This window comes from Bacillus marinisedimentorum (genome assembly GCF_001644195.2).
Taxonomy (GTDB): Bacteria; Bacillota; Bacilli; order Bacillales; family Bacillaceae_O; genus Bacillus_BL; species Bacillus_BL marinisedimentorum.
In genome coordinates, this window is record NZ_LWBL02000007.1 from 1 (window position 1) to 52,650 (window position 52,650).

Genomic DNA, 52,650 nt, shown 5'->3' on the forward strand with positions numbered 1-52,650 from the left:
GGATGTCGCACTTGTGCCTGCGGTGAAAGCGAGTACCTGCAACGGAAATCAACACTAACGTTTAACAGACATTTTTTAGCTGGAATCCCCTATTTACGGGCTTGAACAAAACAAGGGTGTAAAAACTTCATACAGATTATGACATGTTTCTACAAAAGCAATTTTTTTACACCGTTGTAACTGTGTGGTTTTCCGTACAGTTGTTTGGCACACTGTTGTTACTGTCCGAAATATTGGACACTATTAATGAAAATGAATTCTTATTGTCCGAGTTCCCGCACACTCATGTCATGCAGACTCTTTGATTCTATTGTTTTTCCCTTCTTAAAACGGGAGTTTTTTTAAAAAATAAATATTCCGATATAAAAAACTGGTGAAGAAGTAAAAAAACTGCATATTTCTACAATTATTTTGTTATCATCTCATGAAATGTATGGAATTCCAAACACCCTATCGCCATGCTGCATATTGTGTCCGATTTCACAGACGTTTTACATAATAACGCTTTCAATATGTACGGTTATTCATACAGTTATAGATGATTGCCTGGCAATTGCCAGGCAATTCTTCAAACATTCCTGCCCCGGAAGAACAAATGCGCAAGGCGCCTGCTTAGCGGCGTACACATAAGCGGGGTACCCGCAGGAAGGTGCTCTTTCCTTCCGGAGGGGGGCACCGCTTATGACGATAGCGGCTGGCGCCTGGAGTTGGACGATTCCCTTCTGGCTTTTTATCCCCAACGCTTACTTTTATAATTTCCTTAACAATAAAGAAAACTCGCCGATGGCGAGCCTTTAGGCGAAGACAGAGGCGTAGCTGCCCTTATCTATAATCTTAAAATTGGCCACTGCGTGGAAAAACTCCCTTGCTGACAATTTATACTTTCCTATATGGTAAAAAAACTGACGCCTTAAGGCATCAGTTTTTCGCTTCCTTCCGTGATTCCATGTTTGTTCATTTTTTCGTATAAGGTTGAACGGCTGATGTGAAGGAGCCGGGCTGCTTTCGTTTTATTTCCGTTTGTGATTTGGAGGCTGTCCATGATGGCTTGCTTTTCAGTCTCCTCAAGAATCAGCTCAAGAGGACTCACCGACTCGGGCGCCCTCGTTCCGGTGACTTTCTCGGGCAAATGCTCCGGTTGAATGGATTCACCGGCATCGATTAAGTTGATTGCCCGCTCAAGGACATTTTCAAGTTCCCGGACATTCCCCGGCCAGCCGTAATTCATCAAATATTGCGCTGTTCTTTCTCCGATCCCGCCAACTTGCTTATTCAACTGGCCCGACAGTTTATTCACCAGGTACCTGGCCAAAAGGAGGGTATCGCCGGCACGATCCCGCAATGACGGGATGTTCACCGTGATGACATTCAGGCGGTAAAAAAGGTCCACTCTGAATTCACCTTTGTCGACCATTTCCTCCAAGTTGCGGTTTGTCGCGGCAATGATACGGACATCAATCGATTTGCTGCTTGTTGCACCGATTTTTTCCACTTCTCTTTCCTGCAGGACCCGTAAGAGCTTCACCTGCATATGGATCGGCAATTCTCCGATCTCGTCAAGGAAGATCGTCCCTCCGTCAGCCGCTTCAAATTTCCCTTTTTTGCCGCCTTTACGGGCACCTGTGAAAGAACCCTCTTCATAGCCAAACAGCTCTGACTCCAGCAAATCTGCAGGTATGGCCGCACAGTTCACTTTTACGAAAGCTCCGAATGACCTTGTGCTCGCATTATGGATCGCATGGGCGAAAAGCTCTTTTCCAGTCCCGCTTTCCCCGAGCAGCAGGACATTAGAATCAGTCAAAGCCGCCCGCTCAGCAATTTTCTTTGCCTGCTCAAGCTGCTCGCTTTCCCCGATAAGATTGTCAAACTGATACTTCGCTTTATTTATTTCTTTAAGTTCACCCCGGTATTGCTCCAGCTCTTTCTCCATTTTGCGGATTTGCCTGTGAAGGGAGTTCAAATCGCTCAGATTGCGGAAAAGCACTTTGCCGACCGCACCGGTGATAACGCCGTTTTTAATGATTGGAATCCGCGTTGCGATCATATAATTGCCTTTTATTTTTTGGAGGCTGGCGATTTCCGGCTTTCCGGTTTTCACGATCAAGTGCATGCGGGTGTTTTCAATGACATCCGATACATGTTTGCCGATTACCTCTTTCTCTGACACACCGAGGAATTTGGCGTATTCTTTGCTCAGCATCGTGATATACCCTTCCTCGTCCACAACAACAATCCCATCATAAGCGATATCCATGATTGTTTTCAAAATTTCAGACGTGTTCCTCTCACTTGTCAGTTCCACCATCGCACTGTGATAATCAGTGATATCATTCAATACAGCTACAGCGCCGATTTCACGTCCCTCCAATTGAATCGGTGTACGGTTGACAATCAGTGACATGCCATTACACTCAATGGCCTTGCCGCCCGTTCCGCTGCCCGATTCGATCAAATTCCTGATCTGTGTATTCGGCAGAGCTTCATTAAGGGGCTTTCCAATAACCTCTGCAGCCTCGATCTTCAAAATCTGTTCAGCTTTTTTATTTATTATCGTTACTTTTCCATCAGGATCCGTAGACACAATACCGTTATTGGTAGACTCTAGAAGCGCCTCCATGCTCGTTGCCATATTTTTGTATTTTGTATAATAGGCTTTGAGGAGATCCGTTTTGGTCAGCATACCAACAAGGCGTTCCCGACGGTCTAAAACAGGGAATTTTTCCACTATCTCATCAAAGATGACAACTGCTTCTTCATCTTCATATATGAATTTGACCGAAACATCCATAATGTCATTTACCGGCGTCTCGCCCTCCAGCCCCTGCTGGACCGCATCAATCAATTGATTGTTGGTGACAATGCCGATAAGGCGCTGGTCATCATTGACGACAGGCACACTGTCAATTTGGTGTTCCTTCATCACATTAGCGACCTCGCGCACACTGCTGGCGGTTGATACTGCGATCGGGCTGGGGCTCATTACCGCTTTGACTTTCATCGTAACAGCACCTTCTTTTTAAAAATCATACTTACTGTATTATAACCAGCAAAAAAAAGAAAAGATACCGTTACGGTACCTTTTCAAGAATTGGTTATCGTTATCGTTTTCCTGATTAGTCTCTTTCAACTACGAGAGATGTGCCCATCCCGCCGCCGATGCAAAGCGTTGCAAGACCGGTTTTAGCGTCACGCTTCATCATCTCATACAGCAAAGTGACAAGAATTCGGGTTCCGGAAGCTCCAACCGGGTGTCCGAGCGCGATTGCGCCGCCATTGACGTTCACTTTTTCCGGGTCAAGTTCCAAATCGCGCACAACCGCAAGGGACTGGGCCGCAAATGCTTCGTTCGCTTCGATTAGATCGATGTCTTTGACATCCATATCGATTTTTTCAAACGCACGCTTAGTTGCCGGCACCGGCCCGTAACCCATGATTTTCGGATCAAGGGCAGCAGATCCCCACGACTTGATTGTCGCCAGCGGCTTAAGGCCAAGCTCGTCTGCTTTTTCTTTAGACATCAGCACGACCATCGCTGCACCATCATTGATGCCTGAAGCGTTACCGGCTGTCACTGTACCGTCTTTTTTGAACGCAGGGCGGAGTTTTCCCAGTTTTTCCATTGTCATGCCGTGCTTCGGATATTCATCTGTATCAACAATCTTTGGCTCACCTTTGCGCTGCGGAACTGTAACCGGAGCGATTTCATCATCAAAACGGCCTTCTTTTTGGGCCTTTTCGGCACGCTGCTGGCTGCGAAGCGCGAATTCGTCCTGCTCTTCACGAGTAAGGTTCCACTGTTCAGCGATGTTTTCTGCTGTGATGCCCATATGGATATCATGGAATGCATCTGTCAGGGCATCTTTGATCATGGTGTCGACGATTTTCCCATCACCCATGCGCTGGCCCCAGCGCGCATTCGGCATTACGTAAGGCGCCTGGCTCATGCTTTCGATACCGCCGGCAAGCACGACATCCGCATCGCCCAGCTGGATGAACTGCGCACCCATGCTTACTGTCCGCAAACCTGATCCACATAGTTTGTTGATTGTGATTCCAGGAACCGATTCAGGCAATCCAGCTTTGATTGCAACTTGCCTGGCCGGGTTCTGGCCAAGGCCGGCTGACAAAATGTTTCCAACCAGCACTTCATTTATCTCTTCCGGACTCACACCGGCACGTTTAATTGCTTCTTTAGCTGCTGCAACACCAAGGTCGACAGCTGAAACTGATGCAAGCGTTCCACCGAATGTTCCTACAGGTGTTCTGGCTGCTCCTACAATAACTACTTCTCTCATTTTAAAATCCTCCTTCTTCATTTCGATTTCGGTAAAATTAATATGCAAAAATCATGCCAATTAGATTGACCGTTGAAATTTTGCCGATCATATTACGCTTGCCAGGATGGCAAATATGCTGATGTTGAATTGTGTAATGATACTTAATTGCCCTGAGCCTGATTTAAAAGATGCTGCTCAATGACGCGCTCCACTTTCGGCAAAACATAATGGCTTCCTTCTCCATTTTTCACATCTTCAATCAACATGACTGTCAGGAAGCCGCCTTTTTCTGCATCAAAAGCAACAAACCAGCCATTTTCCTGCCCTTTTTCGTCCTTGCTCATCTTCAGTTCAGCTGTTCCGGTCTTGCCGGCCAGTTTCACCTCCGGAACATCGACCGAGCGGGCTGTTCCGTTCGGCGATTCAATGACCTGGATCAAGTCCTGGCGGATGATATCGGCCGTCTGTTCACTCATGACACTTTCATGCCATACTTCACCTTGCTCTGCACTTTGCATGATCAGCTGAGGGCTGATCAAATTGCCCTTATTAAGAAACGGTGTATACATAAAGGCAAGATGAACCGGTGACGTTTCCACCTGGCCCTGTCCGTACCCGGTATCAGCAAGCCGGACTTCACTCTTGATTCCTTCTTCTCCTGCAAGTATCGATTGGTAAACCGGATAGGCAAACGGAACATTTTCATAAAACCCATACATTTTGGCTGACTCCATGAATTTTTCCTTGCCGATTGCCAGGGCTGCCTGGGCAAAATAGATGTTATCAGACATGACAAGGGCTTTTTGGAGGTCGACCGGCCCGCCTGGATCCGAAACCCGGGTGACATGATAGCCGCCCCATGATGAATCCTTTTTCCATGTTTTCCCGGAAACATTAATCGTCGTTTCAGGGGTGATCGCACCTGTTTCAAGTCCGATTGCCGCTGTAATCGGCTTGAATGTCGATCCAGGCGCATAGCGCATGCCGAATCTGGCCTTCAGCTCGTCTTTGCCGGCACCATCTCCCGGCCGGTTCGGCAGCTGATCATTTGGATCGTATGACGGAGCGCTTGCCATTGCCAAAATCTCTCCGGTCTTTGGATGAATGGCCACGCCGGCGCCCTGTTCACCTTCGAGCTGCCGGTACATGCCTTCCTGAATGGAAATATCAATGGCAAGACGTATCGTTTCCCCGTGCTGCGCCGGCTTTTCTGCAAGTACTGTACGATCTCCTTCTCCGCTTACGATATTAATCCTGGCCCCCGCTTCACCGCGGAGTTTTTCTTCAAACACTTTTTCAAGGCCGCGCCGTCCAATCATATCGTTCGGTCCATAACTTTTGTCAGGGTGCGCCTCTAGATCCTCTGCCGTTACTTTCGCTGTATATCCAGTCAAATGAGCGGCAGCTTCCTTATATGGGTATACCCTGTCCGACACTTCTCTTACCATGGTTCCTTTTACAGCCTGGATTTGTTTGCTTGTTTCAGTCTCGTCGGCCGGTATCCGGGCAATCGGAACAAAGCTTTCAGGATTGACCCATGACAAACCGAGCTGCTTTCGGATATGATCCTCTCCAACACCAAGGATTTCAGCCGCCTCTTTGACCGACTGATCTTCCTGGCCCTCCATCCGGCCGGGCACCATACCGACTTCAAGCACTGTTCCCTTTGTCGCAAGCTTCACGCCATTGCGGTCCTCAATATCACCGCGTTCGGGCGGCAGTGCTACCGGGATAACTTTATCCCCCGGAGCGAGTTCAGGAAAAATCAATGTCGTATCCCACTTGACCGTCCAGCGTGCCTCTTCCTCGATCTCTTCCTGACGGAGGGTCGCCTCATGTTCGAATTCAATCGGACCGGCAATCGTATCCATCTTTACGCGATACGGAAATGTGACCGTCCCGTCCTCACCCGGCTCCGTTTCTTCTTCCGGACGGTCAAATTCCACCTTGAGATTGCTGACATCAAGGTCTTCATAAATTTTTTCATACCGGCCGGTGAAGTCCTCTTTCGCTATTCTTTTTTTCGTTTCTGCCGTAAGCATGCTGTACATGCTGTTAAAATCTTTATCATTCCAGTGCTCCACATAGTTCGCAAAAGCGTCTGCAGGCTTCGGTTTTTCCGCACACCCGCTTAATGCAAGTAAACTTAGTGCAGTTAGAACTAGAAATAAGAAAAAAAAAGGTCTGTTCCGCATGTTGATCTCCCTTCCATGCTTCGGCTCTTACTAAAACTGTAAATGCGCCTGCACCTTGCAATCAATTAATCTGCTCCGCTAAAAGAAAAGGCTGAGGTCAAACTGTAATAATTCAGTCATTGTGGAAACAACCTGGAATTCCACTCTTAACAACAATTGATTTCACAGGGTAAAACGCACAATAGAAAAAATTTTGAGAGGTGTGCTTTTTTATGAAAGAGGTTATTCCATAAAAGCACTCTTTAATGGAATAACCTCTTGAATAGGATAGCGTTTATTCTGGAACTTATCCATTCCTTTCCGCTGCAGGCATTCGATTTACGCCGGGCGTCCGGGAAGCCTCCAACAACTTTAATCGCACTAAAATTGTCAGGTGACACCAGTTATTGTCATCCTGTTAACTGGTATGCTGTTTCTATTTAAACCGGCAGGCCTTTCGATTCCCCGATTTCAAGCTTTTCGGTTATAAGCGCCTCGATTTTTTCTTTTTCCGCTTTCGGAATCAGCATCGTCTGATGTTTGCGTGTAAAAAACGCCTGCTTATGATACACACATAGCCGGTAATGAAGTCCGCTCCCGTTCCAGCGATAGGAGCTGATATCCTCCCAGGGAATGGTGAACCCATTTATAGTAAGCCCTTTCGTTCTGATTTCCATCACATTGAATAACAGAACGAGAGTAAAACTGTAAAGCATCCCCATCGGAAACAAAAAGAGAAGATGGTTTGAAACAGGCAATAAGAACATCCCTGCTGCAGCCCCAAGGACAAAGATTGCCGCCAAGACGACAGCAGTCCGGTACTGCCATGTGTTAGTGGACTTTATGACAATCGAACCGAATTCAGTCTGGAAAACATGTCCGTACGGATATAAAATATCGCCGAACCCTTTCTGCCTGAAAAAGTGATAAACGACCAAGCTGAAATTAACGGCAAAGAGAAACAGGGCTGTATACACTACCATAACAGTCCAGTCCAAACCATATGCCCCCTTTTTTGGCCTTTCCGAAAAATGCTTTCAGGCTCAGCCTCAATCAAGATGTTTATGCTTCTATTTACTTTTTCTAAGTAAATTAAGAAATTCCTGCTTCAGAGACCGTGAATACTGAAATTTTGTTAGTGATGGTGTATGATTTAGTCGAAAAATGCGATTGGTGGAGGGCGCTTTGGCACGTACTTTAGTGAACAATTTAAGTTTTTTCATTCGCCAATTCGCTCTGTATGCCGAGCCGGCTTATTAAAACTATATCTGCCCAGTCCGGTGTTTATTCCCTCTGCAATGACAAAGCGATCATTTCATACTTCTCTTCCTAAAAAGACAAACTAGGAAAAAGGAGGGATGAAAATGGCAGAGGATAAAAAGCGGGGCCGGCAAATGGAAGTTGAGCATCCGCACATCAGGGAAATCGAGCACGTCACAAGGCATCCAGGAATCGAACAGGATTTCAATATGCGTGTTCCGGCACAGCCTCCGGCAGATATTACCGGGCTGGAAACCGGAAATGAAGCAAAGGGATGATTTTTTCAAAAAAAAAAAGGAGGAAAAAACCCCCGTCACGCCCAGCAGGTTACGCCGGCGGTTTTTTCTGCTGGTTAGAGGTCATCCGTGAATCTGTACAGCGCTTCAGCAACGCCGTTTTCATCATTGCCTGCCGTAGTCATGGAACATAATGATTTAATCTCCGGCTTCGCATTTCCCATCGCGACACTGTAGCGCACTTTTTCAAACATCGAGACATCGTTGAAATTGTCGCCGATGGCCATGGTGTTTTCCATCGGGATTCCGAGGGAATCCGCCAGCTTCACCAGGGCATTTCCCTTAGAAGAATCTTTATGCTGCAGTTCAAAGTTATTGTCAGCAGAAGAGACGATGGAAACATGTTCGAGACCATGGAATTCAGCCCAGCCCTTTTCAAGCCGGCCGCGATCCATGGAAAAAGCGAGGACTTTATAATATTCTTTACTGCCTTCCATAATATCGGCAGCTGTTTTGAAATAGGTAAATTCACCCTGGTCGAAATGTTTGTTGATCATATAAACGAAATCCGTTTCATCAAATTCCGGATTTGCACTTTTAAAACGGTCGATTTCAGCGAGCATCCGTTCACGGCCATTATCCGGGGTGTAAATCGATTTATCGGTATAAACTTCGAAGTGGAAATTTTCCGCAGCGAGCCATGAGACGATACGGTCAATATCCTGTTCCCGCATCGGAATCGATCTCAGCAGTTCCCCTGATTTGGAATGTGCAGTGGCACCATTGGTACCGATCACATGGGTCTTGATTCCGGATCTTTCTGATATCGTATGGACGTCATAAAAGACCCGACCGGTTGCGATTGCCACTTCCACGCCATTTTCCTGGGCATAGCGGATGGCATCCGCATTCTCCCTGCTCACTTCTCCCCTGTTGTTTAATAGGGTTCCATCCATGTCAATTGCTACAAGTTTCATGCTGTCAACTCCTCATATTCTTGGGTCATCTTCTGTTGTCAGGATCGTAACTCCTGCCTGTTTTAATATCCGAAGGAACGGTTCATCAGGGAGCCTGTCGGTCACCAGGACGTCGATGTCCTGAAGTGAAGCGAATTGGTAGAAATACGGCTTGCCGAACTTTGAATGGTCGGTAAGCAGGATGACTTGATCGGCCTGGTCGATCATCTTCTTTTTGATCATCCCGTCTTCTTCATATTGAATGGCAAGGCCGGTGTCCATAATTCCGCCGACGCCGATAAACGCCTTGTCTGCATGATATTCCGCCAGCTTTTCAACTGCGGAAGTCCCGTATAAAAACCGGTGGTGCTTGTTGAGCCTGCCGCCAAGCAAATACATTTCGACACGGTCTTTTTGCGACAGGATTTCCACCTGGTTGATTGAATTCGTCACAACCGTGATATCCAGGGCTGTAAGGCTTTCTGCACAGGCCTGTACCGTTGTTGAGGTATCGAGAATTATGTTCTCCCCGTTTTTAATGAGGGAAGCCGCCAGTTTTCCGATTGCACGCTTTTCCTCAGATACATCCATCAGCCTGTCCTGATATGTTTTAAGCCTGCCTTCAATATCAGGTAAAACCGCCCCGCCCCGGGTCCTGTTCAAATCCCCTCGTTCCTCGAGTTTAACGAGATCACGGCGTGCTGTATCCCTGGACACATTAAACATCCGGCAAATGTGATCGACTGATATTCTTTTATGCTCTTTTAAATAATCAAGGATGGACGCCATCCGCTCTTCCTGATACATATTCGCTCTCCGTTATCTTAATGGTCTATGCGTTTATCATAAGTCTTTTTAAGTAATGATGCAACTTTTTGCAGTTATTTTATAATAATGACTTATATAAACTTAACATGACTTATTTAGGCTTAAATCGACATCATCCTAAAAGATGGACACTATAAGCAATGAACAGCTGGGCACCGAAATAAGACCCCATCACCAGATATTCAGCAATGGAAAACCGCTCCTTGAACCGGTTCCAGGCGAGCACTGCATCGGAAAAATAAAATAGCAGGGCGCCGCTGACAGCTGCTGTACTTCCTGTCAGTGCTGCAGCGAAAACCATGATCGAAATAACAGCAATGTAGGAAGTGACAGCGATAAGCAGCCCGTTCCCTCCTTCTTCGCTGACTTCTTTTTTTAAAGAGGAAAAAAACATGCTTCCAGAAATAACGAGGAACAGAACCGCAATGACCGGCAGTATGTCAAGAAACTTTAGCAAAGCTTCATTCCAGAAAGCCGCCGCGTATAAAAGATGTGCAGCGAAAAAGCTGGCAAGCCCCTGCAGAAAACGGTCTGATGGAAGCATAAGGAACACATCGCCGGCCATTGAAAGCAGCAGCCCGGCGATAATAAGCCAGCCGTAAATTGAGTTAAGGGCACCTCCGCTGATACTAAATAAAATGATTAACACCATTGTTCCCGGTTTTAATATGTACTTAATCATTTGTTTTTCATACCGGATTGCAGCCAGGTACACCCCGCCGGAAATGATGGCTGCTGCCGCAAAGGCAAACGCCGGATTTTCCATGTTGCGTCCCTCCTTTATTTGCCGATTATTTCTCCAGCAAGAGTGTAAATCCCTTCTGTTTTTTTGTGCCTGGTTCAATAAGAAGGCTCGCAGTGGGCTCCGGTTATTTTTTGGGGGCATTCGGAAGTTGGCATAAGAACGGCGGGCAGGGTTCAGGCTTGATTGCTTTCTCAGCGTGATTAGCAAACGGTTTGGTGTGAAAAACACGAATTATGGCGCGTAAAGGGAATTGCGGCGTGAAAAAGGGGGGGATTGGCGTGATTGTTGGAGTATACAGCGTGAATTAACGGCAGTTTGGCGCGTTTCCTGAATGTAAGGCGTGAAAGCGAATACGTCAACAGGCAGCGGCGGGAATACTTCTCCGTTTGGCGTGAAAACAGCTCGATTCGGCGTATACTACACGAGTTTTGGCGGGAAAATTTAAGTTGTTTTTAAAAGTGCCTTTTTTTTGCGGTATACTCGACGCCTGCAAAGCTCTTTCTTCTCTTGCTTTACCTAAACACCTTTGCGGAATCCTCCCCACTCCTATAACCAAATAAAAAAGGCCTCCTTTTACAGAAGACCCAAACTCTCCTATTGTCCCATAGCAAATTGCTGGCATTCACGTGCACAATGCATGCATACCCTGGCACAGTGCTGGGATTCGGGATCGGGAAATCTCATGCATTCGTTCGCACACCGCTGGCAGATATAAGCGCATATTCCCGCTAATCGGCGGGATTGCTTGCTGTGACGGCCCAGATAAGCAGTCATCGTGTGGCATATATCCGCACAGTCCCTCAGCAGATCCAGCTGTTTAGCACGCATCGCCACATCGCTCCGGTAATGGAGCATGTGAGTCATGTGTTCACATACCGCTGCACAATCCTGGACCGTTTTCAGAAGGCCCGGCGGCGGCTTGATCCCCATCCCCATGTGTCCTTGGCGCCCATCCATTCCATCAGACATCGGAACCTCATTTTGATAGTACATCCATATGACCTCCTGTATTTCACTGTCCCTGTCATGATATGAACATAGGGATGTCTAACATGCCCAAAACTTCAACTTGTTCTATGTAAAACAACTGTTTTTTATATCAATAAAAAGAACCGCCCTTCCGCCAGCGGTTCTTCCTACTCCAGCAATTTCCTGAACTCCGCTTCCCTGTCATCACACCGGATGAACCTTTCATCCAGGAGTGCGGCAAGAAGGTGCTGTTTGTACTCAGGATTGCTGATTTTTTGTTTAATCTCTTTTCTTTTTTCAAAAAGGAACTCCATGTATTCTTCATAATCGGCGGAATAGCCGGCTGCGATTTCATCGCGTATTTTCCGGGCGAGCTTCGGGCTCGCTCCTCCCGTTGAAACGGTGATGCAAAGACGCCCGCGCCGGATCACTGACGGCACATGGTAAGTGGACCGCTCCGGGTCATCGGTAATATTGATTAGTTTGTTCGGTCCCGCCACCACCGCGACTTCCTGGTTTACCTGTCTGTCATTGGTTGCTGCAATGATCAAGAATGCTCCTGCCGCCATATGTGATGAAAATCTCCTCCTGATCCAGCGGACAGCTTTTTTCCGCGCCAGATCACCAATAGCCTCAGTCACGTTCGGGGCAACGACAACCACCTCTGCTCCCGCATCAATCAGGGCATTCATTTTCCGCTCCGCAACCTTGCCACCGCCGACAACCAGAGCTGTCCTGCCTTTCAAATTCAGCATGGCTGGATACAAGTTTTTCACTATGCCTCATCTCCTGCAGCAGCCAATCCGGCAAGAAGCTCCTCAAGGCCTGCATCAAACCCGACAGGATCACACATGACCAGGTTTTTCGAAGGGGAACTTCTTTGGACTTCCGCTGCTGTTTTTTCCATCCGCTCTGTAAACTTCCCTGTAAACAGAAGATACGGCAGGATATAAATCGTGTCAAAGGGCTCCTGCACTAGATTTCCAAGTGCATCCTGATATGATGGCTGTGCCTCTTTTAAGTAGCAGGTGCGGACTGTGGTGCCGGAGCCCTGGTTGTCCATCAATTCCTCAGCCAATTTCTCCAGTTCCTTTGCCGACTCGTCTGTGCGGCTGCCGTGGCCTGTCAGCAGGACCGCTTCCGTTCCATCGCTTCGAAATCCTTTTTCAGCCAGTTTCCCAGCGAGGATGCCGGCCATTCCTGACCCCTTGCTTAATACGTCGCCATAGACAAACTCTACTTCCGGAAAGTTGTCTTCCGCCCGTTCTAAAGCGGACGGAATATCAACCAGGGCATGAATGCCGGAAGACAAGAGGACAGGCATGGCGATAATCCGGCTCGCCCCGCGCTCAATGCAGCGGCCGATCCCCTGTTCAATCGAGGGGGCGGCCAGTTCAAGAAACGCGAATTCCTGGATTGGCGCTTTAACGCGTGAGCTGGTCCTGCCAATGAAGCCGGCGAACTGGCGGTTCCCTGCTTCAGTCCGGCTGCCGTGCCCGATGTAAAGAATCGCATCCATGTCCTGTCCCTCCCTCAAGTCAGTTTATACTTTTTCAACAGACGCACACTGGCTGTTTGTCTTATCTAATAACGATATGATTCCTTCTGCATCAGGTGATTCCGCAATAGACGTATTTATTATTCCATGCCGGCGGGCTGCCTGTCCGGATTGTTCCCCGAAACAAGCGGCTTGAAGCGGTGCCAGCATGGCATCAGCATCCATGCCGGCTTGTTTCAGTGCATCTTTTAACAGTCCTGCCGATTTGGCGCACGGGAAAATGACGGTGTTGAGTTCAGCATCCTCAATCATGCGTTTAAAGATCGGAAAGTACGATTCATCCACCTTAGCTACGTGTGTGGTAAATAATTCATACTGATCATATTGAAGGGCAAAAAACCAGCGCTGCCCGTAAATGGAGTCTTCGCCTACGATCAAGGCAGGTTCACCTGAATGAATCGCGTTGAGATTCCCGGCCACTTCGGCCTGGAATCCGCATTTGTTTAGTTCTCTTACCGATTTTGAAGAACCCCCGAAAAGATTCGCTTTGATGCTGCGGATGTCTTTGCCTGCTTTAAATAGGTCTTCGAAAAAGATCTCAATGCTTTCAGGGCTGGAAAAAATGATCGTTTCGTAAGTCTCGATATTTTCTAATACCCGTTTGCGGCTGGTATCGGTCGGGATTCGTACATTTTTCATCTTAGGGAATTCAAATACATCCGCGCCCTGCTCCGTCAGTTTTTCGGCAAGGTCACTTTTCTTCACACCTGTGCGGGCGAGCAGAATCTGTCTGCCGTGAAGCGGCTTTTTCTCAAACCATTTTGTTTTATCCCGCAAGGATACGATGTCACCGACAAGAGTGATCGCCGGATTTTTGAATTGGACCGCTTCCGCTTTTTCGGCGATTGTATCAAGTGTCCCTTCAAGGGTCTGCTGGCGGCCGAATGTTCCCCATTGAATAAGGATGACCGGTGTTCCCGGTGACTTCCCGTGCTTTTTCAAGTTATCGCAAATATAGGAAAGGTTCGCTACTCCCATGTAAAAGGCGATCGTGTCTACGCCTGAGGCAAGCCCTTCCCAGTTGATGGACGGTTTTCCGTCCTTCGATTTGTCATGGGCGGTGACAACGGCAAACGATCCGCCGAATTCACGATGAGTGACAGGGATGCCCGCATAGGCGGGTGCTGCGATGCCGGATGTGATGCCGGGAACGATTTCAAACGGAATGCCGTATTGGGCCAGGGCTTCCGCTTCCTCGCCGACACGCCCGAATACGTTGGGGTCCCCGCCTTTCAAGCGGACGACCAGCTTGCCTTCCAGCGCTTTTTCAACGAGTGCCTGGTTGATGGCTTCCTGGCGCAGGAAATGGCGCTTCGGCAGCTTTCCGCCATAGATGAGCTCGCAGCCGTCTTTCGCATATGTCAGCAGTTTCGGGTTGGCAAGTCGGTCATATAAAATGACATCTGCCCGGCATATCGCTTCCATCCCTTTGACCGTTATCAGCTTTTCATCTCCGGGGCCGGCACCGACCAGCATCACTTTTCCCTGTTTCATGTGAATCTTCCTTCCCTCTATCTGATTGCGGAACCCGGGGACAGCCAGATGCTGCCCCACCGTTCCGCGTTAGTCTATGATGATAAAAATGCTCTCGCCATCGACTTCAACTTTAAATGTTTCCACCTGTCCTTCATCAGGATCCTGTACTTTTCCGTCTGCGAGTGAAATTTTCCAGTCATACACCGGGCAAAAGACAAACGAACCGCTTACGAGTCCTTCAGACAGGACACCGCCTTTTGGATGGGGACTGCGGTTTTCGAGTGCATACACATTTCCGTCCGTCACTTTAAATAAAGCAATTTCCCTGTCGCCTGCAACGATTGTCCGGCCGATGCGCGGTTCCAGTTCCGAGTAACTTGCCGCTTTAATCCGTGTCATTGTTTTGATCATCATCTGTCACCCCGTTTTTAGTTTGCCGGAACCGGCGCGTTCCGTTTTGTGTAATAGTTATTTTTGACTGTTTCGTCTTCGATCGCCTGTTTCCATGGTTCTTCATAGCGGGCCAGCGTCTGCTGGAGGCGTTCATTCAGTTCTGCACGTTTTTTGTCATCTTCCAGGACTTCTTTTATATGGCCGAGTCCGAATCGTTCCACCCACTTGGATGTGCGTTCCAGGTAGTTGGCTGTTTCACGGTAATACTGCAGGTAGGCTCCGGTGATGTCGAGCAGTTCTTCCTTCGTTTTCACCGTGTAGAGCAGGTCTCCGGCCCGCAAGTCCGTTCCGCCGTTTCCGCCTGCATAAATTTCCCAGCCGCCGTCAACACCGACGATGCCAACGTCTTTGATGCCTGATTCCGAGCAGTTGCGCGGGCAGGCGGATACGCTCATTTTCACTTTGTGCGGCGTATCCAGCCGCTCGAACATTTTCTCAAGTTCGATGCCAAGGCCCATGGAATCCTGGGTGCCGAAGCGGCAGAATGTGGAGCCGACACATGTCTTTACGGTGCGGAGCGTTTTGCCGTATGCGTAGCCTGACGGCATATCGAGTTCTTCCCAGACAGCTGTCAAATCCTCTTTCTTCACACCGATCAAAGCAATCCGCTGGCCGCCGGTCATTTTCACAAGCGGAATATTGTATTTTTCCGCTACCTGTCCGATTTTGATGAGATCCTGGGCGGATGTGACGCCACCGTACATTCTCGGAACGACAGAGTAGGTGCCGTCTTTCTGGATGTTGGCGTGCATTTTTTCATTGACGAGCCGTGAGTCCCGCTCATCCCGGTAATCCGGATAAATCATGCCAAGATAATAGTTGAGGGCCGGCCGGCATTTGGAGCAGCCTTCTTCAGTTGTCCAGCCAAGCACGTTCATCGTTTCTTTGACGGTTGTCAGTCCCTTTTCTTTGATTTCCGCGACAACTTCTTCACGGCTATGGGTTGTACAGCCGCAAATCGCTGTTTTTTGTGCGGATGCATCAAATTCATCACCGAGTGTATATTCAAGAATATCGGAAATGACCGGCTTGCATCGCCCGCAGGAACGGCCGGCATTCGTGCAGCCGCCGACTTCCTCGACTGAAGTCATTCCTTTTTCCTGGATTGCCGAGACAATATCGCCTTTCGTAACCCCATTACAGCCGCACACTAGTTCATCGTCAGGCATTTCTGCAACACTGCTTGCCTGTTCTGCACCCGGGGATTGCAGGATTTCAATTTCCGTCATTTCGGAAATGTCCTCTTTTGCGGTCATTAGCCGGAACAGCCTGGTGCTTTCTTTCGTATCGCCGTACATCACGATTCCGACGATCCGGTTATCACGGAGAATCACCTTTTTATAAACGCCTGCATATTCATTGTGGATGCGTATGATTTCAGCTGATTCATCATCAAAAATTTCACCGGCGGAAAACAGATCCACGCCTGCAACCTTGAGCTGGGTGCCGGTTACCGATCCTTCATACGGCAGAGCTTTGCGCCCGCAAATGTTTTCTGCCAGCACTTTTGCCTGTTCGTAAAGCGGCGCGACAAGTCCGTAGGTGATTTCCCGGTGTTCGGCACATTCACCGACAGCGTGGACCGATTCTATATTCGTTTCCATCAGGTCGTTTACAACAATGCCCCGGTTGACATAAAGACCGCTATCTTTCGCAAGGCTTATATTTGGCTTGATGCCGACAGCCATGACGACAAGATCAGCTTCCACCTCGGTGCCGTCAGTAAAACGCAAGCCTTCGACTCGTTCATCGCCAAAAATTTCCGCCGTCTGTTTCTCTAGCAGGAAGTTCATTCCCTGGCTTTCGAGCTCCCGCTTCAGCATATCCGATGCAGTCGGATCCAGCTGCCGTTCCATCAAGTGCCCCATCAAATGGACGACATCCACTTCCATGCCGAGATTCAGCAAGCCCCGGGCCGCCTCAAGTCCGAGAAGGCCGCCGCCGATCACCACTGCTTTTTTGTACTTCCCGGCTGCGGCAATCATCGTTTCCGTATCCCGGATGTCACGGAACCCCGTCACGCCTTCTTTTTCGGATCCGGGCACCGGCAGAATGAAAGCATCCGATCCGGTCGCCAAAATCAGTTCGTCATACGTAACAGTTGTGCCCTTCTCGGATACGACCTGTTTGTTCTGCGTATCAATTTCAGTAATTTTTTCACCAGTGAAAAGCGTAATGTCATTTTCTTCATACCAGCCCCAGCTGTTCAAGATGATATCGTTCAGCTCCGTGTCCCCCTGAAGGACAGTTGAAAGCTGGATTCGATTATAATTTGGATGAGGTTCAGCACCGAAAATCGTAATCTCATACATTTCCGGATTGAGCTTCAGGATTTCTTCAATTGCCCGTACACCAGCCATGCCGTTTCCTATCATTACCAGTTGCTTCTTTTTCATAGTTGGAAACCTCCATTTAACTCTATTTGCTCGTTGTTTCACAAATTCTGGCCGCTGGCTCTATTCCCCCATCTACATTCAAGGGGGTGACATTTCAAGCCTGCGATGTGCTGAATAATTTTACTTGCTCATAATTTCACATTAATATTCTGCACAATCTGTTTTCTACCTTATCTACGTTGTTATTCTATCGTGCAGCCAACACACATTTTGTGATATTACTCACATTACTGCCTCTTATTTGTGAATTTTTTACGTAGGGGAAGTCACATTTTATTTGACCCATTTTTCTGCGGCATGAAAAAACGCCATCCAGTTTCCTAGATGACGCAATTTTGAACGCCGCACTGATTACAGCCGAGCAATTCTTTTAGATATTCCATATCATGTATCGTAATCGACTTATGCTCCGCTGTTATGAGCCCCTCGCTTTTCCATATATTCAAAAACCTGTTCACCGTTTCCCGGGTGCTGCCAATATGCATCGCCAGCTCATAGTTTGTCGGCACATTTTCAATCACGTAGCCATCGTCAATCTGGTCCCCGTACATGTTGACAAGCCTGATCAAAATGGAAGCAAGCGCTCCGCCAGATTGATACATCAAATAATCTTTGAGCTTGGAGCTGCTGGCCTCCAGGCTTTCTGCCGCCCAGCGGATAAATTCCAGCGCAATAGCTCCGTTATTGACCAGCAACCCTTCCATATGGGCCTTATCCATAAAATAAATCTCGCAGTCTTCTTCCGTCCGTGCGGAACAGGAATACGTATTACCGCTGAATATGCCGATTTCTCCGAATGCATCTTCCTCCTGCCTGATGAAAATCGTGATCTCCCGGCCGTCATCAATCTGCTTATGGACGCGAATCTTTCCTTTCTTAATAAAAAAGATCTTCTTGGCAACTTCGTTTTCAGTAAAAATGAATGTACCCCGGACTGCAAAAAAAGGCGTGCATTGGTTAAGAATAAATTCCCTGTCAGTAGGCTTCAATCTTTTCAGCAAAGGCATCCTGGCCATTCGGTTTCTCTCCCCCACTTAATTTCTAAGCAGATGACACTCCTGGATGTAAACGTTTTCTTAATTATCATAATCTTTTATGCTGAAAAGCTCAACAATTAACAAATGGGCTTTTATATCGGACTGTGATTTTGGGGTACATAGGGAAGGGACCACGAGGCATTCGCTGAAAATGCAATTGAACTTTCTTCGTGAGTTGAGAATTCAAGGAGGTCTTGCGGGACCATGGACCAGACAACGCTCCGCAGCGAGGAGGCTAATAAGGAAGCCGGCGGAAAGGAGATTGAGTCCCTTGTCAACAGAAGATTCATCTGGCTAAAAACAGGTCAAACCGCTAATAAGCTTTAATGTGATTTTTTTACGACGTACTCTAATAAAATAATTTTTATGGCAGCCTGATAATAAAAAAGCATCACCCAGTTTCCTAGATGACGCAGTTTTGGACACCGCACTTATCGCATTTCAGCATGTCGCGGAAATAGTCCATGTCTTTAATGGTGATGATCTTGCGGTCCACCTCGAGGATGCCTTCCTGGCGCCACCCGTTAATGAAGCGGTTGACCGTTTCGCGGCTGCTGCCGATATGGGAGGCAATGTCATAGTTTGTGATCGGTTCATCAATGACGATGCTGCCGTCTTCAATTTCTTTGCCATACATATTTGTGAGGCGGATCAGGACGGACGCCACGGCTCCGCGGGTCTGATGCATCATATAATCCTTAAGCTTGGAACCGCTGGTTTCCAGACTCTCAGCAGCCCAGCGCAGAAATTCAAGAGTAATGGCTCCGTTATTTGCCAGGATACTCTCAATTTTATCTTCATCGATGCAATAAAGCTCCCCATTCGTTTCCGCATGGGCCGAACATGAATAAGTAGGACCGCTGAAAGGACCGATTTCTCCAAATCCGTCATCAGCTCCTCTCAGAAACACGGTGACCTCTTTACCGTCATCAATTTGTTTATGGACGCGGAACGTTCCTTCTTTTATAAAAAAGATTTTCTCTGCTTTATCGCCTTCCATAAAAACAAATGATCCTTTTTTGATCGGAACAAGTGTTGAGTTTGCAATAATCAATTCACGGTCAGCAGGAGTGAGTCTTTGAAGTAAAGGTGTCTTCATAATACTGATCCCCTCCAAAAAATGAAATCATCTATAAAAAAGTAAGTATCGAATCCTTTTTTTACTATTTTCTATTATAAAACGTTTTCCACTGCCGCTAAGGTAAAAAGTGTGACCATTTTAGTAACATTGTTCAAATGTGTAAAAACCCCCTCTGCCGGGTGTGCAGAGGGGGAGATAGAGTTTGCGGTGCCTGTCACCCGTCGTTTTTTGTCGACAATCGACAAGTGACAGGCACCTTGCCCTGGCACCTTGCCCCGTTAAAATACTTTCTTCCTGTCACGCTCTTCTTTCAGGATTTCCACTGCTTCGCGGAAGCGCTGGGAGTGGATGATTTCCCGTTCACGCAAGAATTTCAGACTGTCGTTGATGTCAGGATCATCGGATAGGTTGATGAGCCATTGATATGTTGCCCTCGCTTTTTCTTCAGCAGCGATATCCTCATAGAGATCGGCAATCGGGTCGCCTTTTGACTGGATATATGTCGCTTCAAACGGTTGGCCGCCAGTATTATGGTAGAAAAGGGAAATTCCGTGATTCGTATAGTGGCCTTCGAGACCGGCTTCTTTGATTTGCTCCGGTGTCGCATCCTTAGTTAACTTCTGCACCATTGCAGCAATCATTTCAAGGTGTGCAAACTCTTCTGTTCCGATATCTGTCAAAAGGCCTACCACTTTATCCGGAATCGAATAGCGCTGATTTAAGTATCTAAGTGCGGCCGCAAGTTCGCCGTCAGCACCGCCGTACTGCTCAATTAAGTATTTTGCAAGCTTCGGGTTGCACTGGCTTACTTTAACCGGGTATTGCAGCTTTTTTTCATATGTCCACATGAAGAAGCCTCCTTAATGGGTTGTTGATTTACAGCTTCAAAACGATACAGGCCGGTTTAGCCGTACACCATGCTAGTCCTGTATACTGGAAAAAGTTGTCCTATCGGATTGCCTGCTGCCGGCCTTGAAGGCCGCCAGTAGGCAGCACGGCCTTTTAGACCTGCCACGGCCAAGGACCTGTACTCCACTGCCAGATCGTTTCCTTACTGTTCTTTTGTGAAATTGAAAGCGGGCCGTATTCTTCTTCCACGGCAACTTTAGCATCCTTCCGCTTATCAGCCAGTTCGTTATATTGTTTAATCGCTTCTGCATCATCTGGATGTGTGTCTAAATAAAGGGTAAGTTCCATCATCGCGAAGTCAATCGCCTGCAGCTTTTTCAGATTGTCTTTAAAGTCCTTCGAAAGCTCCTTATGCATCACTTTTTCTCCTTTCCATCAGCTTTTTCAAAAGGGCTGGTGTATTCACTGTAAAGGGCTGGCCATAACGTTCCTTTTTGGAGCGCTTCCTCAATTGAAAACTGTTCCAATCCAGAGGCCTGAACTCCCATATACAGATGCGGCGGAGTTTCATATGTCTTTTCCTTCCTTGGCGGGCACGGATCCTCCGGGTTTACATACGGTTTCCATGTTTTGCGGTCAGTTGACATTGCTTTTTCCCTCCTTTAGACATACTCACAGTCTCGCTTCCCTTCCTTATGCCGTCGTAAACAGTAAACGACTTGAAATATTGTGAAAATTCAATGAAGAAGACCATGCCCGATTGAGCATGGTCTTTCCACTTCGTATATTTAAACATTCGGTTCTCCGACATATCCGACACCTAGCACTCTCGCTAACTCCGGATCAACCGATACAAGGTCTTCCCTCGTTATCTCAGAAAGCCTGGTTCTACCAAGGGCATATACCGGTTTTTTCATATCCTCCAGACATGATTTCAGGAATTTCGATAAATTCAAGGCACTCTGGTCGATATCAAGTTCATCTGCCATCTTACCGCCGCTAATGACCAACTGCGGAGGATTGTAAAACGGCAGCGGTTTTTCTACCTGTGTTTTTGCCATGGCCATGAGTGCGATCGAGCCGATATATACGGCATCAGCACCGAGGGCAAGCGCTTTCGAGAAAACGGCCGGCCCTTTCATGCCGCCTGCCGCAATAATTTGATACTTATCCCGCAATCCCTGTTTCTCAAGATAATGGACGGCCCTGCTTATCCCGTAAATCGTCGGTATTCCGATCGTATCCTGCAGCATCGACGAGGCGTGGCCAGTTCCTCCTTCAGCTCCGTCGATTACGATGAAATCCGCTTCTGTCCTGGTTATGACCTCCAGTTCCTTTTCGATGTTATGTGTGGCAGCGATTTTCACACCCACAGGCACATCGTAGTTCTCCTTGTGCCTGTTGATGAATTCCACCGCGTCATCAGCGCTGTTCACACCTTCCAGACGGGAGTGATACTGCATATCCTCTCCTTCTTCAAGGCGCCATGTTTCCCTGAGGTTTTCATCGATTGATGCCGATTTCATCTTTTCCGGCACATTTCCGCCGTGGGCTCCCTGGCCAAAGCGCAATTCAATCGCATCCAATTGGGAAAGATCCTCTTCCGTCATCAACCTGTTCCGGCTTACCTGGCCGATGAGGTAATCTGCCGCCTGTCTTTCCTCATCAGGAAGCGCAGACTCACCCGTATTTGATGCTGTACCGGCAAGGGATGCACCTTTCGCCAGTGCCACCTTTGCCTGCGGGCTCAAGGAACCTCCATAGCTCATTGCCGTGATCATAATCGGAGTCTTCAGCTTCAGCGGCCGCTTCGCCCTCGGGCCAATTGTAACCGTTGTATCAATTTCAACGTCTTCAGTTGTCGGCATCTGATGCAGCTGCACAGAATTCATATAAAGATAGTCCCAATGTGAATGATTGATCGGGCTTCCAAGCGGACGGTGAATCGATTTCCCGCTGTTTGCCCTTATTGTCGCTTCCAGCATAGGGGCAATTCCAAGCTTCTGTGAAGTTGTCCATAATTCAAGCAGGCTCTCATGATAATTGTCGGTCGTCATCTTTTCAATGACTTCATCACTCGTATGCTCAAGCATCTTCTTCAACATCGCATCCAGCATCCATGTTCACCCTTTCCGAATTTTTCTGCCTATCATATTTCTATAGACTGAACAGAGGACCGCTAAACTTCCGTAATTATTTATCCCTGAAATCATCTTCGCCATTACCTTAATTAGAATATCAACGCAAAAGCATGCTGTTGGTTATTACATGGTTTTAATCGGATTAGTCTTCCGTTGGAAAGGGTATTACAGCCGCTTTTAACAGATATACCCAAAATGTTTTATTAAAATAGTACAGGGAATATGAAACAAAAGACTCATTAAAGGGAGAGGACAGCATGAGTTTGAAAAAATACCTGGTTATTATACCCCTTAGTTTTGGTCTTGCTTTAACAGGCTGCTCCGATGATATAGATGTACCCGATGGTGAACCGCTTAACGATGCGGAAAAAGATGAAGATAGGCCGAATGAAAAACTTCATGATGAAAATGACAAAAAAAATGATTAACCGTCAGTTACCAATAAAATGGCTCAGTAGAATATTCTTAATATAATTGGTTCAATCCAACAAAAATTATTGTTTACTAAAGCATTTTTGGAAAAAGGACAAGTAGAGAACCAGAACAAAGGGGAGGCATGTAAATAAGAAAAAATGAATGAAGATGAATCTGCGGATTAACAAGCAATCGGTTAAGGTGCTGATCAAGGGGAAGGAAGGAAGGATCCTATGGAAACGACCCGGTTGAAGTAAAAGACATAGATATCTTCGATGAAGATGAAGTCAATCTTCATGTCGAACCGGGTTCAAAAGTAAATGACGATAACAACGAAGAAGGAAAATGGAAGAGTCGCCGCAGCAATTAAAACAAGCGGCACGGCACAGGAGCCGGCCGCTTTTTATTGCAGCACTTCAGTGATGAAGCGTATGTTCAATCGTTTCGATGAGGGTATTCATGACATGGCTGTCGTCACAGGAATAATAAAGGGTTGTGCCCGCCCGTCTGTATTTCACGAGCCGCAGACTTTTTAAAAGCCTGAGCTGATGGGAAACGGTCGATTGTTTCAGGTCAAGCCTTTCTGAAATCTCATTCACAGAAACCTCCTGCTGTGCCAGCAGGTACAAAATTTTCAGCCTGGTTGGATCTCCAAGCGCTTTGAATATTTGTGAGACCTCACTTACGATTTCTTCCGACAGTTCAGTCGGAAGGTCCACATTTTCCATACTTGCAACCTCCTTTCTTCTCTCTTTGTTTTCGTCTGTCAATTGCAGCAGTCTTCTTCATGCATGCTGCCGATATCTTTTCCTTCCACCTGGATAGTTGTGTGGTTGATATGGTAATCAGCGGCAAGCAGTTCTTCAGCCTCTTTGAGAATTCTATCTCGATCTGCATCTCGTTCAACGATCAAATGGCCTGTAAATGGGTGGAAATCTGATGTGATAGACCAGATATGCAAATCATGGACTTCACTCACCCCGGTAATATTAAGAAGTTTTTGCCTCACTTCTTTATAATCGACATGCGGTGGGTTGCCTTCCATCAGCACATGAAATGAATCCCTGGTAACACGCCAGCCGCTGACTAGAATTAGACCCGCAACGAGGACACTTGCAATCGGATCGGCAATATTCCAGTTGAAAAACAGAATAAGCAAGCCGGCTGCCACCGCACCTACAGATCCGAGAAGATCGCCGAGCACATGCAAAAACGCACTGCGCATATTCAAGTTTTCACTGGTATCCCCCTTCATCAGCACCCATGCGACAAGGAGGTTGACCGCAAGCCCAATCGCACCAATGATCAGCATGCCTGAACTCACTTCCGGAGGTTCCGTAAACCTATGAAAGGCTTCCCAGAAAATATAAATGGAAATAATCAGTAATGTCATGCCGTTCAGAAATGCAGCCAGTATTTCGAATCGTTTATAGCCGTAGGTTTTGGCAGCACTCGCTCCTCTTTCCCCAATTTTGAAAGCAACCAGGCTCAACCCTAGTGCAGCGGCATCACTCAGCATGTGCCCTGCATCTGATAGGAGGGCAAGGCTGTTGGTCAAAATTCCGCCAATCACTTCCACAATCATAAATCCTGTTATGATCACAAAACTGAATAGCAGCGCTTTTTTATTAGCATTATGGGAATGATCGTGAGCGTGATTGTGTGAATGTCCCATCATACCTCTCCTTTATTTCAATATATGATTATATATTCATATATTAGGACCAAAGTTCCTGTCCTGTCAAACTTTTTCCCGGTTGAATCAAATTGATAACCTTGTGTTAGTATCATCCGCGGCCAAACTGAAAAAGACCCGTTGGATGCAAGCCCTTATAAAAAACACAGACATATTTATTTTATGCCGGACATCACATCAAGAAGTCTGCAGATGCTGGTTATCGTCAGCCAATATTGTGATGTGATTATTTTTTCTTAAATCAATGACAGAGCCATTCTCCAGCAAAACAAGCGGCTGATGCGGCTCATTATAGTTAATGAAAATAACCTCTCCCCTGCTTCCATTCGTCAGATTCACACTTTTTCTCAAATACTGACGCATGAGATAGCGGGCAAACGGCACAGTTATTGCGGGATTCAATCTTCCTTCATACGTATCCGCCATCATTTCCTGTATGGCCTTAACCGGAGAGCCTTTCCGCTGATAATGCCGTTCTGTCGTAATAGCATCATAAGTGTCAGCAACCGAGACAATCTGGACGAGATAAGGGATTTTATCCCCTCTCACTCCGGCAGGATATCCGCTGCCGTCGAGCCGCTCATGATGCAAAAGGGCACTATACAGCACGTCCTCCCGCTTTTCCCCCATCTTTTGAAGCAGGTTAAACCCTTCAATCGTATGCATCTTCATCTGCTTCCATTCTGTTTGTGAAAGTGTGCCTTCCTTGCCGACGATACCGCCAAGAGCAAGCTTTCCAAGATCATGGTGAATACCCATTTCCACAAGAAGCGCAAGCGAATAAACAGGGAGCTGTAAAATCTTTCCGATGATCGAGGCGATAATGCCTACGTTCAGCGAATGCTTATATGTATAATTGTCCGATTGCTCGATCAGTGAAAAAAGAGGCTGCGTATGCTCTGTTTTCAACAGCTGCTCGATCAATGGCATATAGCTGTCCTTCACTTCGTGGATCGGAGGAATTTCCCCTTCCGAAAGCCTTTGAAACTGGCGTTTTATATCATCCAGGCTTTGCTGGTACATCCGGCTGAGCTTTTCTGAAGCAAGCTGCTTCCTGGTTCCCGCTTTAATCATTTGCCTGCCTGCTCTCTGTTTCAGCAGTTCAATATGGGTCTGAGTCAGCTCTACTCCCCTGCCGAGCAATAAAGAACCGTTCTCCAGAAAAATATCTTCCCCCAACTCTTTTCCTACAAGGCCACTGGAAATTTCGACATTCTCATACATAAGCTAACCATCCCACCTGAAAATTTAGGGTTTTATGCCTATATTATACAGGTAATGACAGAAAGGCTTCGATGAATATTTTTCGACAGCATTCGCATTCCCTCCCAAAACAAAGAGACATACTGTCGTATGTCCCTCCGCTTCACTGCCTTTTTTTCAGTTGTTCTTCCGCCTTTTTAACCATTTCACGGACCATCCCGCCGCCGATTCCCCCGCCGATCCGGCCGGCATCCTTCGCTTTGATATTGCCATTATACCCACGGTTGAGCGGAATCCCCTGCTCCCTGGCGACTTCATACTTTGCCTCTTCAGAAGATGACGACCGGCTGACTTTCGCCTTCAGCAAATCAAGATCTTTCCGGGCTTCCGGCACTAAAATTTTATTCCTCCTGCCCATCAGCCAAGATCATCCCCGTCATGTGAAATCAACTCGCCGTTTTCATCCACAACATCGATTTTTCCGTCCGTCGAACCTTCCACAAGCGTATCCGACACCTGTTCATGAGTGACAGCAAGTCCCCGCTCTGTTTCTTCACTGCTTTTGTAATCCGCTGGCTCATACGTCTTTTCCGCAACTTTCTCCGCACGCTGAGAGGCAGGTTTTTTCGGTTTTTTCATTTTGAGTGACCTCCTTTGTAGTTGTGTTTGTAGTGTTTGTTGTTTTGGTGAGAAAATTCTTTTCGAAAATAAATTGTGCTGTCATTTATCTTTTTTCCATCAAAAAACCGCCCCCCACAAATCCGGGAAGCGGCTCCTCCACTCAAATAAACAATAGCAAACTCAACGCCATCACAGCCATTCCGGCAATCAGTCCGTAGATGGATGTATGGGCCTCGTCGTATTTTTTCGCTGCCGGCAGGAGTTCGTCGAGTGAGATGAACACCATGATTCCGGCAACAGCGGCGAAGATGACGCCGAACATGATGTCGTTCAGAAATGGCATCAGAATCAAGTATGCGACCAGCGCACCGACTGGTTCAGATAAGCCGGACAGAAATGAAAGGGTGAAGGCTTTCTTCTTATCGCCGGTAGCGAAGTACACAGGAACGGATACGGCAATGCCTTCCGGAATATTGTGGATGGCAATCGCTGCGGCGATGGCTATGCCAAGGCCCGGGTCCTGCAATGCTGAAGTGAACGTTGCGATGCCTTCCGGGAAATTGTGGATAGCGATTGCCAGGGCTGTAAATGTTCCCATTTTCAACAGTGCGGGATCTTTAACATGTTGTCCCGGCCGTTTCATGTCTTCCACTTTCTTCAATTCATGGGGATTCGATTGTTTTGGAATGAACTTATCGATTAACGCGATTAAAAGCATACCTCCGAAGAATCCGCCGACAGTTACCCAATTCCCCATTTCAACTCCCATTGCTGAGATAAGAGCGTCCTTCGCCTTCACGAAAATCTCGACCATGGAAACATAAATCATGACACCTGCTGAAAATCCCAGGGCCAGTGATAAAAATTTCGTGTTCGTTTCGGAAGTGAAAAAGGCTAGCACACTCCCGATACCTGTTGCAAGGCCGGCCATTAAGGTTAATCCAAAAGCTAATAACAGATTTTCAGCCATCTTCTACTCCTCCAGTTTAAACATTTTTTCTGTCCTCCAAAGAGGGCCGAATATATAGGTAAACGTATGTCGTTTCTCTACACATAATATGCATCACCATAAAAAAGTTTCCTTAATGAAACATTTTACACCACGGAAAACTTTTTCGTCAATTCAGCTGACTGTCCTTCTTCTCGTGGCGTTAGCCCACTTCAACATTTATCCTATTCAGCTGAAATAAAGGATGTTAAAACGGGCAAGGAAACAAACAACGACTTTCATACCTCGAAATCCCCACACGCGATGCCAGAGGACTGTATAAAATAAATGAGGAGAGAAAAGGCAGGTGAAGCGAACGGAAAATAACGAATTAATGGACCTCTTCGGTTCAATTGTCCAGGCAATTGGAACAACGCTTTCTAAAGGCGGAAATATCGTACAGGCAACCGGGAACTCAACCGCCTTCACAGGCATTCTCGTGGACGAAGAAGGGGAAAGAGGGATCGATATAATCATAAAAGGAGATTTGCTTCAGGCCCTGGGAAGCGGAGTTGTATTCGCCGATACCGACTGCCGAAGTTCATTTCAGGCTTTACGGAAATCTGCTTCAATCCATCGGAAACTCCATGCAGTCCTTAGGCGGCAAGACCAATCGCAGAGTGGGCGAAGGGAAAAACATCTTAACAGCTGGGAGTTGGATCCAGGCATTCGGATCGATCATTGCTGCAATTGGAAAACGAAATAGCTATGTTAAGCATTAAAGTGTTTTTAGCCTTGCTTTAAGGACAAGCCTCAGAATCAATTCCCTTTCCAGATACGCTGCAGCAAACCTTACCGTATCCGTATCTTGCTGTATGGCTGCATTACCTGGAAATAGCAACTTCGAAGAAAACACCGTAAATCACTTTCGATAGACGCCGCTAATACCTATATCACAAACCACCAAAAAAGCCTTTCCCATTACAGGAAAAGCTTTCTTCGGGATGACGGACAAAGAACAGCATACCTTTATTAATGAATCGCCTTTTTCTTGAATCGCCCGCCCTGCACTTCGGCAATATCAGCGACAGCCAAAAAAGCGGATGTGTCAATTTCTTCCACAATACTTTTCAGCTTGGCTTCTTCAAGGCGGGAAATGACGCAAAATACGACTTTTTTGTCATCGCCGGTATAGGCGCCTTCGCCTTTCAAATACGTAACTCCGCGGCCTAAACGGGCCATCACGGCTTCCCCGATTTCATCAGGGTACTCACTTATGATCCAGACAGATTTCGACTGGAACCCTTCGATGACAACATCGATTACTTGAAAGGTAATCGCATATGCCAGGACAGAGTACATGGCCCGATCCCATCCAAAGACGAAACCGCCCCAGCCAAAAATAAAGACGTTGAAGAACATGATGAATTCACCGACGGAAAATGGAAATTTTTTATCCAGCAAAATCGCTAAAATCTCCGTTCCGTCAAGGGAACCGCCGAAGCGGATCACCAGCCCGACACCGGCTCCGAGGACAACTCCCCCGAAAACAGTCGCCAGGAGAATATCTTCCGTGAATGCCGGCACATGGTGCAAGTAGTAGGTTGATAGCGATAAAACTGTAATGCCACCCACAGTGGAGATGGCAAACGTTTTACCGATTTGTTTGTACCCGACAAAGAAAAAAGGAATATTTAAAAGGAACAGGAACAGTCCAAGCCTGACTCCTGTTAAATGTGAAAGAATGATGGATATGCCGACGATACCGCCATCCATGATCAAATTCGGGACGAGGAACACTTCAATCCCGACCGCCATTAAAATCGCACCCAATATAATAAAGAACGTCCGCTTTGCGATTCTCCCCTTTGTGAGCTTCTGGTGCTGCGGAACATTCTGTTTAAGCTGCTCCTGGATAGACTGGTCTGTCACGCTGAAGATCCCCCTTGTTATGATGTAGATGTACGTTTAAATGGAGCACTTGCCTATTAAAATATCAAAAAATAGTTCAAACGAATGCGGCATTAGATCCTGCAACAGTCCGGCTAGGAAGAGACGATGAAGCCAGGCTGAAACATATGCGGAAAAACAAAAAGCAGATGGCACCATCTAAAGCAGCTGTTTTTACGGAGTATGTATATTTATAGATACATTTACCATTATATCACTAATTTTACATGAATCAGATGCATCAGCTTTCCTGTTTAAAGAAGTGCAGCTGTACAACTTCCTTAAAATTTGGTTTATACTATCCCCATACCCTTATACAGCAAAAACTTGCTTTTCTGTTGCTAAAATATGATTAAAGCGGTGAAACAATTTTGAAATGTACCGGTGAGCGAGTCATTCCTGACTTAATGGATCCAATGAACAATCTTTTATTAGAGCATATTGCGAGGTATCAATTTTCGATTTCTTACGCGTACGGGAGAGTTCTCGATATTGCCTCTGGTTCAGGCTACGGGACACAACTTATTGCAAAAGTATGCAAAGGCCAGGTCAGCGAAGTGGTCGGAGCCGATAATTCTGCCGAGGCAGTCGAATATGCGCGGGGCAGGTACTATCATCCGTTGACGAATTTCGTTGAAGCGGATGTCCTTGACAACAGCCTCCGAAAAAAGCTTGGCACTTTTGATACGATTCTCTCTTTCGAAACAATCGAGCATGTTGAGGATGATAAGCTTTTTATGGAAAATATGTACAGCCTACTGAATGATAAGGGAATATTGATTTTATCTACCCCTTTTGGAGAGGGAAAAGGAAAGCCGTGCGGTGAGCCTTTCCATTGCCATCAATTTACCGAAGAAGAATTTTCCGGCCTCTTCAAGGCATTCAGCTCAGTTGAGTTCTTTTACCAGAAAAGTGTATTGATTGAGCCTGTTCCCGGACGCGAAGGAGCGGATTACCCGCTCGGAATTGCGGTTGCGAGGAAATAGAGATTGAAAAGAACATGCAGACAGCATCATTCTCTGCATGTTCCTTTTACAATTGATTATTTTCCATCCCTCACACGGCCTTCTGCCTGCAATCTGACGTATTCATACGCAGCGGCCAAAAGACCAAAGGCTGACAGTATGCTTCCCATAATTAAAAACGCATTAATATACCCTTGAAGTACAGTCTGGAAGACGGCTGGATCAACCCCTCCATGATTCATCACCCAGTTATCTGCCATAACCGCCCCAAGGTTGACACTGAACAATAATAAAAATACTCCTGCTGTACCTATTAAAATACTTATCCTGATCATGCCATTCACTTTTCACACCATCCCAAATGCCTTCTAGTCAGAAAACTCCACAACTTCAATCTGGTTTCCTGACGGGTCTTCTATGACAAAATACCGGCCGGGCGGACAGGGTTTGGGCTCATCAAAAATAATCACGGCACCTTTTGACTTCAATAGCTCAAAGTCTCTGTCAATATCCGCGGATAAAATCCCGGGCAGCACACTTTGCCTCCGCCCTGTGCTTTCTGGACCCTTTTCCTCCAATACAATCGGCAATTCATTATGTACCAGGCTGATAATCTTATCGCCATAGCGCTTTGAAACCGCAAAATCAAGAACCTCCGTGTAAAACTTAAGTGCTTTCTTCATGTCATTCACATTCACTGTTAGTACACAAACCTTGTTTAACACTGATTTTGCCTCCCTCTGTTTTATGGGGAATGTCTGGCTGTGTATACGTTTGGCCACCCCTGAATCGTTTACTGTTTTACCACCTGGTTAATAGAAAAAACAGCACTCCTTACATTTCTTCTATTTTATTTACAATTCCTGCTAAAAAAGGCGTAATTCCCAAAAAGAATTACGCCTTTTACTTACTATGAAATTTTTAAAGTGAATCTTACGGAAGGTCATTTCCGGCAGCACGGTAAAGCTCGTACCATTCTTCCCTTGTCAATTCGACATCGGAAGCTTTTGCGATATCTTTCAGGCGCTGCGGATTCATCGTGCCGACGACCGGCTGGATCTTCGCTGGATGGCGCAAAATCCAGGCAATAGCGATAGCGGAATCTGTCACACCTTTTTTCTCGGCCATTTCCTGCATCTTGTCATTGATTTCAGGATAATATTTATTTCCCATAAATGTTCCTTCGATCATGCCGTACTGGAACGGGGACCAGGCCTGGATCGTCATGTCATTCAGGCGGCTGTACTCCAGTACACCGCCTGCCCGTACAATGGCAGGATCGTTATGCATATTCACATTTAACCCTTCATCAATCATTGGCGTATGCATCAGGCTGAACTGCAGCTGATTGATAATCAAATCTTCTTTCACAACCTTTTTCAGCAGCTCGATTTGCATCGGATTCTGGTTGCTGACGCCAAAATAACGCACTTTTCCGCTTTCTTTCAGGCGGCTGAACGCTTCCGCCACTTCTTCAGGCTCCATCAGCGTATCCGGACGGTGCAGCAGCAAAATGTCGATATAGTCCGTTTTTAAGCGCTGCAGGCTGCCCTCGACCGATTCAAGAATATGCTCCTTCGAAAAATCAAAGAAGCCTTTCCGGATGCCGCACTTCGTCTGAATAAGCATTTTTTCCCGAACCGACGGATTCATCTCAATTGCATCCGCAAAAACCGCCTCCGATTCCCCCCCGCCATAAATATCCGCGTGATCAAACAAATCAATGCCGGCATCCATTGCGTTTTCGATTACATATGAAGCTTCTTGTTTGGAAAGGCTGTTCATCCGCATACAGCCGAGGGAGATTTCACTTGCTTCAAGACCGCTGTTTCCTAAGTTGATTTTCTTCATTTCGAACACCTCTGCTTTTTTGATACTTCTACTTTACCATTTTATTTGCAGGAATCGTTAGCTGCAGGGGGATAATACATATAAAAACCGTGTTATAAAACCGGCAGTGCCTCAGTAAAGCCGTTTCGCATAACCTTCTTCAAGTCTTTCCTGAATGGAATCAGCACTTGTATCAGGAAGGTTCGCATGGTCAAACAGAATTTGAGCGGCTGACGGCAGTGCCGTTTCATCTGCCCAGGACCCAGGTTCCCACAGCTTCGAACGCTTAATTGCCTTTGCACAATGAATGAAACATTCCTCGACCTCCACACCAATGCCCACTAGAGGCTTGCGGCCTCTTGCCGCCATCTTCTCCAGAAGTTCATCATCTTTTACCAACTTCGCCGTCCCGTTGACCCGCAGCGTTTCGCCGAGGCCCGGAATTAAAAATAAGAGGCCCACCCTCGGGTTTTTTAAAATATTCCGCAGCGAGTCTATCCGTTTGTTACCTGGCCGTTCCGGTATGATCAGCTGCTTTTCATTCAGCACATGAACAAATCCCTGCATATCGCCCCTTGGTGAAACATCACAATATCCCGAATCATCAGCAGTGGAAACGACTAAAAATGGCGATCTCGAAATGAAATTCGAACAATGGTGGTCTATGTATCGTATAACTTTATTCCTGGCCAAGTCACTGGGAGTCCCAATTATTGCCCGGAGCTCTTCTTCGGTTTGAATCGGTTGGTTGAATTCGATTTTCATTTTACCCCTCCTTGACAGCTGCCCGGCCAATCTTTCTTATTCAACGGTATCCAGCAGCTCCGCATCGACTTCTTTTATTTCTTCAATAGTCCGTCGGCTGCCTGTCAGATGAAACTTTTCCAGATGCCACTTATCCAAAAGACGCTTATAACCACTCTTTGAGATCCGGTTATGCAAAACTTCGTAAGCATCCAATATACCGGTGTTTGGTCCCTTATAGCTTATGACAGCATATTTTTGGGAAGGGATGACGAGTGTCACCATGTCTTCCGGAACACTTTCAAACTCCCTAACTTCCATGCAAACCCAGTAGCCGTCCTGGTCCGCCTGACAGTCACCTGGAACAAACGCCCCGACCTGAATGGAAGGGGTTGCGATATGCTTGATCTCCTCTTGCCGTTTTTTCAAAAGGATTGAAGCCTTCGGTATTTCTTCGATATATTGCTCTCCAGAACATAAGACTCGAAAACCGACCAGTTTCAATTCCGGTAATTCTTTTACTATTGTTTGTTCTCCCATAGGTGCACTCTCCCTTATATAGCCGAATCTTTCATTATTTCTATATTTGTTTTAAAGTTCTATTTTAGTCAATGGCTTTGCAAATAATAATATTACTTATAACTTTACGATAAAAAGGGCGCTGGACAGTTGTTCCTTCCAGTGGCTGCAGCTCAGGGTAAACTTAGATTATCAAAAATCCCCAAATAAACCAATGTGATTTCTTCCTTTATACGAGCAAGAATATTGAACAAGCAATGGTATGGGAGTGAGTTACATTGAAATTTGTTCTATTATTTGGATCCCAAGCAGTTGGAAAAATGGAAGTAGGGCAAGAGTTATCGAAAATTACTGACTTAAAGCTATTCCACAATCATATGACTATTGATTTATTGGAACCCCTTTTTTTTGGTATAGTTCTGAAATGTGGAAGTTATCTAACTTATTTCGAGAAGAGACTTCCCAATAATAATCGTCCAAATCTTTGAAATAACCGCTATATCCGCCCCAAACCAACGACCGGGGGTCTTTGGCTATTTCGGCACCTGCACGATTTGCATTCTGAAAAACTTCATTCACTTCTTCTTCTGATTTAGCGTATAAGCAAGAATGATTCCCGAATAACCTTCGTCCAACTTCGGCGGATGTTCTCCGTTGATATCCTTGGCCAGCAATGCAAGCGGATATGACTCAATTTTTGATTTTTCGTTTTTAAAGGAAACAATGGCCGGATCATCTTCTGGCCCTCTTATTAAAGGTTCGAAACCCATATTACGGTAAAAATCAAGAAATGGTACAATATCCTTTACTCCCAAAGCTTTTAAATGCCCTATTGTGATCAACTCGTATTTTCATACCATTTCCCCTGTACATCCGACTAAAAAATCAAAATTTCTGTCCGGAAATAGTAAAGGGCCAGACAGTATGGAGTTTCTAATGTTCCAACTAAAGACTTCTATTTCCATACATAGACACAGTTCTCTTCGAACTGTGCCTGATTGTACCAACTCCATTATAATCTTCTGGCATATAAAGAAATGTTTCACTTTCACTCGGCCTTAACAATAAAACTCGTGTATGGGGCTCTATCAACTGTCACGTCAATCTTCCATATTCCTGTATTATCCAAACTGAATTTTGCCACACTCCGGTTATTGTTAATGTCCCACTCATAAAGTTTTACCGTCTTTCCCGTTTTTGTATGAGTGGCTGTCATTTCATATTTCTTTCCATTAAAATTTTTTGATCGATCTAAAAAGTAAACATTATACTCCCTTCCAGTGCTGCCTGCCGGAAATGCCGGTTCGCCATCTTTCCCGTTTACTTTTTTAATTCCAAATTTCGTTTCCGTTCCATGGAGCTTCATCTCATGATGAGTGAACACAGACTCTTTCTCCCAATCAATCACACTAAATACATAACCTTCATATATCTTCTGCATTTCTCCACCCCAACTAAAATTGAGAAGGGCGAGCACCTCCACCTGTTTTGCAGGAAACCCGCCTGACCTGGATGCCGCGTCTATAACGTCATTCTCAATCCGGGTTGGTTTCTTGCTGAAAACGGCATTTGTTTCTTTTACTCTTGTAATTGTGCCTGATGAAACATCCATCTCTAGCGTGGTTTGCAGCCTGATCTTTGTTTTTTCTGTTTGAATTTCACGGAAAATCATTTCTTCTTTATTGCCATCTTCTAAAGACTCTCCATACGTATAGAGAATCCGCCCATTTTTTTTATCTTTCACATCAATATAGACAAAATCGCCTGTTTCTCTTTTAGTAATATCCACTTGTCCTTTTTGAAAAGGGATTTCGATATAAAAGTCATCCAGCGCCACCTGATGGGCACTCAGGCCCGGATAATCCTGATACTCTGAAACAGTGCCTTTTTCAGCATGCCTGTTTATCTCGGAATTTCGGTTGTCTATTTGACTATACGTCAAAAGAAAGAAAACAATAAGGACAGCAAGGGTGACAAATGCCGTATTAATTTTTTTCACGACTGTTGCCCTCCTTTTATTGTTATCGGCATTTTCTGCTGATACATGAATTTGATTCAGCATATGCTTTTGCTGCGCTTCACTTAATTCTGGTTTGGGAAGATTTTTCAGCTGGCGCTGGATTTCTTCACGGCTGTTTTCTTCCGGCATTACATAAACCTCTCTTTCTCATCCTGTAAAGCTTTGATCGCTCTGTGGAAGGTTAACCTGACCTTTGCCTCTTTCCAGTCCAGGATTTCGGCGGTCTCTTTCACGCTCAACTCTTTTATTCCGCGCAAAACAATCACATCCCGATAGTTCTTCCTTAATTTTTGAATGGCATTGAACAGTACTTTATTTGTTTCAGCAAACTCAAAAACCTTTTCAGGGCTATCCCGGTTAACATAATCGCTTGTGTTTTTTAAGATTAGCCCTTTTAGTTTCCTGCTTTGTTTTTTCCTGATTTCATCGATTGCTACATGCCTGGCAATACTGAAAAGCCACGTTTTTGGGCTTGATCGTTCTTGAAAAGAATCTTCATTTTTTATTGCCCGTATAAAAACCTCTTGTACAAGGTCTTCTACATCACTTGTCCCTATGTAATAAATTAAAAATTGATAAATATCATTGCTGTATTCATAAAACCACTCACTTATCCGGCTGGCAGGCATAATTTATACTCCTTTTTCTTTTCGAGCTACCCATTAGTCGAACGGCATTACACTTTGTTTCAGTTAAATTTGAATACCAATAAAAAAAGCATCCCGGGCGGAATGCTTTTCGCTTACCAATTAAACCGAAGCAGAACCATCTGTTCGTTCTTCCTGATCCTGTATTTCAACAATAATCTTCCTGATTCGCCGCTCTTCAACCTCATCGACTGTCACGGTCAAATTCCCGAAATTGAATGCGTCCCCTTTTACTGGCAGCGTGCCAAAAATTTCGATCACCCAGCCCCCGAGTGTATGGTAGGAGCTTTCCGGCATTGAGATGTGCATCGTTTCAGCGAAGTCATCGAGCTGATACTGGGCGTCAAACTCGTACACCGTGTCACTGATTTTCGTCATTTCGTTTATTTTCTCATCCTGTTCATCCCAGATGTCGCCGACTATCTCCTCAAGCACATCTTCGAGCGTCACAAGGCCTGCTGTGCCGCCGTATTGATCAAGAACGATCGCCATATGTACTTTTTGTTTCTGCAGTTGCGGAAGCAGCGAAGAAATTTTCATCGATTCCACGACAAATTTCGGCTTCCTCATAATTTCCCTGATGTTCACATCATTATATTTCAACACATGTGTATAAAATTCCCTCTCCGATAAGACGCCGATGACATTATCGATCGTTTCTTCATAGACGGGAATTCGTGAGAACCGTTCGTCAAAAAAGACTTGTTTGATCTCTTCAACGGGCTGATTGACTTCGATTGCAACCATATCGATTCGGGGCGTCAATATCTCCCGGACAAGGATGTCGTCAAAATCCATCGATCGATGAATCAGCTCGCGCTCGCCTCTGTCAATAACGCCTTCTTCTTCACTTATATCAAGCATGACCTTGATTTCTTCTTCCGTAACCGACGGCATACCCGACTCTTTTGAAAAGAATTTTGAAACCAGCAGCTTCAATTGGATAAAGAAAAAATTGATGGGTGTAAGCAGGATAATTAAAAATTGCAGCACACCGGATATCATCAATGAATAACTTTCTGCATTTTCCTTTGCCAGTGATTTTGGCAGGATTTCACCAAAAATCAAGATCAAAATCGTCATGATAACCGTACTGACCAAAATTCCGGTCGTCCCGCCGACCAAATCCGTTGCCAGCTTAGCAGAAATACTGGCAGCCGCAATGTTCACGATATTGTTTCCGACCAATATGGTCGACAGTGTTTTATCAAATTCCTCTGCAATGGCAAGGGCTCTCCTGCTTCCCCTCCTCCCTTCATCCACAAAATGCTTCAGCCGGATTTTATTCACGCTGGAATAGGCTGTTTCAGCAGATGAGAAAAAAGCCGATAAGAGGATCAAAAAAGTAAGTAAAAGAAACGAACTAAGCGGTATATCGTCCAACAATGTCCACTCTCCCGGAAAAATAAATGCAAATCATTATAAGTAAAGCTTAGCCAATTCCACGGTTAAATTCAATCATGACTTCTCCAGGCAGTGCTCTCATCAAAAAGCACAGGAAAATCCTTAAGACTGCGCATCATATTGTTCGGTGTAAAAGTCATAAAGAAAACTCGCCGATGGCGAGCCTTTAGGCGAAGACAGAGGCGCAGCTGCACTTAAGTTGCCCGCTGCGTCGATATAGTTCCTTCCTTACAATTCATACGATAAAAAAAGTGCCCGGAATAAATTCCGAACACTTTTCAGGGAAGGCTTCTTCCCTTCATAATCGAACTGCCGATTTGATTGACCTTGTGGCGATAAACGTTTTGATGTATTGGTCCAGAATTCTAGTTCCCCCAAAATCATCTTCAAAAAATCCTGAAATAAGGAAGCCTGCATCGATTTGCCCCTGGATCAGGTCTTCAAGCGTATGGGCATACTCAATCGTCTGGTTCGAACGGATGTACTCCTCCACTTCATTCTCGTCAAGATAGTCCAGAGTTGAAGATGGAACAGAATGCTTTACGTCCAACTTCCCCTTCCTTTCTTCATTATCATCAAAGATGAAAAGAAGCGGATTCGTAAATCCTGTGATGAGAATGCCGTTGGTTTTCAAAACCCTTGCCGCTTCCCTCCATACAGGCATTACGTCTTTCACAAAAATATTAGAAACAGGATTAACGATGATATCGAAATATCCATCCTCAAAATCACTCAGGTCTGACATATCTCCCTGAACCGTTTTAAGCGCGAGTCCATCGCGTCTCGCCACAAATTCATCCTGTTCGAGCTGCTTTTTTGATATATCTGTCACGGTCACATCGGCACCAGCAGCGGCAAGGACCGGGCCCTGCTGCCCTCCACCTGATGCCAGGCAAAGGATTTTAAGTCCCTTAATGGAAGATGGGAATCATTCCCGCGGCACCGGCCTCTCCGTTGTCACGGTGATATGCCAGTTTCCCGCTTTGCTCTCATCGATGATCCCTTCACTTACCGGCTGTGTATACCTTGCCCCTTCTTCCACCTTCTGGTCCCATGCATGGCTGTTTTGATTTGTTGTATCCACTATCGATATCCCCCTGGCTATTTTGTTGCAACTAGATGTATATTCGCGTTTAGGCCGTAAATCCCTCCTTTGACACTTCATACATTTCCTTAGATGGAACTTTATACCTTCCTTTCTCTCTAACTACCTCCCTGAGAACTATTCCAATTTTATACAAAACAGTTCGCTCGTTCGATTGTCTATCACTCCTATCTTCTATAGGATTTTAGTAAGAATATTTAGTAAATTTAAAAATCTATCAATTAATAGGTGGTGATCAACTCACTTCAGTACGTTTTCCTGCATTTTATTTAGTGACCCGTAAATTTCAGTTTAGGAAATACATACTTAGGAGGATGTCTTATGAATAAGTTTTTAAAAGTAGCCGGGCCAACCACTCTTGCATTATCCCTTGCCTTTTCATCTGCTGCATTTGCCAATCCGCAGTCAAAACCAAACGGCCCGTGGGTGGAAAACGAGCAGAACCTGTCTTTCTCCAGCTTCATGACCAATGAACAGCTCTATAAAACGCTGGAAAAGCTGGAAAGAAGTTCTCAAGGAAAGATGGAGCTTGAAATTGCAGGTTACTCCAACGTCTATGAACCTGACAACTATTGGACCGATGAGGAAAAAGGTGATCCGATTTATCTGGCAAAGTTCGGGGATAACGATCCTGATAAGAAGAAAATCTTAATCACGACCCAGATTCACGGGAATGAGCAGGTCGGAACGGAAGGTGCAATCGACCTGATGCAGAAACTCGCTGCCGGAGGCAAAGAAGTCGAAGAAATCCTGGACAAAGTGTCCATCTGGTTCTTGCCGAGAATCAATCCCGAAGGCTCTATGAATCAGTATGAAGGAGAATGGTATCCGGCAAGATATACGCATCAAACATGGAACCCGGAAGCACTCGGCTTGCCTGCTGACACCCTTGCCCCGTGGTACTATAATGCGGATGGAAGCGAAAGGGCGCAAAACAACAACGGCCGGGTCGTATACGGAATTCCCGGCTATGACCAGAACCGTGACTATAATCCGAACCTCGATTTCAGGGTCAGTGATTATTCCGCTGAAGAGGTTGCTGGCGCGTTAAATGATAAGGATGTTTGGAAACAGGACGAAAACGGCAATTGGTTCGAGGCCTATAACGGGAAGAACAGCAGTGACTTTGGCGGTTATTATGTAACAGCTGAATCCAGAATTGTAACCGATGTATTCAAACAATTTGAGCCGGATGTATTTGTCGATGTCCATCACCGCTACTTCAACACCCTGTCTGATGACGACAACCGCCAGGTCTCCATCCAGGTTGCCGCAGATGTAGCCGGGGACTATACAGACCCATTCTCAGGAAAACAATATTCAGTGGATGAAGACGTGCTGACGTTAGGCAAACAGGTGAATGCAGTAGCCCATGACTCCCTGCAGCGCGGCTTCTCTTCCTTCGGCGCCATTCAAAAATATCCGAAGGTCGATTTGCCGGGAACAGCACTTGGCGCATTTGCCTTGAATGACACTTCAATCATGCTGATTGAACTTAAAGGCCAGAGCCAGAACCTCGGTCAAAAGCAAACGGGCATGCTTAAGTCAACTGTTTCCGTCCCGATTTATGAAGTTGCCAGGAAACTTGCTGACGGTTCCATCCATGAGGTGGACCCGGCGATCTACGATAACATCCCTGAAGGTGCGAACAGCATTTCGGATCCGACGACGAGAGAGGACTTCTGAAAGTGAATTTTAAAAAAAGAGCTGCTTTTATAAGCGGCTCTTTTTGATTGACTTCATCATATAAGACCAATTTAGATAAGCCTTTTCTCCAAATAATACCGCTGATACCCCTTCGGAAAGTCTTCAACGATGCCGGTAACTTCATAACCAAACTTCTGATAAAAATCAGGTGCCTGAAAACTGAAAGAATCCAAAAGGATCAGCCTGCATCCGTTATCTCGTGCAACATCCTCAATTTTGCCAAGCAATTCAGCTCCATATCCTTCTCCTCTAACAGATGAATCAACCCAGAGAAAATCGATATGAAGGTGCTGCCAAAAAATCGTACCTGTAATCCCGCCGGCTATTTCACCTTCATCATTCCTCATCATAAAACTGATGTTTTTTTTTGGATGCTTTACTTCATCAGGCAAAACAGAAAGATTATATTCAATCAATTTCTTGCGGATATAATTGTTGTCTTCCTCATTCCATTGCTGGACAATTTTCATAGTTATCTCTCCTTAATGGCGAAGGTGCCCCCTCCTATCAGGGTACGCGCCCGCTTAATCTTCCTTCTTTTCCAGCTGGTCTGTCGGCGGAGCATCAGGATCCCCAACTTTTATCTTCACTTCTTTTCCAGGCTGGCCGCAGCCAGCTATAATCAGCATACACATAAGGAAAAGTGAAACTCTTTTAATGGTTGTCCCTCCTCTCTGTATTCAGCTTAACTCGATGATATCGGTTTGGTCTCCATACTCAATCACGATTTCTATCTCTTCATCCCACAGCTTGCAAAATATTCGTCTGTTCAGAACCTGCTCCGCTGCTTTTAAAAAACATTTCAAATAAACTCAACATCTACATCACGCAAAAAGGTGAAAGGCAATTTTAGACGTAGAGGCATATGTGGCTGAAAGTGCTTTTTCTTTTAAAGCAGATGCTTTAAATTGCCGCCAGGCATTTTTCTATACTCTTTTGAAGCGGCCTCAGCTTCGGAATACTGCCGGCTTTTATGTAAAAACTCTTTAAGAATGTCTTGCAGTTGAAAACCAGGATCCAATAGTTTTCTTCTTCAAGCTGCTCTTTTTGAATGCTAAGTTCCTCAGGCATTTGCTGCAGCAAAGTTACCACTTCTTTTGTTTCCAACCCATTTTCCATCATTGTTATGATAGGAGTTATAATCCTTTCATCCTCTTCATGAACATAAACACTTGTTGAAACAAAAATTTTATTCCATAACGGTTTCAGCAAATCCGGATATGATTTCCGGCCCAGTTTTGGGTTCTTTGCAAGCTCATCAAACGCATCAGCTGCATGTGCTATGCTGTGAGCCCAGCCTTTTTCGGGGACAAATCCTCTCAAGTCTTTCTCCGCATTCATATATCGGATCAGTTTTTCTTTAACCGTATGGACCGTCTGTTCGGATAAAAAGTCATCCTCATTATCCCTTCCTAAAATGAGAGCAATTAAGAGGGTAGTGAACGCCCTTGTGAAAACTGTATCCGTTCCATTTTCACCGATTCCTTTAAACAGCAGGTCACTTAAACAATGATCCAATAGTTCATCCAGCAGTTCATGTTCAAGTTGATTATCTTCTATAATAAAATAATAAAAAGAACTATAAATCAAGCGGTCTCTAAGCTCACTGTCCGTTGAACCGATATGTTTCATCATGGCCTGAACGAGGACGTCTTTTCCAACTTCCCCACCCAGCGCCGTTGCTCCGCTTTTCATTTTATGTAATATGCTCTTCAGTTCATGCTCCTCTATGTGATCCAGACCGATTTCTGAACTCATGATCAATCTCCTTTGTTTACATAAATAATCTTATTTTACTTCAAATACCAATTAAGTGCATTCTTGAATAATATCTTTTCAGCCTGTTCTTCTTCCATATTATTGAGAATTAAATCCACATCGGAAAGCAGAAAGGGTCTGCCGGCTCTTGTTGATGGCAAATCTGTGCCAAACATGAGTGCTTCGGGATTTATGGAATAAATATGCTTCATCGCTTCACCTGGATCAAAATCAATTCTGCCAAAACCGGTTGCTTTGACTTTAACCCCCTTGTCCACCAATGAGAGCAAATGATCAAACCCATCCCTGGATAAGCCGAGATGGTCGACTGAAACAGCGGGAAGCTTTTCGATAATAGAAGAGACATCCGGCAATCGAGTAGAGTTTATGTATAACTCCGTATGCCATCCGGCCAACTCGTAGACCCTTCTCGCGAAATAGTCCAGCCGGGAGATATCTTCGGAACCGCCGCGATTGACATTGAACCGAAGCGCCCTTACCCCTAATTCGTTAAGCCTAATTATTTCTTCATCCCGAGTATCAGAGGGAAGCTGTGTAACTCCGGCATAGTTTTCACCCAAGGTTTGGATTGCATCAATCAAATACGATTGATCAAAACCCTGAAAGGAACCCGACACAACAGCTCCCCCAATAACATTTAAACTTTTGGTGCTCTCTAAATAGTCACTGCACGAAAAGGTATCGGGAAGGTAGCCTTGATTCGGAAACAAAGGAAACCTCTTATCTATGATATGTAAGTGTGCATCAAATATTTTAATAGAATCAATCCCCTTTTTTTTGGATTTATCCTATCCTTCTATTATTTGTATTAGTTTTCAATTTCCTCAAATACCCTGTGTGAGATATCTCCTTCAGTGACAATCTTGTATGTTTCACCGTTCAATTCCACTATTGTCAAGCTTGTATCATGAATGAAAGGAGGATCCCACAATTTCTCCAGCGGTTCATTTTTAAAGTGGGATAACATTGTCTTGATGACAACCGAATGTGTAACAATCAGGACAGTTCCCGATGAATGATTTTCTCGAAGTGAAGTTAAAAATTCCAGCACCCTGTTTTTCAAGTCACCAAAGTTCTCACCCGTTTGCGCTGTATATAGGTGAGGTGTATTCCAGAAGCAGTGAAATTGATCGGAGTAGTGCTTCTCAATAAATGAAACCGTTTTGCCTTCCCATTTCCCCAAGTTGATCTCCTTCAAGTTTTCATCAAAAATGACCGGAATGTCTTTTTCTGCTTTTATTAAGTCTGCGGTTGACCGCGTCCGTGTACTGGGACTTGAATAAATCGCATCAAACGGAATATCTCTGAGTCTATCCCCAAGCAATACGGCGTTTCGAATCCCGTTTTCCGTTAACTCGGAATCACGCCATCCCTGCATCCGTTTTTCCGTATTCCATACCGTCTCGCCGTGTCTTGTTATGTACAAAGTTATCAAATTGATCCTCTCCTAAAATGGGATATCCGGAAACAGCCTTTTAAGCACGCCCTAAACCAAATTATACCAAAGGTGCAATGGTTAAGGTAAGGTGGATAATAAGAACCGGAGAGGAAGGGAAAGAATACAATTTTTCATATGAAAACATACTTTTTCATGTCATAACGGAGGAAGCGCTTCACATCGGCCAGATACAAAGTTGGGGTAATGGGGATTGGGTTGAAGCATGTCTTATCTGATCTGCTGTTCAGGTGATAAAAAGCAGTTCAATGGATGACATTACGCCGGACCATTCCAGGCAGCAGTTCTGTTTCTCGCAGAATCTCTTTGGTTTCGCGCCGTACTCAGGGCTTTTCACGCCATGATACGGCTTTTTCACGCCGAACATGATGGGCGGACTAGCCTTGATTCCGCTTTCGCTCCATATCGCCGCCCTTTCACGCGGAACCAGTCCTGTTTCACGCCGCACTCCTGGTCATTCACGCCCGATCTTCTCCCTTTTGCGCCAAAAGGCCAGTTTCGCGCCGTATACAGAGCTTTTCACGCCTTCACTCGGCTTATTCACGCCGAACATGGCAGGCAGGCAGGCAAGCCGCTGTCAATAAAACATGGTACAAAGCCACCCGCCCAATCTTCCGACAATCTCCAAACATAAAAATAATCGCAACACCGTTCATCCTTAGGGTTTGAGAGCAGCACAAAAAAACCGATTGCTGATAACTCTAAATTTAGCCAAGGAACATCTGTGTGTTATGAATGAGTTAGATTGAAACAAAGCCGGAAACAGTTTCCGCTTTGTTTGTTAATGACAGATGTATGCTAAATGGCGGCGAGTAAGAAACAAATGATCATACCGTTCAAAGCATGAATTCAGTGAATCAATCTTATACTCTCACCGCCATCGTATTGTTGTACATAATGAATAACTTCAGGCTTTCTTTTTGCCCATTACGGCAATTGTATGAAACTGCCTTGAATTTGGACCTTTTACTATTTGAACATCAACACAGGAATACGTTTCCATTGAAGGGATAAGTTTTTCTTCTACAAGTGTATTTACCCCCTCCCAGATTTCATCGTTTTTGCCATTGGTGAGAGTGACAATAAATGAACCGCCTGGTTTTAATACTCTCATTATTTCTGACACCGTTTCGGGGAAATCATCCCAGAAGTAAATTGTATGTATGCTAAAAACCTTGTCAAATTGCTTGTCCTGGAACGGCAAGCTGTTCATGCCAGCTTTCACAAACTTTGCTCTTTTTCCTAGTTCTTTTTTGTTTCTTCTTTTAGCTGAGCGTATCATAACAGGTGAAAGATCGAGCCCTACTACTTGTTCCACTGCAAAACGCTCAAGTATGAGCTTCACTGCTAAACCCGCACCACACCCAAGATCCAGTACACTCTCGCCCTGTTGTAATTTCATCAGCTCAATCGTCCATCTCGTTTCCGGTTCATGTTGACGGACCATTTTTTCACCGATGTACATTCCTAAAAGACCTTTAGGTGTTTTATAGTGGTTATCAATATATGCTTTAGTCCTATCAATTAACTTCATCATCCACCGCCTTGTAGAAAGACCTTTTAAATTACATTCTCTACAATACAGTTCAATCCTTCTCCGACTTAACTCCCTTCCATAACTCACTTAAACGGAATTTGAATTTTCGAAGTCACAATAAACGATATGATAATAAAACGGAATTAAATTCCAAATATAGAAACATATGATACACTTAGATTATCTAAATTTACTGTATAAAGGGGATTTCTTTATTCAACTAACGGGCAGGTTAGTGGAAGTATGCAGTTTTATACCTTTTAAGGAGTAGATACTTATGAAGGTAGATGTAGTAAAGAAGAGAAAAATCCAACAAAAATACAGAGAAAAAATGAAGATGAAAAAAGTAGGTCCAAAAGACTTACTTGAAGCCGTTGTTGTAATTTCTTGTTTGTTTATAGTTATGACACCAATTATTTTTATGGAAGAAGATTATGTTAATAGTTCGATAGAGGATAAATGGATGAGAGTTATTCCTGCAATTGATAATGAATTAATAAGCGCTTCATATTATACAGGTGTTGCCATCGACTTTAATCCTAAACCAATAAAAATCATTGTGAGAACAAATATTAGTGATACTGGCTTAAACGCTGAAAAAACACAAGGTGAGTTGATTAATGTAGTAAACAACATTATTAAATTAAATAAATTACCCACCTTACTTGAAAAAGATGAAACATATGAAATTATTATAGAAGGAACAAAATATAAAGAATTAAAGCGTGAAGTGTATCGATGAGCGATTTTTTTATTATATTGTTAAACTGAGGGGGGCGTTAGTTCGATAAGACAATAAAACTAAACAGAACTTCCGGTTTTATGGAAGTTCTGTTTTTTTCTATAAATATCAACATTAAACTTTAACAGACATCCATGCAAAATTTTTGGCACATAAATGAATGAAATATCTACAAAGGCAAGGCCCTCCACATCTAAAAGTTATCCACAGATATTTCAGGGTAGAGCCAATAAAATAAAAAAGGGATACCTATTCACGCACAAGTTGATTGGAGCGGAAGGGGCTCGACTCCGGCGGGAGCAGCGGGACAGGTGAGACCCCGCAAGAGTGCCAGCGATGAGGAGGCTCACCGCCCGCCCCGCGGAAAGCGAGCCCCTGCAGCGGAAATCAACACCCCGGTTTAAAACGCCCTACTAATGCCACCACAACCCTGTTTCGTTATAGATTAAGGAATAACGTTTAATTATGAAACCAAATATTCTGAGTGTCTCAACGGTTTCCACTTTTTGTTTTTACTCTGCTTAGCGATTTACCAACAACAAACTTTAACAGACAGAGCCTATAAAAAAAGAGGCCCACCTTTTACTGGCAAGCCCCTTGAAGAACTTTATCTTTAAACAGTATTTTACTGATGCCCTGCTTCGTCCCATGTACTATACATCTCTATAACCTTGCACTTCACTTTTCCAGAAGGAACTGACAAAATGGTTTCCTCACCAGTTTTTAATCCTATCAACTTCATCGCAATTGGTGTACCATAGAAAAGTTTGTTTTCCTCTATATTCGATTCACCGTATCCGACGATTTCATAAATTTCTTCTTCCAAAAAATCTGGATACTCAAACGAACACTTCACGATCGAGCCGATCTCGACTTTTTCCGTGTTACGCGAATCAAACTTAATAAGTTCAGCATTTTTATACGTATTTTTAACTTCGCGAATGCGTTCTTCCAATATACGTTCTTCTTGCTCTAATTTATGAAAATTGGGATTGGCTAACTTGTCATCGCCGCAAGCATGATAGGCACTATTTTTATCCATACGCACTTGCTTTAAACGTTGTTCAAAATCGGCTATTTGCTGAAGAATCAATTGCTCTCCCTTAGGTGTGATTTTAACTGGCATATTGCGCTCCTTTACTATTCAGGCATACTTTTTCCTTCTAAGTATTTGCGTGTTACAAAAGTGAACTTAATCCAAACTCTTTCAAGGCCGTTTATTTCTCACCAAATACCTAAGCTCTATTCTTTGTTCAAAACCTTCATCGGTTTCCTTAATTTCAAAACTCTCATTGCTATTGCTGGATGTAAACCCTCAGAAACTTGCCCGCCAGCCATCCTATTATACATCCTCTTATAGCGCATGTTCAAAAGGGGGGTCTTCTGGTCTTCTGGTCATCTGCTCCATCGGCCAGCGGGTCCCGCAGGCTTCACACAACTCAGTTCTGTAAGGATTCTCATGGCCGCATTCGCACGCAACTTGTTTACTTTTCATTTTTAACCCCCGTCACTACCCAAATATCCCCTGGATGTTTATGGTTCTATCCTTTTCATGTAGTCCGCAACTTCTTGCTCAGACATGCTTGCGGTTATTTTATCGACGATTTTGCCGTCTTTATCAATTAAAAAGGTCGTCGGCAGCGGATTGACTCCATAAGCATCCAATACTTCACCCTTATCAATCACAATTGGGAACGTCAGGCCGTATGTATTGGCGAACCGATTGACGGCAAGTTTCGTTTCATCGACATTCACTGCAATAATTTCCACGCCTCTGTCTTTGAAAACTTCATACTGGCTTTGCATGTAAGGCATTTCCTCTTTGCACGGTTCGCACCATGTACCCCAGAAGTTGAGGAATACCCCTTTTCCTCTTAGCTCGGCCAGTTCAACCCGGTTGCCTTCCATATCCGTCAGCACGAAGTTCGGGGCCGGGTCTCCTATTCCGACTACATCTTTACTATTAAAAAAGTTGGTATAGAGCGTAAATCCAAGCGCTCCAAATAGAATAGCAAGAACAGCTATCCGAAACAACTGGCGATTTCTCTTTTTCTGCACATGATCCCCCCTGGCAGCGTTTCTTTATATTCTTTTTACTCCCTTTTAAATGGACTTTGAACAGTAAGGAAGTCCATAAAAATGATATCGGACTTCATCCCTCCCAGTTCAAGGAAATCATTCTGTCACTGTGTCAAAGTTAGCAAATAATTATGCAATTTTTGTGCAATTGAAAAGACACCTCACGAAGAAGATTGACTTTTATTTTCGAGGAGTCTCGCACCTTCCACTCCAATTAACTAGAGAAAAAATCAACATTGAGCTTTAACACAGCCTTATTAAAAAAAGGATGCCACTATTTTTTATGTAGGCATCCTGTGCATTAATTATCCAAATCCAATTTTGCTTTTTTGCGTTCAAATTCTTCTTCTGTAATTTCTCCTTTGGCGTATCGTTCTTTCAATATATCCAGTGAACCGGATTGATTTTGCTTCCGATTGCCATCATTGTTTCTCATAAAATACATGATGCCGACAGCTATGAGAATAACAACAAGAAGTGGTACAAACCAGCCGCCTGTCATTCCCCAGCCGCCGTTCATCATACCTCCGCCGCCCATGCAATTTCACTCCTTAATCGTATTAATAGGCTTCAATTACTTCTTTCCCAGCTTATGTTGATCCAACCTTTAGTTTTCTATTCGCTTGATTTCAACTTAATAGGAAGTTTTGACATTTCAAATTGGAATTACCGCTTAAACAGGCGGCTTTTATGATTCAGTCATTTTTCAAAAAGAGTCGGTGTCCCTGCTACATGTTGTTAACTGTTTATCGTATGTTGTTCATTCAAAGACAATAGCGATGAGGAGAATCCATTCCCGGCCTACTCAGTTTATCATCAGGTTATCTCTATTCTGCTGATTGACACTTCACGAAAAGACTATTATTCAGTCTATAAACCCTCCCATTCCTCCTGAATGCATGTCTTCAACCCCACTCCAGTTGCCCTCATGCATTTGTTCGAAGTTTTTGCTTGGAGCGGCCCCATTTGTACCATGCATGTAATTGTACATTTCTTTTATCTCTTCTTTGGACCACCCAGGGTGCATCTGCTCCATATAGTTTTGCATCTGTCCAAAATTAAATATTCCCTGGCCCTCTCCATTCGATTGAATAGCTGCCCCGTCACCGTGAGCCATGGCTGTGGTCGCTCCTCCTGCAACCAGTCCAGCCGCCAGTATGCCAATAAGAACTTTATTCTTCATTTACCCTCTCTCCTTTCTGATCTGACTTCATTTTCACTTTAATTTATCGAGAAAGTTTGCAAAAACAGTTAACAATTTCTGACGAAAGTCTGTATATCTTTACTCAACTTTTTTTACATCTGATTAATCAACAGGTTACCGGGAATTTATGAAGATCAAAAAGAAAGGAGTGAATGAAATGATGAAATGACAGATGTGGCATTGATGGGTGAGCACCTGCCCTGCACGAAGGGATCATCCAGCGTTTAAGCACTGCATGACGCACATTGAAGATCAGTCACTGAAGAAAGCAGCGGAGGAACAGGTGGAAATCATGGTTGACCATGTGAAAAAAATGGCCCCATTCCTTTATGAAAAAAAGCGGAGGATATCTCCCTCTCAGCCAAAGTAAGCGGAGAAAACCATTCGATCCTTACAGACAGGGCCCTTCCACTTGATGGATTGTTTACGGCAAAAGCGATGTCAAAAGAAAATTGACTAACATCCCTAAAAAGGCAGCCGGCAAGGCTGCCTTACCTTGTTCACATATTGTCATGATAGCGGGTTTATTACAAATAGAGTTGTGAAATTTAATATAGATATCCATTTATCCATTACCGTACCGGAAAGGAGGGAGTTTATGGGAATGCAGGGCATGATGAGCCAGGCAATGGGGTTTGGAATCCTCGCTTATATTGTCAACTTGCTTGTCATGGGAGCAGTTGTCTACATTGCTGTCAGACTGGCCTTGAAAAACAACAAATGATAAGGGGTTATGAGCATGAAAAAGTTTGGTGACCTTTTGTTTGCAGCCGTCATCGTTGTTGCCGGTACAATTACCGTCTACTTTATTACAGAAGAAAACAGCCGGGCAATGAACGTCAAAGCAATGGACGACCTGGTGAACCCGCAGCTGGCAAAGTGGGAAAAAGAATTGCCCATCCCCCCCGTACTTAAAGATCAAAACCCTGATCCGAATAAAGCCGAATTTCACTTAAAGGCCCAAAAAGGCAAGAAAGAATTTTTTCCAGGCATGGAAGCCGACACTCTCGGCTTCAACGGTGACTATCTTGGACCCCTTATCCGTGTGAAAACGGGCGAGCAGGTGCAAATGAAAGTCGAAAATCAGATCGGTGAAGAAACGACCGTTCACTGGCACGGCCTGGAAATTGACGGCGAAGATGACGGGGGCCCGCATACTGTAATCGACAACGGAACGGTCTGGGCGCCTGAATTTACAATCAACCAGCCTGCCGGTACGATGTGGTATCACCCTCACCTGCTGGATGAAACAGGAAGACAGGTCTATAAAGGATTGGCAGGATTGTTTTATATTGATGACGAAAATTCCAAATCACTTGATATTCCAAAAAAGTATGGCGTCGATGACATCCCGCTCATTGTGCAGGACCGCACCTTCACCGAAGACGGAAACATTACATATAACCTGAATATGCCCGATGTCATGATGGGTCTTCATGGTGATACGGTTACCGTCAATGGGGCGATTAATCCTTATAAGGAAGTGCCGCGCGGAAAAGTGCGGTTCCGGCTGCTGAATGGTTCAAATGCACGAATATATGATTTCCAGCTTGATAACGGAGAATCCTTCCATCAAATCGCCAGTGACGGCGGTCTGCTGGAAAAGCCGGTAGAAATGGATTCACTTACACTTTCACCGGGAGAAAGGGCGGAAATCATCGTTGACTTTTCTGACTATAAGAAAGGAGAAACCGTTCAGTTGACTGACAGCGGCACTCCATTCATTGAATTCCGTGTCGATAATAAGAAAGGAAATGATAGTCCCCTGCCAGACAAACTCGCCGATATCCCGGAGCCTGACCGGAGCTCAGCCAAACGCACAAGGGAAATTGCGATGCAGGGAATGGGGCCCATGGTCAATATCAACGGCAAACAAATGGATATTAACCGGATCGATGAAGTTCTAAAACTTCATGAACCTGAAATTTGGGGAATCACAAATCCTAAGATGCGCATGATGGGCAATGAAGGCGGACTTGCGCATCCTTTCCATGTTCACGGCGTCCAGTTCCAGGTGCTGAGCCGGGATGGGAATCAACCTCCCCAAAATGAAAGGGGCTGGAAGGACACTGTCCTCGTCTATCCCGGCGAGGAAGTAGAAGTGCTGGCAACCTGGGACTACAAAGGGATTTTCATGTACCATTGCCACATTCTTGAGCATGAGGACGCCGGCATGATGGGGCAAATAAAAGTGGAAGAGTAAGGTCTAAGGCGTTCTGGCCGTCATGGCAGGACGTCTTTTTCTCCTTTCCAGTACCGTGAAATGTTCGGTTTTCTCTCTTCTTATCGATGTTCATTACTTTCCTTTCAAACTGTCCATAAAAAGATAAACAATTTTTATATCCTAGCTCACAGGAAAAGAGTTGGGCACCTTTCTATACAAGTATTTTTTTTACATCTTTTTATACACCAAAAAGCATGCCAACCGACTTGGGAATGAAACTACTTACACTTACATAACATTGAATGTTGTTAGTAGTAGTAAAAAGCACAGCTTTCACTTTTATGGAAGCTATATTTTGTATTCTTGTCTTATTAAACGACTCCTTATATGGAAACCTTCAAATTGGGACACTACATCCAAAGCGTTCGCTTTTCTACCTTTTCCTTACTATCAGTACAAAATTTCACAAACTCTTTTTCTACCTTTTGCATGGCTCCATGAAAAAAAGCCACCTCGTAAGGCGACACGTTGACTATCCTCCTTTTTTTGTGCCTGAAAGGTGGGAGTCGAATAAATCTATAATTTCCAAAAATCTCTCCGCTTCTCTAAATGTGTGGTCGGCAAGTAGTGGGTGTATATTACTTTTAATACGGCATGCCTCTATTAACTCTCTGGCTGTCTTCTTAAAATCTCTTAATGAAACAACCGATACCCTGTTTTGATCTAGAAACTGATCCAAGATTGGTACAGTTTCAGATTGGGGGCGCATCGAATCTAAATCAATTGCTTGAAAAACCAATTGATCAAAATCATGGCTGAATTCGCTTGCCTGGTCCACTAGTTTTCTTTCAGATGGATCTAAAAGGTGTCCTATAAATTTGGCATGGTCGGCCATTATCTTTAGAAAGAATAAATTTTCTTGAATGATGGTATCAGGTTCGGGTGCCAATTTCCCCTCATTAAGATCTCTTAGACGATTGGCAAAGTAAGCAGCTTCTCTGCTGATATGATCCACTAATAGTGGATAGTTATTCGTCCTTATTTCGCAGCGTAACGTTAACCCTAAAACTTTTCTTTTATAACCCCATATACTAACAGCTGCTTGATATACTTCATTGTTGAAGGATTTAATTTGGTTAATATCCGCATTCACATTAAATCTTGCTAATTTCTCCTCTATTCGCTCAAAAAGGATAATAAACTGTTGGGCTTCTGCAATCAATTGCGTTTGTTCATAAGTAAATCCCAAACTTAGAAATAAAGCATGTTCCTTCATGATCCTGGACCAAAATTGTATTTCGTCCAATGATCTCTCGACAATTGGATTACTCATAATGCCGCCTCCTTATTAAAAAACCTCTCCCCATACTTATGTAAGAGTATTTGTAGCTATTCATATTACCTTTCAACCAGACTGTACAACCTATACAGGAAGAGACATAGAGGAAGGATGAAACTCCGAAGAGCGATAGCGATCAGGAGGCTCACCGCCCGCCCCGC

At 44.8% G+C, this 52,650-nt stretch carries 55 protein-coding genes and 4 pseudogenes; 11 read left to right on the forward strand and 48 right to left on the reverse strand.

Translation table 11 applies throughout. The features are described 5' to 3' along the window. Positions 1–910: 910 nt before the first annotated feature. The 4 genes from A4U59_RS01445 to A4U59_RS01460 all read right to left on the reverse strand — a co-directional run bounded on the left by A4U59_RS01445 (position 911) and on the right by A4U59_RS01460 (position 7,449). Positions 911–2,998, reverse strand: coding sequence for a sigma 54-interacting transcriptional regulator (locus A4U59_RS01445; protein ID WP_083270592.1), 2,088 nt, complete (start codon positions 2,996–2,998; stop codon positions 911–913). A gap of 115 nt (positions 2,999–3,113) precedes the next feature. After that, the gene (locus A4U59_RS01450; RefSeq protein WP_070119519.1) at positions 3,114–4,295 is read right to left on the reverse strand and encodes an acetyl-CoA C-acetyltransferase; all 1,182 of its coding nucleotides are present in this window, start codon (positions 4,293–4,295) and stop codon (positions 3,114–3,116) included. 143 nt (positions 4,296–4,438) lie between these two features. Beyond that, positions 4,439–6,472 (reverse strand): penicillin-binding transpeptidase domain-containing protein, encoded by a 2,034-nt coding sequence (locus tag A4U59_RS01455; protein ID WP_070119520.1) that lies wholly within the window; start codon positions 6,470–6,472, stop codon positions 4,439–4,441. 419 nt (positions 6,473–6,891) lie between these two features. Then, on the reverse strand, positions 6,892–7,449 hold the full coding sequence (locus tag A4U59_RS01460; protein WP_070119521.1) for a DUF5673 domain-containing protein: 558 nt from the start codon (positions 7,447–7,449) through the stop codon (positions 6,892–6,894). 366 nt (positions 7,450–7,815) lie between these two features. Between A4U59_RS01460 and A4U59_RS21200 the strand changes: the two genes are divergently transcribed. Next, a complete protein-coding gene (locus A4U59_RS21200) occupies positions 7,816–7,989 on the forward strand; it encodes a hypothetical protein (RefSeq protein WP_157888110.1) in 174 nt (57 codons plus the stop codon). Positions 7,990–8,063: 74 nt separating this feature from the next. Here the strand turns inward: A4U59_RS21200 and A4U59_RS01465 are convergent, their stop codons facing one another. The 10 genes from A4U59_RS01465 to A4U59_RS01515 all read right to left on the reverse strand — a co-directional run bounded on the left by A4U59_RS01465 (position 8,064) and on the right by A4U59_RS01515 (position 18,344). Continuing rightward, on the reverse strand, positions 8,064–8,924 hold the full coding sequence (locus tag A4U59_RS01465; RefSeq protein ID WP_070119522.1) for a Cof-type HAD-IIB family hydrolase: 861 nt from the start codon (positions 8,922–8,924) through the stop codon (positions 8,064–8,066). A 12-nt stretch (positions 8,925–8,936) separates the two neighbouring features. Beyond that, on the reverse strand, positions 8,937–9,710 hold the full coding sequence (locus A4U59_RS01470; protein WP_070119523.1) for a DeoR/GlpR family DNA-binding transcription regulator: 774 nt from the start codon (positions 9,708–9,710) through the stop codon (positions 8,937–8,939). Between the two features lie 133 nt (positions 9,711–9,843). Next, the gene (locus A4U59_RS01475; RefSeq protein ID WP_070119524.1) at positions 9,844–10,497 is read right to left on the reverse strand and encodes a lysoplasmalogenase; all 654 of its coding nucleotides are present in this window, start codon (positions 10,495–10,497) and stop codon (positions 9,844–9,846) included. Between the two features lie 573 nt (positions 10,498–11,070). Further along, a complete protein-coding gene (locus A4U59_RS01485) occupies positions 11,071–11,469 on the reverse strand; it encodes a four-helix bundle copper-binding protein (RefSeq protein WP_245680472.1) in 399 nt (132 codons plus the stop codon). Between the two features lie 143 nt (positions 11,470–11,612). Next, the gene (locus A4U59_RS01490; RefSeq protein WP_070119526.1) at positions 11,613–12,221 is read right to left on the reverse strand and encodes a precorrin-2 dehydrogenase/sirohydrochlorin ferrochelatase family protein; all 609 of its coding nucleotides are present in this window, start codon (positions 12,219–12,221) and stop codon (positions 11,613–11,615) included. Next, positions 12,221–12,964, reverse strand: a complete 744-nt coding sequence (locus A4U59_RS01495; protein WP_070119527.1) for a sirohydrochlorin chelatase — start codon at positions 12,962–12,964, stop codon at positions 12,221–12,223. Before A4U59_RS01495 ends, A4U59_RS01490 begins: the two co-directional genes overlap by 1 nt. Before the next feature lie 24 nt (positions 12,965–12,988). Continuing rightward, complete coding sequence (gene cobA / locus A4U59_RS01500; protein WP_070119528.1) at positions 12,989–14,497, reverse strand: uroporphyrinogen-III C-methyltransferase; 1,509 nt, start codon at positions 14,495–14,497, stop codon at positions 12,989–12,991. 69 nt (positions 14,498–14,566) lie between these two features. Next, positions 14,567–14,893 (reverse strand): nitrite reductase small subunit NirD, encoded by a 327-nt coding sequence (gene nirD, locus A4U59_RS01505; RefSeq protein WP_070119529.1) that lies wholly within the window; start codon positions 14,891–14,893, stop codon positions 14,567–14,569. Positions 14,894–14,907: 14 nt separating this feature from the next. Beyond that, positions 14,908–17,328 carry a nitrite reductase large subunit NirB gene (gene nirB, locus A4U59_RS01510; RefSeq protein ID WP_070119530.1) on the reverse strand — a complete coding sequence of 807 codons (2,421 nt, stop codon included), beginning with the start codon at positions 17,326–17,328 and terminating at the stop codon, positions 14,908–14,910. A gap of 320 nt (positions 17,329–17,648) precedes the next feature. Next, positions 17,649–18,344, reverse strand: a complete 696-nt coding sequence (locus A4U59_RS01515; RefSeq protein ID WP_083270594.1) for a Crp/Fnr family transcriptional regulator — start codon at positions 18,342–18,344, stop codon at positions 17,649–17,651. Positions 18,345–18,569: 225 nt separating this feature from the next. Between A4U59_RS01515 and A4U59_RS22305 the strand changes: the two genes are divergently transcribed. Continuing rightward, a complete protein-coding gene (locus A4U59_RS22305; RefSeq protein ID WP_281183300.1) occupies positions 18,570–18,692 on the forward strand; it encodes a hypothetical protein in 123 nt (40 codons plus the stop codon). A gap of 76 nt (positions 18,693–18,768) precedes the next feature. Here the strand turns inward: A4U59_RS22305 and A4U59_RS01520 are convergent, their stop codons facing one another. From A4U59_RS01520 to A4U59_RS01540, 5 genes are all read right to left on the reverse strand, one after another. Next, a complete protein-coding gene (locus A4U59_RS01520) occupies positions 18,769–19,464 on the reverse strand; it encodes a Crp/Fnr family transcriptional regulator (protein ID WP_070119531.1) in 696 nt (231 codons plus the stop codon). 260 nt (positions 19,465–19,724) lie between these two features. Further along, positions 19,725–20,294, reverse strand: a complete 570-nt coding sequence (locus A4U59_RS01525; protein WP_070119532.1) for a manganese catalase family protein — start codon at positions 20,292–20,294, stop codon at positions 19,725–19,727. Between the two features lie 154 nt (positions 20,295–20,448). Then, on the reverse strand, positions 20,449–20,712 hold the full coding sequence (locus tag A4U59_RS01530) for a spore coat protein CotJB (protein WP_070119533.1): 264 nt from the start codon (positions 20,710–20,712) through the stop codon (positions 20,449–20,451). Next, entirely contained in the window at positions 20,712–20,942 is a 231-nt protein-coding gene (locus tag A4U59_RS01535) for a spore coat associated protein CotJA (RefSeq protein ID WP_070119534.1), read from the reverse strand. The genes A4U59_RS01530 and A4U59_RS01535 overlap by 1 nt, the downstream gene beginning before the upstream one ends. Before the next feature lie 141 nt (positions 20,943–21,083). After that, on the reverse strand, positions 21,084–22,412 hold the full coding sequence (locus A4U59_RS01540; protein WP_070119535.1) for an FMN-binding glutamate synthase family protein: 1,329 nt from the start codon (positions 22,410–22,412) through the stop codon (positions 21,084–21,086). A gap of 281 nt (positions 22,413–22,693) precedes the next feature. Here A4U59_RS01540 and A4U59_RS21205 point away from each other — a divergent pair, with 281 nt between their 5' ends. Further along, positions 22,694–22,864, forward strand: a complete 171-nt coding sequence (locus A4U59_RS21205) for a hypothetical protein (protein WP_157888111.1) — start codon at positions 22,694–22,696, stop codon at positions 22,862–22,864. A gap of 402 nt (positions 22,865–23,266) precedes the next feature. On the opposite strand, the gene A4U59_RS01545 is transcribed toward A4U59_RS21205, so the two are convergent. The 6 genes from A4U59_RS01545 to zupT all read right to left on the reverse strand — a co-directional run bounded on the left by A4U59_RS01545 (position 23,267) and on the right by zupT (position 27,340). After that, a complete protein-coding gene (locus tag A4U59_RS01545; protein ID WP_070119536.1) occupies positions 23,267–23,578 on the reverse strand; it encodes an ArsR/SmtB family transcription factor in 312 nt (103 codons plus the stop codon). Positions 23,579–23,616: 38 nt separating this feature from the next. Further along, positions 23,617–24,525: a cation diffusion facilitator family transporter gene (locus tag A4U59_RS01550; RefSeq protein WP_070119537.1), complete on the reverse strand. Its 909-nt coding sequence runs from the start codon at positions 24,523–24,525 to the stop codon at positions 23,617–23,619. Between the two features lie 198 nt (positions 24,526–24,723). Further along, positions 24,724–25,770, reverse strand: coding sequence for an HD-GYP domain-containing protein (locus A4U59_RS01555; protein ID WP_070119538.1), 1,047 nt, complete (start codon positions 25,768–25,770; stop codon positions 24,724–24,726). A 142-nt stretch (positions 25,771–25,912) separates the two neighbouring features. Further along, positions 25,913–26,167, reverse strand: coding sequence for an alpha/beta-type small acid-soluble spore protein (locus A4U59_RS01560; RefSeq protein ID WP_070119539.1), 255 nt, complete (start codon positions 26,165–26,167; stop codon positions 25,913–25,915). Beyond that, complete coding sequence (locus A4U59_RS01565; RefSeq protein WP_070119540.1) at positions 26,167–26,388, reverse strand: YozQ family protein; 222 nt, start codon at positions 26,386–26,388, stop codon at positions 26,167–26,169. The genes A4U59_RS01560 and A4U59_RS01565 overlap by 1 nt, the downstream gene beginning before the upstream one ends. Before the next feature lie 142 nt (positions 26,389–26,530). Further along, positions 26,531–27,340 carry a zinc transporter ZupT gene (gene zupT, locus A4U59_RS01570; RefSeq protein ID WP_070119541.1) on the reverse strand — a complete coding sequence of 270 codons (810 nt, stop codon included), beginning with the start codon at positions 27,338–27,340 and terminating at the stop codon, positions 26,531–26,533. A gap of 352 nt (positions 27,341–27,692) precedes the next feature. Here zupT and A4U59_RS22530 point away from each other — a divergent pair. Then, positions 27,693–27,875: pseudogene (locus tag A4U59_RS22530) on the forward strand (DUF6944 family repetitive protein); the annotation flags it as partial. A 70-nt stretch (positions 27,876–27,945) separates the two neighbouring features. After that, on the forward strand, positions 27,946–28,080 hold the full coding sequence (locus tag A4U59_RS22535) for a hypothetical protein (RefSeq protein ID WP_425388866.1): 135 nt from the start codon (positions 27,946–27,948) through the stop codon (positions 28,078–28,080). 250 nt (positions 28,081–28,330) lie between these two features. Here the strand turns inward: A4U59_RS22535 and A4U59_RS01580 are convergent, their stop codons facing one another. Continuing rightward, positions 28,331–29,230, reverse strand: coding sequence for a YitT family protein (locus A4U59_RS01580; RefSeq protein WP_070119543.1), 900 nt, complete (start codon positions 29,228–29,230; stop codon positions 28,331–28,333). 425 nt (positions 29,231–29,655) lie between these two features. Between A4U59_RS01580 and A4U59_RS01585 the strand changes: the two genes are divergently transcribed. Next, on the forward strand, positions 29,656–30,234 hold the full coding sequence (locus tag A4U59_RS01585) for a class I SAM-dependent methyltransferase (RefSeq protein WP_070119567.1): 579 nt from the start codon (positions 29,656–29,658) through the stop codon (positions 30,232–30,234). 56 nt (positions 30,235–30,290) lie between these two features. Here A4U59_RS01585 and A4U59_RS01590 read toward each other — a convergent pair whose 3' ends face one another. From A4U59_RS01590 to A4U59_RS01610, 5 genes are all read right to left on the reverse strand, one after another. After that, positions 30,291–30,548 (reverse strand): hypothetical protein, encoded by a 258-nt coding sequence (locus A4U59_RS01590; RefSeq protein WP_169823890.1) that lies wholly within the window; start codon positions 30,546–30,548, stop codon positions 30,291–30,293. Between the two features lie 33 nt (positions 30,549–30,581). Next, positions 30,582–30,938 (reverse strand): VOC family protein, encoded by a 357-nt coding sequence (locus A4U59_RS01595; RefSeq protein WP_083270595.1) that lies wholly within the window; start codon positions 30,936–30,938, stop codon positions 30,582–30,584. 208 nt (positions 30,939–31,146) lie between these two features. Beyond that, positions 31,147–32,064, reverse strand: a complete 918-nt coding sequence (locus tag A4U59_RS01600; protein WP_070119545.1) for an aldo/keto reductase — start codon at positions 32,062–32,064, stop codon at positions 31,147–31,149. Between the two features lie 111 nt (positions 32,065–32,175). Further along, the gene (locus tag A4U59_RS01605; RefSeq protein ID WP_070119546.1) at positions 32,176–32,808 is read right to left on the reverse strand and encodes a pyridoxamine 5'-phosphate oxidase family protein; all 633 of its coding nucleotides are present in this window, start codon (positions 32,806–32,808) and stop codon (positions 32,176–32,178) included. Between the two features lie 36 nt (positions 32,809–32,844). Then, complete coding sequence (locus tag A4U59_RS01610; RefSeq protein WP_070119547.1) at positions 32,845–33,327, reverse strand: GyrI-like domain-containing protein; 483 nt, start codon at positions 33,325–33,327, stop codon at positions 32,845–32,847. 257 nt (positions 33,328–33,584) lie between these two features. Between A4U59_RS01610 and A4U59_RS22150 the strand changes: the two are divergent. Further along, positions 33,585–33,763 (forward strand): annotated as a pseudogene (locus A4U59_RS22150) (shikimate kinase); the annotation flags it as partial. Between the two features lie 59 nt (positions 33,764–33,822). On the opposite strand, the pseudogene A4U59_RS22465 reads toward A4U59_RS22150, so the two are convergent. The 6 genes and pseudogenes from A4U59_RS22465 to A4U59_RS01635 all read right to left on the reverse strand — a co-directional run. Continuing rightward, positions 33,823–33,885: pseudogene (locus A4U59_RS22465) on the reverse strand (hypothetical protein); the annotation flags it as partial. Then, positions 33,882–34,121 carry a VOC family protein gene (locus A4U59_RS21955; protein ID WP_211274891.1) on the reverse strand — a complete coding sequence of 80 codons (240 nt, stop codon included), beginning with the start codon at positions 34,119–34,121 and terminating at the stop codon, positions 33,882–33,884. The gene A4U59_RS21955 and the pseudogene A4U59_RS22465, both read right to left, overlap by 4 nt. Before the next feature lie 233 nt (positions 34,122–34,354). Next, positions 34,355–35,455, reverse strand: coding sequence for a hypothetical protein (locus tag A4U59_RS01620; protein ID WP_070119548.1), 1,101 nt, complete (start codon positions 35,453–35,455; stop codon positions 34,355–34,357). Continuing rightward, entirely contained in the window at positions 35,455–35,955 is a 501-nt protein-coding gene (locus tag A4U59_RS01625) for an RNA polymerase sigma factor (protein WP_070119549.1), read from the reverse strand. The genes A4U59_RS01620 and A4U59_RS01625 overlap by 1 nt, the downstream gene beginning before the upstream one ends. 120 nt (positions 35,956–36,075) lie before the next feature. Continuing rightward, entirely contained in the window at positions 36,076–37,356 is a 1,281-nt protein-coding gene (locus tag A4U59_RS01630) for a hemolysin family protein (protein ID WP_070119569.1), read from the reverse strand. Between the two features lie 319 nt (positions 37,357–37,675). Further along, positions 37,676–38,461 (reverse strand): annotated as a pseudogene (locus tag A4U59_RS01635) (class I SAM-dependent methyltransferase). A 342-nt stretch (positions 38,462–38,803) separates the two neighbouring features. Between A4U59_RS01635 and A4U59_RS01640 the strand changes: the two are divergent. Then, positions 38,804–40,168 carry a M14 family zinc carboxypeptidase gene (locus tag A4U59_RS01640; RefSeq protein ID WP_070119550.1) on the forward strand — a complete coding sequence of 455 codons (1,365 nt, stop codon included), beginning with the start codon at positions 38,804–38,806 and terminating at the stop codon, positions 40,166–40,168. A 71-nt stretch (positions 40,169–40,239) separates the two neighbouring features. Here A4U59_RS01640 and A4U59_RS01645 read toward each other — a convergent pair whose 3' ends face one another. The 6 genes from A4U59_RS01645 to A4U59_RS01670 form a co-directional block, all read right to left on the reverse strand. Next, entirely contained in the window at positions 40,240–40,659 is a 420-nt protein-coding gene (locus A4U59_RS01645; protein ID WP_070119551.1) for a GNAT family N-acetyltransferase, read from the reverse strand. A 433-nt stretch (positions 40,660–41,092) separates the two neighbouring features. Then, complete coding sequence (locus tag A4U59_RS01650; protein ID WP_070119552.1) at positions 41,093–41,947, reverse strand: DUF2785 domain-containing protein; 855 nt, start codon at positions 41,945–41,947, stop codon at positions 41,093–41,095. A 35-nt stretch (positions 41,948–41,982) separates the two neighbouring features. Then, on the reverse strand, positions 41,983–42,726 hold the full coding sequence (locus A4U59_RS01655; RefSeq protein ID WP_070119553.1) for an amidohydrolase family protein: 744 nt from the start codon (positions 42,724–42,726) through the stop codon (positions 41,983–41,985). Between the two features lie 50 nt (positions 42,727–42,776). Further along, positions 42,777–43,403: a histidine phosphatase family protein gene (locus A4U59_RS01660; protein ID WP_070119554.1), complete on the reverse strand. Its 627-nt coding sequence runs from the start codon at positions 43,401–43,403 to the stop codon at positions 42,777–42,779. Positions 43,404–43,650: 247 nt separating this feature from the next. After that, positions 43,651–43,872: a hypothetical protein gene (locus A4U59_RS01665; protein WP_070119555.1), complete on the reverse strand. Its 222-nt coding sequence runs from the start codon at positions 43,870–43,872 to the stop codon at positions 43,651–43,653. Positions 43,873–44,331: 459 nt separating this feature from the next. Next, positions 44,332–44,958: a class I SAM-dependent methyltransferase gene (locus tag A4U59_RS01670; RefSeq protein WP_070119556.1), complete on the reverse strand. Its 627-nt coding sequence runs from the start codon at positions 44,956–44,958 to the stop codon at positions 44,332–44,334. A 280-nt stretch (positions 44,959–45,238) separates the two neighbouring features. Between A4U59_RS01670 and A4U59_RS01675 the strand changes: the two genes are divergently transcribed. Then, the gene (locus tag A4U59_RS01675; protein WP_070119557.1) at positions 45,239–45,703 is read left to right on the forward strand and encodes a hypothetical protein; all 465 of its coding nucleotides are present in this window, start codon (positions 45,239–45,241) and stop codon (positions 45,701–45,703) included. A 625-nt stretch (positions 45,704–46,328) separates the two neighbouring features. Here A4U59_RS01675 and A4U59_RS01680 read toward each other — a convergent pair. The 4 genes from A4U59_RS01680 to A4U59_RS01695 all read right to left on the reverse strand — a co-directional run bounded on the left by A4U59_RS01680 (position 46,329) and on the right by A4U59_RS01695 (position 48,965). Then, the gene (locus A4U59_RS01680) at positions 46,329–46,829 is read right to left on the reverse strand and encodes a GreA/GreB family elongation factor (protein WP_070119558.1); all 501 of its coding nucleotides are present in this window, start codon (positions 46,827–46,829) and stop codon (positions 46,329–46,331) included. A gap of 407 nt (positions 46,830–47,236) precedes the next feature. Beyond that, positions 47,237–47,761 carry a thiol-disulfide oxidoreductase ResA gene (gene resA / locus A4U59_RS01685; protein WP_070119559.1) on the reverse strand — a complete coding sequence of 175 codons (525 nt, stop codon included), beginning with the start codon at positions 47,759–47,761 and terminating at the stop codon, positions 47,237–47,239. Between the two features lie 322 nt (positions 47,762–48,083). Then, positions 48,084–48,320 (reverse strand): SHOCT domain-containing protein, encoded by a 237-nt coding sequence (locus tag A4U59_RS01690; protein ID WP_070119560.1) that lies wholly within the window; start codon positions 48,318–48,320, stop codon positions 48,084–48,086. A gap of 327 nt (positions 48,321–48,647) precedes the next feature. Beyond that, entirely contained in the window at positions 48,648–48,965 is a 318-nt protein-coding gene (locus A4U59_RS01695) for a hypothetical protein (protein WP_070119561.1), read from the reverse strand. A gap of 619 nt (positions 48,966–49,584) precedes the next feature. On the opposite strand from A4U59_RS01695, the gene A4U59_RS22310 reads away from it, so the two are divergent. Both A4U59_RS22310 and A4U59_RS01700 read left to right on the forward strand, forming a co-directional pair. Beyond that, entirely contained in the window at positions 49,585–49,710 is a 126-nt protein-coding gene (locus A4U59_RS22310; protein ID WP_281183301.1) for a hypothetical protein, read from the forward strand. A gap of 15 nt (positions 49,711–49,725) precedes the next feature. Further along, positions 49,726–51,189 carry a multicopper oxidase family protein gene (locus A4U59_RS01700; protein WP_070119562.1) on the forward strand — a complete coding sequence of 488 codons (1,464 nt, stop codon included), beginning with the start codon at positions 49,726–49,728 and terminating at the stop codon, positions 51,187–51,189. A gap of 493 nt (positions 51,190–51,682) precedes the next feature. Here the strand turns inward: A4U59_RS01700 and A4U59_RS01705 are convergent, their stop codons facing one another. Further along, positions 51,683–52,483: a DUF2935 domain-containing protein gene (locus A4U59_RS01705; protein ID WP_070119563.1), complete on the reverse strand. Its 801-nt coding sequence runs from the start codon at positions 52,481–52,483 to the stop codon at positions 51,683–51,685. Between the last annotated feature and the right edge of the window lie 167 nt (positions 52,484–52,650).

What these genes read in the sequence shown, in the direction of transcription:
- A4U59_RS01485 (WP_245680472.1), bottom strand. Translation starts at nt 11,469, where the DNA reads ATGTACTATCAAAATGAGGTTCCGATGTCTGATGGAATGGATGGGCGC.
- A4U59_RS01650 (WP_070119552.1), bottom strand. Translation starts at nt 41,947, where the DNA reads ATGAGTTCAGAAATCGGTCTGGATCACATAGAGGAGCATGAACTGAAG.
- cobA (WP_070119528.1), bottom strand. Translation starts at nt 14,497, where the DNA reads ATGAAACAGGGAAAAGTGATGCTGGTCGGTGCCGGCCCCGGAGATGAA.
- A4U59_RS01495 (WP_070119527.1), bottom strand. Translation starts at nt 12,964, where the DNA reads ATGGATGCGATTCTTTACATCGGGCACGGCAGCCGGACTGAAGCAGGG.
- A4U59_RS01675 (WP_070119557.1), top strand. Translation starts at nt 45,239, where the DNA reads ATGAAGGTAGATGTAGTAAAGAAGAGAAAAATCCAACAAAAATACAGA.
- A4U59_RS21205 (WP_157888111.1), top strand. Translation starts at nt 22,694, where the DNA reads ATGAGTTTGAAAAAATACCTGGTTATTATACCCCTTAGTTTTGGTCTT.
- A4U59_RS01465 (WP_070119522.1), bottom strand. Translation starts at nt 8,924, where the DNA reads ATGAAACTTGTAGCAATTGACATGGATGGAACCCTATTAAACAACAGG.
- A4U59_RS01590 (WP_169823890.1), bottom strand. Translation starts at nt 30,548, where the DNA reads ATGATCAGGATAAGTATTTTAATAGGTACAGCAGGAGTATTTTTATTA.
- A4U59_RS01680 (WP_070119558.1), bottom strand. Translation starts at nt 46,829, where the DNA reads ATGCCAGTTAAAATCACACCTAAGGGAGAGCAATTGATTCTTCAGCAA.
- A4U59_RS01670 (WP_070119556.1), bottom strand. Translation starts at nt 44,958, where the DNA reads ATGAAGTTAATTGATAGGACTAAAGCATATATTGATAACCACTATAAA.
- A4U59_RS01640 (WP_070119550.1), top strand. Translation starts at nt 38,804, where the DNA reads ATGAATAAGTTTTTAAAAGTAGCCGGGCCAACCACTCTTGCATTATCC.
- A4U59_RS21200 (WP_157888110.1), top strand. Translation starts at nt 7,816, where the DNA reads ATGGCAGAGGATAAAAAGCGGGGCCGGCAAATGGAAGTTGAGCATCCG.
- A4U59_RS01690 (WP_070119560.1), bottom strand. Translation starts at nt 48,320, where the DNA reads ATGGGCGGCGGAGGTATGATGAACGGCGGCTGGGGAATGACAGGCGGC.
- A4U59_RS01560 (WP_070119539.1), bottom strand. Translation starts at nt 26,167, where the DNA reads ATGGGCAGGAGGAATAAAATTTTAGTGCCGGAAGCCCGGAAAGATCTT.
- A4U59_RS01605 (WP_070119546.1), bottom strand. Translation starts at nt 32,808, where the DNA reads ATGAAAATCGAATTCAACCAACCGATTCAAACCGAAGAAGAGCTCCGG.
- A4U59_RS01585 (WP_070119567.1), top strand. Translation starts at nt 29,656, where the DNA reads ATGGATCCAATGAACAATCTTTTATTAGAGCATATTGCGAGGTATCAA.
- A4U59_RS01700 (WP_070119562.1), top strand. Translation starts at nt 49,726, where the DNA reads ATGAAAAAGTTTGGTGACCTTTTGTTTGCAGCCGTCATCGTTGTTGCC.
- A4U59_RS01620 (WP_070119548.1), bottom strand. Translation starts at nt 35,455, where the DNA reads ATGCCGGAAGAAAACAGCCGTGAAGAAATCCAGCGCCAGCTGAAAAAT.
- A4U59_RS01455 (WP_070119520.1), bottom strand. Translation starts at nt 6,472, where the DNA reads ATGCGGAACAGACCTTTTTTTTTCTTATTTCTAGTTCTAACTGCACTA.
- A4U59_RS01535 (WP_070119534.1), bottom strand. Translation starts at nt 20,942, where the DNA reads ATGTCAACTGACCGCAAAACATGGAAACCGTATGTAAACCCGGAGGAT.
- A4U59_RS01445 (WP_083270592.1), bottom strand. Translation starts at nt 2,998, where the DNA reads ATGAAAGTCAAAGCGGTAATGAGCCCCAGCCCGATCGCAGTATCAACC.
- A4U59_RS01550 (WP_070119537.1), bottom strand. Translation starts at nt 24,525, where the DNA reads ATGGGACATTCACACAATCACGCTCACGATCATTCCCATAATGCTAAT.
- A4U59_RS01625 (WP_070119549.1), bottom strand. Translation starts at nt 35,955, where the DNA reads ATGCCTGCCAGCCGGATAAGTGAGTGGTTTTATGAATACAGCAATGAT.
- A4U59_RS01705 (WP_070119563.1), bottom strand. Translation starts at nt 52,483, where the DNA reads ATGAGTAATCCAATTGTCGAGAGATCATTGGACGAAATACAATTTTGG.
- A4U59_RS22535 (WP_425388866.1), top strand. Translation starts at nt 27,946, where the DNA reads ATGCAGTCCTTAGGCGGCAAGACCAATCGCAGAGTGGGCGAAGGGAAA.
- A4U59_RS01600 (WP_070119545.1), bottom strand. Translation starts at nt 32,064, where the DNA reads ATGAAGAAAATCAACTTAGGAAACAGCGGTCTTGAAGCAAGTGAAATC.
- A4U59_RS01565 (WP_070119540.1), bottom strand. Translation starts at nt 26,388, where the DNA reads ATGAAAAAACCGAAAAAACCTGCCTCTCAGCGTGCGGAGAAAGTTGCG.
- A4U59_RS01695 (WP_070119561.1), bottom strand. Translation starts at nt 48,965, where the DNA reads ATGAAGAATAAAGTTCTTATTGGCATACTGGCGGCTGGACTGGTTGCA.
- nirD (WP_070119529.1), bottom strand. Translation starts at nt 14,893, where the DNA reads ATGATGATCAAAACAATGACACGGATTAAAGCGGCAAGTTACTCGGAA.
- A4U59_RS01610 (WP_070119547.1), bottom strand. Translation starts at nt 33,327, where the DNA reads ATGGGAGAACAAACAATAGTAAAAGAATTACCGGAATTGAAACTGGTC.
- A4U59_RS01645 (WP_070119551.1), bottom strand. Translation starts at nt 40,659, where the DNA reads ATGAAAATTGTCCAGCAATGGAATGAGGAAGACAACAATTATATCCGC.
- A4U59_RS01540 (WP_070119535.1), bottom strand. Translation starts at nt 22,412, where the DNA reads ATGCTGGATGCGATGTTGAAGAAGATGCTTGAGCATACGAGTGATGAA.
- A4U59_RS01530 (WP_070119533.1), bottom strand. Translation starts at nt 20,712, where the DNA reads ATGCATAAGGAGCTTTCGAAGGACTTTAAAGACAATCTGAAAAAGCTG.
- A4U59_RS01555 (WP_070119538.1), bottom strand. Translation starts at nt 25,770, where the DNA reads ATGTATGAGAATGTCGAAATTTCCAGTGGCCTTGTAGGAAAAGAGTTG.
- A4U59_RS01450 (WP_070119519.1), bottom strand. Translation starts at nt 4,295, where the DNA reads ATGAGAGAAGTAGTTATTGTAGGAGCAGCCAGAACACCTGTAGGAACA.
- A4U59_RS01470 (WP_070119523.1), bottom strand. Translation starts at nt 9,710, where the DNA reads ATGTATCAGGAAGAGCGGATGGCGTCCATCCTTGATTATTTAAAAGAG.
- zupT (WP_070119541.1), bottom strand. Translation starts at nt 27,340, where the DNA reads ATGGCTGAAAATCTGTTATTAGCTTTTGGATTAACCTTAATGGCCGGC.
- A4U59_RS01520 (WP_070119531.1), bottom strand. Translation starts at nt 19,464, where the DNA reads ATGAAGACACCTTTACTTCAAAGACTCACTCCTGCTGACCGTGAATTG.
- A4U59_RS22305 (WP_281183300.1), top strand. Translation starts at nt 18,570, where the DNA reads ATGGACCAGACAACGCTCCGCAGCGAGGAGGCTAATAAGGAAGCCGGC.
- A4U59_RS01545 (WP_070119536.1), bottom strand. Translation starts at nt 23,578, where the DNA reads ATGGAAAATGTGGACCTTCCGACTGAACTGTCGGAAGAAATCGTAAGT.
- A4U59_RS01475 (WP_070119524.1), bottom strand. Translation starts at nt 10,497, where the DNA reads ATGGAAAATCCGGCGTTTGCCTTTGCGGCAGCAGCCATCATTTCCGGC.
- A4U59_RS01515 (WP_083270594.1), bottom strand. Translation starts at nt 18,344, where the DNA reads ATGGCCAGGATGCCTTTGCTGAAAAGATTGAAGCCTACTGACAGGGAA.
- A4U59_RS01525 (WP_070119532.1), bottom strand. Translation starts at nt 20,294, where the DNA reads ATGTGGACATATGAAAAAAAGCTGCAATACCCGGTTAAAGTAAGCCAG.
- nirB (WP_070119530.1), bottom strand. Translation starts at nt 17,328, where the DNA reads ATGAAAAAGAAGCAACTGGTAATGATAGGAAACGGCATGGCTGGTGTA.
- A4U59_RS22310 (WP_281183301.1), top strand. Translation starts at nt 49,585, where the DNA reads ATGGGAATGCAGGGCATGATGAGCCAGGCAATGGGGTTTGGAATCCTC.